This window comes from Pseudoalteromonas sp. T1lg48, assembly GCF_002964785.1.
Taxonomy (GTDB): domain Bacteria; phylum Pseudomonadota; class Gammaproteobacteria; order Enterobacterales; family Alteromonadaceae; genus Pseudoalteromonas.
In genome coordinates, this window is the sequence record NZ_PQCC01000022.1 from 1 (window position 1) to 57671 (window position 57671).

The 57671-nt window shown below is 50.2% G+C and carries 50 protein-coding genes, 1 tRNA gene and 1 pseudogene (1 of these 52 running past the window's edge); 24 read left to right on the forward strand and 28 right to left on the reverse strand.

What is annotated here, in order from left to right:
• Positions 1–3: 3 nt before the first annotated feature.
• The 3 genes from C2M29_RS13600 to dnaQ all read right to left on the reverse strand — a co-directional run bounded on the left by C2M29_RS13600 (position 4) and on the right by dnaQ (position 2359).
• Positions 4–80 (reverse strand) — tRNA-Asp (locus C2M29_RS13600).
• 100 nt (positions 81–180) lie between these two features.
• Positions 181–1617: a TIGR03503 family protein gene (locus tag C2M29_RS13605; RefSeq protein WP_233998436.1), complete on the reverse strand. Its 1437-nt coding sequence runs from the start codon at positions 1615–1617 to the stop codon at positions 181–183.
• Positions 1618–1645: 28 nt separating this feature from the next.
• Positions 1646–2359 carry a DNA polymerase III subunit epsilon gene (gene dnaQ / locus C2M29_RS13610; protein WP_105190318.1) on the reverse strand — a complete coding sequence of 238 codons (714 nt, stop codon included), beginning with the start codon at positions 2357–2359 and terminating at the stop codon, positions 1646–1648.
• A 66-nt stretch (positions 2360–2425) separates the two neighbouring features.
• Between dnaQ and rnhA the strand changes: the two genes are divergently transcribed.
• Positions 2426–2890 carry a ribonuclease HI gene (gene rnhA, locus C2M29_RS13615; protein WP_105190319.1) on the forward strand — a complete coding sequence of 155 codons (465 nt, stop codon included), beginning with the start codon at positions 2426–2428 and terminating at the stop codon, positions 2888–2890.
• 100 nt (positions 2891–2990) lie between these two features.
• Positions 2991–3788, forward strand: coding sequence for an MBL fold metallo-hydrolase (locus C2M29_RS13620; RefSeq protein ID WP_105190320.1), 798 nt, complete (start codon positions 2991–2993; stop codon positions 3786–3788).
• Here the strand turns inward: C2M29_RS13620 and C2M29_RS13625 are convergent.
• The gene (locus C2M29_RS13625; RefSeq protein WP_105190321.1) at positions 3765–4538 is read right to left on the reverse strand and encodes a class I SAM-dependent methyltransferase; all 774 of its coding nucleotides are present in this window, start codon (positions 4536–4538) and stop codon (positions 3765–3767) included. The two genes, C2M29_RS13620 and C2M29_RS13625, sit on opposite strands and share 24 nt — an antisense overlap.
• 51 nt (positions 4539–4589) lie before the next feature.
• Between C2M29_RS13625 and gloB the strand changes: the two genes are divergently transcribed.
• Together gloB and C2M29_RS13635 are read left to right on the forward strand one after the other, a co-directional pair.
• On the forward strand, positions 4590–5351 hold the full coding sequence (gene gloB, locus C2M29_RS13630) for a hydroxyacylglutathione hydrolase (protein WP_105190322.1): 762 nt from the start codon (positions 4590–4592) through the stop codon (positions 5349–5351).
• A gap of 94 nt (positions 5352–5445) precedes the next feature.
• Positions 5446–7002, forward strand: coding sequence for a LysM peptidoglycan-binding domain-containing protein (locus C2M29_RS13635; protein ID WP_105190323.1), 1557 nt, complete (start codon positions 5446–5448; stop codon positions 7000–7002).
• A 77-nt stretch (positions 7003–7079) separates the two neighbouring features.
• On the opposite strand, the gene C2M29_RS13640 is transcribed toward C2M29_RS13635, so the two are convergent.
• The 3 genes from C2M29_RS13640 to C2M29_RS13650 all read right to left on the reverse strand — a co-directional run bounded on the left by C2M29_RS13640 (position 7080) and on the right by C2M29_RS13650 (position 8902).
• On the reverse strand, positions 7080–7523 hold the full coding sequence (locus C2M29_RS13640) for a flavodoxin (protein WP_105190324.1): 444 nt from the start codon (positions 7521–7523) through the stop codon (positions 7080–7082).
• Between the two features lie 280 nt (positions 7524–7803).
• Positions 7804–8583 carry a pseudouridine synthase gene (locus C2M29_RS13645; protein WP_105190325.1) on the reverse strand — a complete coding sequence of 260 codons (780 nt, stop codon included), beginning with the start codon at positions 8581–8583 and terminating at the stop codon, positions 7804–7806.
• Complete coding sequence (locus C2M29_RS13650) at positions 8576–8902, reverse strand: YqcC family protein (RefSeq protein WP_105190326.1); 327 nt, start codon at positions 8900–8902, stop codon at positions 8576–8578. The genes C2M29_RS13645 and C2M29_RS13650 overlap by 8 nt, the downstream gene beginning before the upstream one ends.
• 425 nt (positions 8903–9327) lie before the next feature.
• On the opposite strand from C2M29_RS13650, the gene C2M29_RS13655 reads away from it, so the two are divergent.
• Together C2M29_RS13655 and C2M29_RS13660 are read left to right on the forward strand one after the other, a co-directional pair.
• A complete protein-coding gene (locus C2M29_RS13655; RefSeq protein WP_105190327.1) occupies positions 9328–10359 on the forward strand; it encodes a DUF3549 family protein in 1032 nt (343 codons plus the stop codon).
• A gap of 14 nt (positions 10360–10373) precedes the next feature.
• Entirely contained in the window at positions 10374–10658 is a 285-nt protein-coding gene (locus C2M29_RS13660) for a DUF3301 domain-containing protein (RefSeq protein ID WP_442792565.1), read from the forward strand.
• Positions 10659–11351: 693 nt separating this feature from the next.
• On the opposite strand, the gene C2M29_RS13670 is transcribed toward C2M29_RS13660, so the two are convergent.
• Positions 11352–11993, reverse strand: a complete 642-nt coding sequence (locus tag C2M29_RS13670; protein ID WP_105190330.1) for a GNAT family N-acetyltransferase — start codon at positions 11991–11993, stop codon at positions 11352–11354.
• 68 nt (positions 11994–12061) lie between these two features.
• On the opposite strand from C2M29_RS13670, the gene C2M29_RS13675 reads away from it, so the two are divergent.
• From C2M29_RS13675 to C2M29_RS13685, 3 genes are all read left to right on the forward strand, one after another.
• Positions 12062–12292 (forward strand): DUF2789 domain-containing protein, encoded by a 231-nt coding sequence (locus C2M29_RS13675; protein WP_105190331.1) that lies wholly within the window; start codon positions 12062–12064, stop codon positions 12290–12292.
• A 145-nt stretch (positions 12293–12437) separates the two neighbouring features.
• A complete protein-coding gene (locus C2M29_RS13680; protein WP_105190332.1) occupies positions 12438–12704 on the forward strand; it encodes a hypothetical protein in 267 nt (88 codons plus the stop codon).
• Positions 12705–12706: 2 nt separating this feature from the next.
• Positions 12707–13480: a Zn-ribbon-containing protein gene (locus C2M29_RS13685; RefSeq protein ID WP_105190333.1), complete on the forward strand. Its 774-nt coding sequence runs from the start codon at positions 12707–12709 to the stop codon at positions 13478–13480.
• A 2-nt stretch (positions 13481–13482) separates the two neighbouring features.
• On the opposite strand, the gene syd is transcribed toward C2M29_RS13685, so the two are convergent.
• Positions 13483–14025, reverse strand: a complete 543-nt coding sequence (syd, locus tag C2M29_RS13690; protein ID WP_105190334.1) for a SecY-interacting protein — start codon at positions 14023–14025, stop codon at positions 13483–13485.
• A gap of 56 nt (positions 14026–14081) precedes the next feature.
• On the opposite strand from syd, the gene queF reads away from it, so the two are divergent.
• Entirely contained in the window at positions 14082–14930 is an 849-nt protein-coding gene (queF, locus tag C2M29_RS13695; protein ID WP_105190335.1) for an NADPH-dependent 7-cyano-7-deazaguanine reductase QueF, read from the forward strand.
• Here queF and C2M29_RS13700 read toward each other — a convergent pair.
• The 3 genes from C2M29_RS13700 to C2M29_RS13710 are packed head-to-tail and all read right to left on the reverse strand — an operon-like array spanning position 14917 to position 21367.
• Positions 14917–15798: a peptidylprolyl isomerase gene (locus tag C2M29_RS13700; protein WP_105190336.1), complete on the reverse strand. Its 882-nt coding sequence runs from the start codon at positions 15796–15798 to the stop codon at positions 14917–14919. The two genes, queF and C2M29_RS13700, sit on opposite strands and share 14 nt — an antisense overlap.
• 17 nt (positions 15799–15815) lie before the next feature.
• Positions 15816–19610 carry an autotransporter assembly complex protein TamB gene (tamB, locus tag C2M29_RS13705; RefSeq protein WP_105190337.1) on the reverse strand — a complete coding sequence of 1265 codons (3795 nt, stop codon included), beginning with the start codon at positions 19608–19610 and terminating at the stop codon, positions 15816–15818.
• Positions 19607–21367 (reverse strand): autotransporter assembly complex protein TamA, encoded by a 1761-nt coding sequence (locus C2M29_RS13710; RefSeq protein ID WP_105190338.1) that lies wholly within the window; start codon positions 21365–21367, stop codon positions 19607–19609. The genes tamB and C2M29_RS13710 overlap by 4 nt, the downstream gene beginning before the upstream one ends.
• Before the next feature lie 257 nt (positions 21368–21624).
• On the opposite strand from C2M29_RS13710, the gene C2M29_RS13715 reads away from it, so the two are divergent.
• On the forward strand, positions 21625–21966 hold the full coding sequence (locus tag C2M29_RS13715) for a ribonuclease E inhibitor RraB (RefSeq protein WP_105190339.1): 342 nt from the start codon (positions 21625–21627) through the stop codon (positions 21964–21966).
• A gap of 28 nt (positions 21967–21994) precedes the next feature.
• Here C2M29_RS13715 and C2M29_RS13720 read toward each other — a convergent pair whose 3' ends face one another.
• From C2M29_RS13720 to C2M29_RS13730, 3 genes are all read right to left on the reverse strand, one after another.
• Complete coding sequence (locus C2M29_RS13720) at positions 21995–23728, reverse strand: DEAD/DEAH box helicase (protein WP_233998437.1); 1734 nt, start codon at positions 23726–23728, stop codon at positions 21995–21997.
• A gap of 45 nt (positions 23729–23773) precedes the next feature.
• Entirely contained in the window at positions 23774–24079 is a 306-nt protein-coding gene (locus C2M29_RS13725; protein WP_105190341.1) for an H-NS family histone-like protein, read from the reverse strand.
• 200 nt (positions 24080–24279) lie between these two features.
• Complete coding sequence (locus tag C2M29_RS13730; RefSeq protein WP_105190342.1) at positions 24280–24489, reverse strand: cold-shock protein; 210 nt, start codon at positions 24487–24489, stop codon at positions 24280–24282.
• A gap of 344 nt (positions 24490–24833) precedes the next feature.
• Between C2M29_RS13730 and C2M29_RS13735 the strand changes: the two genes are divergently transcribed.
• Positions 24834–25382, forward strand: a complete 549-nt coding sequence (locus C2M29_RS13735; RefSeq protein WP_105190343.1) for a DUF4136 domain-containing protein — start codon at positions 24834–24836, stop codon at positions 25380–25382.
• A gap of 30 nt (positions 25383–25412) precedes the next feature.
• Here C2M29_RS13735 and C2M29_RS13740 read toward each other — a convergent pair whose 3' ends face one another.
• Positions 25413–25661: a YkgJ family cysteine cluster protein gene (locus C2M29_RS13740; protein WP_105190344.1), complete on the reverse strand. Its 249-nt coding sequence runs from the start codon at positions 25659–25661 to the stop codon at positions 25413–25415.
• 129 nt (positions 25662–25790) lie between these two features.
• Here C2M29_RS13740 and C2M29_RS13745 point away from each other — a divergent pair, with 129 nt between their 5' ends.
• The 3 genes from C2M29_RS13745 (at position 25791) to C2M29_RS13755 (ending at position 31109) form a co-directional block, all read left to right on the forward strand.
• Positions 25791–26963 (forward strand): efflux RND transporter periplasmic adaptor subunit, encoded by a 1173-nt coding sequence (locus C2M29_RS13745; protein WP_105190345.1) that lies wholly within the window; start codon positions 25791–25793, stop codon positions 26961–26963.
• 3 nt (positions 26964–26966) lie between these two features.
• Complete coding sequence (locus C2M29_RS13750; RefSeq protein WP_105190346.1) at positions 26967–30125, forward strand: efflux RND transporter permease subunit; 3159 nt, start codon at positions 26967–26969, stop codon at positions 30123–30125.
• Between the two features lie 396 nt (positions 30126–30521).
• Positions 30522–31109, forward strand: a complete 588-nt coding sequence (locus C2M29_RS13755; RefSeq protein ID WP_158684740.1) for a hypothetical protein — start codon at positions 30522–30524, stop codon at positions 31107–31109.
• Between the two features lie 297 nt (positions 31110–31406).
• Here the strand turns inward: C2M29_RS13755 and greA are convergent, their stop codons facing one another.
• From greA to dapB, 4 genes and pseudogenes are all read right to left on the reverse strand, one after another.
• Positions 31407–31883 carry a transcription elongation factor GreA gene (greA, locus tag C2M29_RS13760; RefSeq protein ID WP_105190348.1) on the reverse strand — a complete coding sequence of 159 codons (477 nt, stop codon included), beginning with the start codon at positions 31881–31883 and terminating at the stop codon, positions 31407–31409.
• A gap of 49 nt (positions 31884–31932) precedes the next feature.
• A pseudogene (gene carB / locus C2M29_RS13765) lies at positions 31933–35150 on the reverse strand (carbamoyl-phosphate synthase large subunit).
• A gap of 18 nt (positions 35151–35168) precedes the next feature.
• Positions 35169–36305 (reverse strand): glutamine-hydrolyzing carbamoyl-phosphate synthase small subunit, encoded by a 1137-nt coding sequence (carA, locus tag C2M29_RS13770; RefSeq protein WP_105190349.1) that lies wholly within the window; start codon positions 36303–36305, stop codon positions 35169–35171.
• Between the two features lie 206 nt (positions 36306–36511).
• On the reverse strand, positions 36512–37324 hold the full coding sequence (gene dapB, locus C2M29_RS13775) for a 4-hydroxy-tetrahydrodipicolinate reductase (RefSeq protein WP_105190350.1): 813 nt from the start codon (positions 37322–37324) through the stop codon (positions 36512–36514).
• 391 nt (positions 37325–37715) lie between these two features.
• On the opposite strand from dapB, the gene C2M29_RS13780 reads away from it, so the two are divergent.
• The 3 genes from C2M29_RS13780 to efpL all read left to right on the forward strand — a co-directional run bounded on the left by C2M29_RS13780 (position 37716) and on the right by efpL (position 40526).
• A complete protein-coding gene (locus C2M29_RS13780; RefSeq protein ID WP_105190672.1) occupies positions 37716–39029 on the forward strand; it encodes a Na+/H+ antiporter NhaC family protein in 1314 nt (437 codons plus the stop codon).
• A gap of 93 nt (positions 39030–39122) precedes the next feature.
• Positions 39123–39917, forward strand: coding sequence for a nucleoside-binding protein (locus C2M29_RS13785; RefSeq protein ID WP_105190351.1), 795 nt, complete (start codon positions 39123–39125; stop codon positions 39915–39917).
• Between the two features lie 42 nt (positions 39918–39959).
• Positions 39960–40526 (forward strand): elongation factor P-like protein EfpL, encoded by a 567-nt coding sequence (gene efpL / locus C2M29_RS13790; protein ID WP_105190352.1) that lies wholly within the window; start codon positions 39960–39962, stop codon positions 40524–40526.
• Between the two features lie 59 nt (positions 40527–40585).
• Here efpL and C2M29_RS13795 read toward each other — a convergent pair whose 3' ends face one another.
• Together C2M29_RS13795 and C2M29_RS13800 are read right to left on the reverse strand one after the other, a co-directional pair.
• On the reverse strand, positions 40586–41119 hold the full coding sequence (locus tag C2M29_RS13795; protein ID WP_105190353.1) for a hypothetical protein: 534 nt from the start codon (positions 41117–41119) through the stop codon (positions 40586–40588).
• A gap of 15 nt (positions 41120–41134) precedes the next feature.
• Positions 41135–41929: a M48 family metallopeptidase gene (locus C2M29_RS13800; RefSeq protein ID WP_105190354.1), complete on the reverse strand. Its 795-nt coding sequence runs from the start codon at positions 41927–41929 to the stop codon at positions 41135–41137.
• Between the two features lie 214 nt (positions 41930–42143).
• Here C2M29_RS13800 and C2M29_RS13805 point away from each other — a divergent pair, with 214 nt between their 5' ends.
• Positions 42144–43337 (forward strand): multidrug effflux MFS transporter, encoded by a 1194-nt coding sequence (locus C2M29_RS13805; RefSeq protein ID WP_105190355.1) that lies wholly within the window; start codon positions 42144–42146, stop codon positions 43335–43337.
• Between the two features lie 30 nt (positions 43338–43367).
• Here the strand turns inward: C2M29_RS13805 and grpE are convergent, their stop codons facing one another.
• Entirely contained in the window at positions 43368–43949 is a 582-nt protein-coding gene (gene grpE / locus C2M29_RS13810) for a nucleotide exchange factor GrpE (protein WP_105190356.1), read from the reverse strand.
• A gap of 59 nt (positions 43950–44008) precedes the next feature.
• Positions 44009–44953 (reverse strand): HrcA family transcriptional regulator, encoded by a 945-nt coding sequence (locus tag C2M29_RS13815; RefSeq protein WP_105190357.1) that lies wholly within the window; start codon positions 44951–44953, stop codon positions 44009–44011.
• Between the two features lie 88 nt (positions 44954–45041).
• On the opposite strand from C2M29_RS13815, the gene nadK reads away from it, so the two are divergent.
• The 3 genes from nadK to recN all read left to right on the forward strand — a co-directional run bounded on the left by nadK (position 45042) and on the right by recN (position 48386).
• A complete protein-coding gene (nadK, locus tag C2M29_RS13820; RefSeq protein ID WP_105190358.1) occupies positions 45042–45926 on the forward strand; it encodes an NAD(+) kinase in 885 nt (294 codons plus the stop codon).
• Positions 45927–46078: 152 nt separating this feature from the next.
• Entirely contained in the window at positions 46079–46633 is a 555-nt protein-coding gene (locus C2M29_RS13825) for a hypothetical protein (RefSeq protein WP_105190359.1), read from the forward strand.
• A gap of 79 nt (positions 46634–46712) precedes the next feature.
• A complete protein-coding gene (recN, locus tag C2M29_RS13830; RefSeq protein WP_105190360.1) occupies positions 46713–48386 on the forward strand; it encodes a DNA repair protein RecN in 1674 nt (557 codons plus the stop codon).
• A gap of 37 nt (positions 48387–48423) precedes the next feature.
• Here the strand turns inward: recN and C2M29_RS13835 are convergent, their stop codons facing one another.
• The 4 genes from C2M29_RS13835 to C2M29_RS13850 all read right to left on the reverse strand — a co-directional run bounded on the left by C2M29_RS13835 (position 48424) and on the right by C2M29_RS13850 (position 56085).
• On the reverse strand, positions 48424–49839 hold the full coding sequence (locus C2M29_RS13835) for an FAD-dependent oxidoreductase (protein WP_105190361.1): 1416 nt from the start codon (positions 49837–49839) through the stop codon (positions 48424–48426).
• Positions 49840–49847: 8 nt separating this feature from the next.
• Positions 49848–54305: a glutamate synthase large subunit gene (gene gltB, locus C2M29_RS13840; protein ID WP_105190362.1), complete on the reverse strand. Its 4458-nt coding sequence runs from the start codon at positions 54303–54305 to the stop codon at positions 49848–49850.
• Between the two features lie 334 nt (positions 54306–54639).
• Entirely contained in the window at positions 54640–55479 is an 840-nt protein-coding gene (locus tag C2M29_RS13845; protein ID WP_158684741.1) for a substrate-binding periplasmic protein, read from the reverse strand.
• A gap of 264 nt (positions 55480–55743) precedes the next feature.
• Positions 55744–56085 (reverse strand): Grx4 family monothiol glutaredoxin, encoded by a 342-nt coding sequence (locus C2M29_RS13850; RefSeq protein WP_105190364.1) that lies wholly within the window; start codon positions 56083–56085, stop codon positions 55744–55746.
• Positions 56086–56423: 338 nt separating this feature from the next.
• On the opposite strand from C2M29_RS13850, the gene C2M29_RS13855 reads away from it, so the two are divergent.
• Both C2M29_RS13855 and C2M29_RS13860 read left to right on the forward strand, forming a co-directional pair.
• Positions 56424–57008, forward strand: a complete 585-nt coding sequence (locus C2M29_RS13855; protein WP_105190365.1) for a superoxide dismutase — start codon at positions 56424–56426, stop codon at positions 57006–57008.
• Positions 57009–57235: 227 nt separating this feature from the next.
• Positions 57236–57671, forward strand: the 5' portion of a protein-coding gene (locus C2M29_RS13860; RefSeq protein WP_105190366.1) for a PrkA family serine protein kinase. Its footprint extends 1487 nt past the window's final position; the window shows 436 of its 1923 coding nt (coding positions 1–436); the start codon lies at positions 57236–57238; its stop codon lies beyond the right edge, outside the window.

Consider the following 57671-nt stretch of genomic DNA (forward strand, 5'->3'; position numbering starts at 1 on the left):
AAATGGCGGAGTGGACGGGACTCGAACCCGCGACCCCCGGCGTGACAGGCCGGTATTCTAACCAACTGAACTACCACTCCGCATTATCCAAACTGTTCAGGACTCTGCCCTGACAGCGGCGTGAATGATACGAATCACCCCTTGGTGAGTCAACAGTTTTTTTGAAATTTTAAGGCTTTTTTAGTCATCTGACATCGAAAGGTTTAAAATTTCACCTGATTTATCACTTTTTGAACCATTTTTGTCGAAGTTTGCTTGTGAAGCACTCAACTGGCTTTGTTGTTTTTTCCTCCAAAACAGCAAATTAGCACCCGACATTAACGGCTTTTTTAACACAAAAATACGGATCAACACGCCACCGAACAACAAAATAACCAGGTTACCCAGTGCCACCAGCAGCGCATTTTCAAAGGTATTTTCCAGCCCCTCACCTTGAGTCCGAGACTGAAGTTGGTCCTGAACGCCAGCAGCTGTATTTACGCTTGGCAAACCCGACCTTAAGCTTGGTATCGACGCAGACATCGCCGCCGAGGTCTTAACCGCTTTTTCTATGGGCCGGGTGATCACAAAGTCATGATTCGGTAAATTAGCCATAAACTCACGGCCATTAATATTGGTGGCAAACATTTCCACCTCAACTTCATAACGGCCGCGTTCATAGTTACTGATCTTCAGGCGACGCTCGGCCAAGGCGCTGGACGGCAAGGAAAAGGCTTGCTCATCATTATTGGGGTAAAAGATGCGCCCTTGCAGCAACACAGACTCAGTCTTTACCAGCTCGGGATCGAGGCGAAAAACCAGTTCATGATCTGCCCCGCTCTCCCCTTTAATCAATTCATACGTTAATGGCGGCTCTTTAACCACTACCGGCTCCTGCACCACTTTGCGCTGAATAAGCGGCGTGGTTAAGGCAATTTCAGGTCGCCATTGCCCGGGGGCAAAATCAAGGCGGAACTCGCCGGTAAAAATGGCATCACCGGGGCGTTCGTCAAAGCCGCGGCCATCGTCTTTAAAGTCGGCGACATGCTCTGTGCCGGCACCGAAGTTAGTGAACTCATTGTTATTGGTGCTGACAAAATCCACCTGCAGGTTAATTACCTCGTGGAAATGCCCCACCTCAACCTGTTCGCCATCATTTAGCACGCGTCCGGTAAGCTTGATGATCTCGCCGCGAAACAACAATGGCGGCAAGGTATCCACTTCTAAGGAAATATCGCCCAACACCATGATCCGGCTTTCGTGAAGGATCTGACCCACCACCTGCCAAGGGCCCGGCATGGGATTGCGCAGCTCGATCAAATCATAGCCGCGCTCGTCGTGCCATTGCAGTTGCTCGTCATTAAGTGCGTGCGGTGCATACAATTTACTGCCATCCGGACGCACCAGCACAACGGCGGGAGAGCCGGGGCGGCGGAAAAAAAGCAGGGTTATCTTGTCAACGTCATGATCGATACGAAACCGATTATTAAGCAGCGGCAACTCATTGCCCTCGGATAACAGCGTCAGTTTGTGTTGCTCGCTGGCATCCACATCAAAGCCCAATTGTGCTCCTAGGCTAACAAGGCACACAAGGCCCGTCATCAGGCGCGCAATAATGCGTGCATTAATGCTTGTCATTTCATTTCCCTGTTTGTAATCGCGGTGTTTATTCACCGCGCCATAGACAGCTGCCACCCTCTTTGGCGACCAAATCCAAACGCTGCTCATGCGCCGCCAATTCCTCATTGCTGGCACTGATCACGGTGAGCGGGGCTCGGTCGCTTGGCAAGCGGATAATACCGCCGCTGTTGGCGCTGTCTTGTTGTTCGTTATTTTGCGCTAAATTCAGTTTTTTCTGACCCCCGGTCATGGCCAGGTAGACATCGGCCAAAATCTCGGAATCCAGCAAGGCGCCGTGCAGGGTTCGCTTTGAGTTATCTATATCATAGCGACGGCATAAGGCATCCAAACTGTTCTTTTGACCCGGGTGCATATTTCGGGCCATAACCAAGGTGTCAAGGACCTGACACACGTCCTCGGTTTTTGGCAGTCCGCGATTGAGCAAGGCAAATTCGTGATCCATAAAGCCGACGTCGAAGGGCGCATTATGGATTATCAATTCGGCACCGCGAATGTAGTCAAGAAATTCGTCGGCCACCTGATGATACAGGGGTTTGTCCTTTAAAAATTCGGTGGTGATACCGTGAACATCTATGGCTTCGTCTTCGATGCCCCGTTGCGGGTTGATATAAACGTGAAAATTGTTGCCGGTCAGGCGGCGATTAACCAATTCCACACACCCTATCTCAATAATGCGATGGCCGTCTTTGGGGTTAATACCCGTGGTTTCGGTATCGAGGACTATTTGTCTTTGCGCCATATCAGTTTACGCCCATATTTGCTATCTTTGCTGCTTCGGTCATTGTACATAATAACAAGGAAAAGCGTGCAAAAAAGCGTAGAAATTTATACCGACGGCTCCTGTTTGGGCAATCCCGGACCGGGTGGCTACGGGGTGTTGTTGCGCTATGGAGAGCATCAAAAGACGCTCAGCCAGGGCTATAAGAACACGACTAATAATCGTATGGAACTGCTTGCGGCCATTGTTGCCTTGGAATCCCTAAAACGCCCTTGCCATGTCGACCTCACCACCGACAGCCAATATGTAAAGCAGGGCATTGAAAGCTGGATAGAGAATTGGAAGAAGCGCAATTGGCGCACCGCCAGTAAACAGCCTGTGAAAAACGTGGATTTGTGGCAGCGTCTCGACGCCGCGCGTGCTCGCCACCAGGTAAGCTGGCACTGGGTAAAGGGTCACAGTGGGCATGACGAAAATGAAATCGTTGATGATTTAGCCCGTGATGCGGCCATGAGCAACCACCTCTTGGTGGATGAGGGCTATCAAGGTTAGTCCCAAAGATGCCGCCGCCGTTGGCCGAGGCTAACTTTACTCAAGGGTGTGAATGTTATATAACGAATAGATATAACTTATAACTGATTTTGGAATAGCTATGTCACTCAAGGTCATTCCTTTTTACCATGATGACAGTAACACCCTGAGTTACATTCTTTATTGCACCGAAACGAAAGTGGCGGCGGTGATCGATGCCGTTGCCGACTATGACAGCGAGTCTAAGACGCTCAGCTACACCAGTGCCAACAAGCTACTGGCCTTTATCAATAAACAGCAGCTACGGCTGCAGTGGATCATCGAAACCCATGTCCATGCCGACCACCTCAGCGCCTGCGCCTACCTGCGTCAGCAAAGCACCGGGAAAATCGTGGTCAGCGAGCATATTACCGAGGTCCAGCAAACCCTAAAGCCCATCTATCAACTAGATTGCGCCACCGATGGCTCACAGTTCGATATACATGTAAAAGACGGTGACACCTTGGCGTTGGGTGAGCTAAATATACAAGTGATTGCCACTCCAGGTCACACCCCGGATGGCATTAGCCTGTATTGCGATAGTCATGTGTTTATTGGTGATACCCTGTTTATGCCGGACTCCGGTAGTGCCCGTTGCGACTTCCCTAACGGCAGTGCCGTCGAGCTTTACGACTCCATTGTCCGTCTGCTTGAGCTACCCGAGCACACCAAGGTCTGGGTTTGTCATGATTATCAGCCCAACGGCCGCGCCTTGGATTGCCACAGCACCATTGCCGAACAACGTCAGGAAAATGTGCACCTGCAGCAGCCACAAGGGGATTTTATCGCCCAACGCCAACAGCGTGATGCAACACTGAATAAACCAAGGCTGATGGATATCGCCGTGCCCTTTAATCTACAGGGGGCTTTGGTCCTTTAACCTTTTGCTGGTGCGTCCTCGGCGGCTCACCTCAACACCCTTGATGGCTGGCTTAAAGGTTGGACGCGCATGCCATTTAGGTTTTATTGGTGTCAAGGGTGTCACCCGCTTACGCGCCACCAGCATATATACACTGCCCATGGGCTTAAGATAGTGACGACAAAAGCTGCGCCAGCGCGCAAAGCGTGACAGCCGTGAACCTCGCGCCAGGGACGCGTGTAAAAAGCGCTCATCGGCGAGTAGTTCAAACCCCAATAAATCAAGCCAGTCCTTAACCCGAGATGGCGTAAAGAAGCGACCGCTCCAGGGCAGCTTTTGCCGACTAAAAGGAATTAAACTGGCCAGGCCACAAAAGCTGAAGGGATTAAAGCCGGTAATAACAATATAACCACCGGCGATCAGGGTGCGATGGGCTTCCCTGAGTATATGATGAGGGTCGGTATTGTATTCCAGACACAGGCTTAGCACGCAGGCATCAACGCTGCCCTCGGCAAAGGGCAGTTCATCCACTTCGGCAATGACCCCGGCCTGTGGCGTACGAGCAGCCACACCAACCTGATGCTTAATGGGGCTTGCCGACGTATCCAGTTGCACACTCAGATCCCCTATTTTTAACAGGTGATATCCGAACATGCGCTCCAGCCAGGGCTGCATCTTGCGTTCAATGTCACTTTGCAGATACTCCCCATGAGGAAACTGCGCCCAGGCATGGGGCGGCGGATGTCTTTGCAAACTCAGTGCTGGTTTCACACAATTAGCTCGTTATACTAGGAATATGATAACGATATAGAGCAATGGGCGATGGCGCAAGTAGAGGCAATCAAAGCTTATAAGGATAATTATATTTGGGCGCTACAAGGTAGCGATAATAAACTGGTGGTGGTCGACCCCGGCTTGGCCGAGCCGGTCCTTGATTACCTGCAAGCACAGGGAAAAACCTTGGCGGCCATCCTCATTACCCACCATCATTGGGATCACACCACAGGGGTGGCGGCACTCAAGCTCGCCTATCCGGAGATAACCGTGTACGGCCCCAAAAACAGCCCCTTTACCGATGTCGATGTGGCGCTGAGCGACGGCGATACAATCACCGAACTTGGATACGAGTTTCAGGTCCGCGCCACCCCAGGCCACACCTTGGATCATATTTGTTATATTGGCGCTGGCCTGGTATTTAGTGGCGATACCTTGTTTAGTGGCGGCTGCGGGCGCCTGTTCGAAGGCAGCGCCGAGCAAATGTGGCAATCAATGCAGGTCTTTCGTGACCTGGATGATAACACCCAAGTCTATTGCACCCATGAATACACCCTGGCCAACATGCAGTTTGCCGCAGCCAGTCAGCCCCATAACGAAGCGGTTTTAAGCTATCAACACCAGGTCGAGGCCAAGCGTGCGCAGGATATCATCACCCTGCCGAGCACCATAGGCCTGGAAAAGCGTATCAACCCCTTCTTGCGTGCCGATGCCATCCCCCTTGGTGCCATCCCCCCGCAATTTCGACCGCAAGATGACGAACCAGTCGCCAAGTTTGCCGCCCTGCGAACCTGGAAAGATAATTTTTAGGCCTGTACCCTCTCCAGTAAAAACTGAGCAAAATTTGTCTGCGCTCATAACTTTTTGCTAGTATGCGCGCAGATTCATCAAAAATTAACGGTCCATGAACAAGATTACCTATTCGCTGGCATTGTTGTTGGCATTATTAACGGGTTGTACCGCAACCGATACGACCCCTGTCGCGCAGTTACCGGACAATGGCGCAAGCCCGCAAGAAATCAGCGAAGCACTCACCCTGGAATTATTGGATGATGGACAACTGGGTGAAGACGAAGAACCGGTTCCGGTATTTGATGATGTGTGGGAGCGCATTCGCTTTCAGCTATCCATTGATGTCCCACAAAACCGCCCCGTGGTGACCGAGCGTAATTATTATGCGCGTCATCAGGCCTATCTGGATCGCATCTCCAAGCGTGCCGAACCATACCTTTACTACATAGTGGAAGAAGTTGAAAAAAGGCAGATGCCTATCGAGATCGCCCTGTTACCTATCGTTGAGAGTGCTTTTGACCCATATGGCTACTCCCATCGAAGCGCCAGCGGCATTTGGCAATTTATGCCGCAGACCGGTAAGCGTTTCGGTTTAAAGCAAAACTGGTGGTATGACGGTCGTCGTGATATTACCGAGTCTACCCGTGCAGCGCTGGACTATCTGTCATATTTGCACAAAACCCTTGAGGGCGACTGGCTTAACGCCATTGCCGCCTATAACTCGGGCGAAGGCCGAGTAATGCGTGCCATCAAGAAGAACCGCCGCAAACACTTACCGACGGATTTCTGGTCCTTGGATCTGCCTAAAGAAACCACCGCCTATGTGCCTAAGCTGCTTGCCCTTGCCGATCTGCTTAAACGTCATGACGAGTTTGGCGTGCGTTGGAATAAAATCGTTAATGCTCAGGTCGTGGACCGGGTTGATGCCGGTGCCCAAATCGACCTAGAAATGGCCGCAAAAATGGCGGGCATTTCCTTATCCGAACTCTACCGCCTGAACCCGGCCTTTAACCGTTGGGCCAGCGACCCTGAGGGACCGCATCATTTATTACTGCCACTCGACAGCATAGCGCGCTTCGAGAAGCGTCTGGCCACGGCACAACTGAAAGACCGCATGCGCTGGCAACAGTATGAAGTTCGCTCCGGCGACAGCCTGTCCTTGATTGCTCGCAAACACAACACCAATGTTAAAGCCATTCAAAGCCTTAACGCTTTATCGTCCACCAACATCCGCGTTGGACAAACGCTGATGATCCCCTTATCGGATCAGGGTGCGGCACACCTGCCCGAGCGTGTGCGTCTGGCTGTTAACAGCGGCTCGAGTGTAACCCGCAGTCATACGGTGAAATCCGGCGATACCCTGTGGGATCTTAGCCGTGAGTACGATGTCACCCTGGCCCAGCTTAAGGCCTGGAATAACCTTAAAGATAATGCGGTACTGCGTCTTGGACAAAAGTTAAAAATCCGCCAGGCAGCCGATTCAGGTGCAATCAAAAGTGTTAACCGCACCATCACCTACAAGGTGCGTCGCGGCGACTCCCTCTCTCGCATCGCCTCGCAATTTGGTCTGCGCGTCAGTGATATTCAAAAGTGGAATAAACTGGACAGCAAAAAATACCTGCAACCGGGGCAAAAATTAAAACTGATAGTCGATGTGAAACGCGGATAATATTCACCTAACCCATTGATTATAATAAAAATAAAAAGCGCTCTTTTGAGCGCTTTTTTTATATCTTAGCGGTGTACTTACGACTGCGCGACCAAGCGCTCTACCCAAGGCAATGCCACGGGCTCGGGGTCAAAATCAACCATGGCATCAATATCCAAACGTGGTTGAATGATCTTGCCTTGCAACTCAATCAACAACTCCTCAAACTGGCGTCCGCCGCCGCAGAAGGTTTCGCCATAGCTGCTGTCGCCCATGGCAATCACCGCACAAGGCTTAGCGCCGAGCAATGGAAACTGCTCTTTTAAACCTAAATAGAGCGGCAAAATATTGTCCGGCAAATCTCCCTGCCCCGTGGTCGAGGTAACCACCAGGATCTGCTCAGCGGCGATAATATCTTCAACCTGAGGGTTATCCACGAGCTTAGCGCTGCTTCCTAACTCGTTGATGTGAGCGCATAGGGTCTCGGCAAGACGCTCGGCGGCGCCATACACACTGCCGTAAAAAATACTGATGGTTGCCATTAATTGTCCTTTACATGGGGTCTGTTGACCTTTGTTGTTTGTTTCTGCAGCAGTTTGTAGTGAATTTATACAAGGCGGCACATGTGTGGTGTAGTTATTCTACATGAACATGTAACAACACAGTAGAAATGCGCTACAAGCGCTGCCCTATGGGTTCATCTAAACGCACCCTGCGCTGTGTTGCTCGCTATGTACATAAAATGACTATGCAGCATAACGAGCGTCGTGATCAGAATGCGTTTAGATTGAACATAAAGTAAACCGCAAAGATAAACAGACCCTAATAACTTTCTTCGCTTTGCGGCCAGCCCAGGCGTGCAAAAATTGCCAAAGCCTGCTCACCAAGCGGTGCACGAATATGAATGGTTGTTTGCTTATAAGGATGCACAAAGTACAGATCCGTTGCAAACAGCATTAGACGAGCACAGTCGAATTGGTCGATAAAAAAATGATTCTGGGTGTTATCGCCGTGGTTTACGTCATTAATGATAGGGTGGTTAATGCCGTTGAGATGACGACGTATCTGATGCTTGCGCCCGGTTTTTGGCCAGCACTCCACCAGCGAATAGCGCACGCTGGGAAACTTACCCAGGCTTACTGCCAGGCTTGCCTGATGCAGGCAATGCACCTCGGTTTGCGCTTCTTGCGGTGCTTTATTGATGTCGGCAAATTTATCGGCGATTTTATCCAGCTTTTCTTTTAACGGTCGGTCTATCAGGCGCTGCTGTGGCGCAAAGCCACGTACTAAAGCCAAGTAGCGTTTACGGATCAACTTATCGCTGAACAAAGTCTGCGCGTCCCGCGCCGCCTCACTGCTGAGGGCGAACAAGAGAATGCCGGAAGTGGGCCTGTCGAGGCGATGCAAGGGATAAACATGCTGGCCTATTTGGTCGCGCAACATTTGCATTGCAAACCGAGTTTCTCTTTTGTCTATGGGCGAGCGATGCACCAGCAGACCCGAGGGTTTATTAATCGCAATAAAGTGCTCGTCACGATAGAGGATTTGCAAAGGCTCAACGGCCGCCTCTTCGATCCCCGGGGCCTGTGCTTGCTCACTCATCAGCGGCATCCTTATCTGCGCTTAGGTGCAAATCTATGGCTTCTAGCGTCCTATGCACACTCAAGTAACGACCGGGCCACTGCACTTGAGCCATGGGAGTTAGAGCTATGCTACTTGGCAACACCGCCCGGCTTTGCACCAATTCGCGCATTTTTACGATAAAGACAAACTGTAACCACTGCTCAAAGCGCAGTGTATCGACGCAAAAGGGCTGCCCAGAGAGCAGTAACTGCGCATCTATGGGCTCTTGTTGCCACAATTTATGAGCCTGTAACTGAGTTTCTAGCTGCTGTAGCAGCATCGCGGTTTTGTCGTACATCTTAGGGTCTGTTAACCTTTGTTGTTTGTTTCTGCAGCAGTTTGTAGTGTATTTATACAAGTCGGCACATGTGTGGTGTAGTTATTCTACATGAACATGTAACAACACAGTAGAAATGCGCTACAAAAGCATCCTGCTCTGTGTTGCTCGCTATGTACATAGGCGAGCAAGACCGAAGCAATGCTTCGCAGCTTAGCGAGATGAGCGCATGGATGCGCGATGTAACCAAGCTTTATGGATGAATTTAACCAAATAAATCAGTGATTATATTCACCAGAATGCGTTTAGATTGAACATAAAGTAAACCGCAAAGATAAACAGACCCTAGGAATAAGTAATTTTCGCAGTCGCCATCATAGCATTTCCCTTGGGTTGGTGACGCAATATGCCTATAATTTGCGGAATTTTATTTCTAGGAGCAGCCCATGACTGCAAATATTGCCACCTTAGCCGAGTTACTCGACGCCGCAGGCACCACCTGGCGGGTGTACGACATTGGCCGTCGCGTGCAGAAATTAGATAAGGCCACCTTTGCCGATATTGAGGCGACCAATCAGCCCTACCCTTTCCCGCTGGCACAGCACGCTCTGCTGGCCATTCAATTCTGGGATGCCAAGGCCTCCGCCGAACCCTATGTCTGGTTTTTAAAGTTGCCTTTGGATGAGCAAAGTAAGTTAGTTGCCGCCAGCCGTGATCACTTCGCCAACATGGTGCTTGAAGCCGTGGGCACCCAGTTAATGGGCGATGAACAAGAGCAAAGTAAGCTCGATAATAACCCTTATGTGTTTACCCCCAACGCCAACAAGCGGGCCGCCTTTAACGCGCATATCAAGGTTGAGCTCCGTCAAAGCGCATCCCAGTATTATGAACACACTCAGCTGTATTTAAGCGGCAAATTGGGTTGGCAGCAATGGCAAAGCATCGCGGTACAAGGACTGGCCGATTTTGCGGCGCGTTTGAACCAAGGTGATAACGAGCAGCTGCTATGTACCGCCTGGGCAAATCTTCCGGTGGAAGTGCGCCAACCCTTGGCCGCCCAATTAGAAAACACCCCGGTGTCGACGGCGGTTGCGGAAATGCTGCACCAATCGATACAAGACGCATTAGCTCAGGAAGATAAGGCACTATTGATTGACGCTCTACGGGCAATCAGCTTCGCCACCGCCACGGGGATAAGCGGTGCCGCCGTCGATCAGGTCTTGGCATCGCGCTGGGCTGAAGATGCGGATATTTGCCAGGTGATCGCTGGGCGCCTTTGGAGCCACCTTCAGTCGCCGGAGCGTCTAGCCACCTTTATGGAAAAAAGTGCGCAAATCAAATCCGAACAAGCTATTTTTGCCAGTCTGTTTGCGGATCTCGTTGCAATCCCAACGCTGCGCCCACATGTATTAGCTATGTTACGATGCGAGCAACGCTCAGAAGCGCTATCGCGGGCAATTGGAGGCTTGTTCTCTTAGTGGTTACTTTATGGATGTTGATGCTGGTCGCGGCGGTGATCGGCTTATTTTGGTATCGCCGCAAGTTGGCGGAAACGGCACGAATTCATGCGCAGAACCAGTGCCAGCAACTGGGTGTTCAGCTTGTTAGCGTTGCCTGTCTAAAATGGCGTATGGGTATATTAAATAACGGTAAGTTGGGAATACGCAGCACGTACCTATTTGAGTTTTCAAGCGATGGAGAGAGCTTGTATCAGGGAAAGCTGTACATGGACAATGAGCGTCTGCACGGCAAAGACATTCCACCACACCGAATGTAATACCAATTCACTTAAATAGCTAATCATTCTAGCGGGTTAAATATCATGCTCACGGCGTTGGAGTTTTTCTATGTAGAATAACTACATGAGAAAAATTCCGCCTTGTTAGCACATCATTTATCCAGCGCTATATCTGATCACATACTTAATAACAGAATTGGTATAACGCATAAAACTAAGGCGTGACCTAGGTCACGCCCTAATCCATCTCTTCCCTGTGCGATATCCTATATCGCTGACCGCTGTGGTCGTCCTTTTACCTTCCTGGTTCGATTACCTATCTTAACCGACAGCATTCCGTGCCCTAATTCCTGCTTCATCCTGAAGTGTCCACTTGCCATCTTGGCTGTTCCTAGGCTCCCAGCCTTCCCTGCACATCCTGTGCTCCAGTCCTTGAACGGTTTTCCTAAACCGTCTAGTCCCTTACTCTTCCTGCAAGCCCTTGCTTTCTTGGCCTCTATCCTTTCCTTGGCCCGGCGCTCCCTGCACCCTTGTCTTCCTGACATCTATAATGATAGAGAATAATACCGTCGGCGCAGCCATTATGAATCAATTGAGAACCATGTCATTAAAATGAAATAAAAATAAAGTCATTTATATTCATATAGTTAATGATTTATTGTTTAATTTTTAGGAAACAAGAAACAGGGATCCCGCACATCAATGTGAGACATTTCCTACAAGCAAACTTCCCTATACGCCATTGCTTTTATGCTTAAACAACAGCTCACCACTGATTTTACTAAATTTCAGTGTCTGCAATACTTCAAAACCATGGCTGGTAAAGAAGTCGATATGAGGTTGCTGGGTGACAAATACCGCCATGCCTTTAAGTTCGTTATCTTCCTGCATCAGGCTGTCGAGGCTATTCAATAGGTAATGACCCAGCCCATGACGCTGGTTTTGTGGCGCCACGGCAATAAAGGCAATAAATAAATAGTTGCCCATGGTTTGTAAGGCATTGCGTATGGTTTGCTCTTTTTCAATCAATTGCTGAGTGGTCAGGTAACCGGCACTCATCATCAATTTCAAACGCCAATGCCAGTATCGCTGCGCCGGCATAGAAGCCGCCGAGGCAAAAACGCAGGCGATGGCCTGTAACCTGTCCTCGACAAATAACCCCACTAGAGGCTGCTTGGATTGCCAGAACGTATGTAGCTCTTCGCGAATTAAAGCGCGCAACTTTTTCTCGTATTGTTGCTGAGATTGATCTTCACCTTGTAGCAACTCTCTCATTAAAGGGTCTTTGTGGTAGGCTTGGTAGATAAGGCTGGCTGCTACGTTTAAATCCTCGGGGGTTAGGTATTTGACGCTGTAATCGACGGTCACTGACATAGAATTTCCTTGTTATCATTGTTGTTCTATATTTAAACATAGTTGTTATCAACGAAATTGAGAAACCTATGGACACCTCAAAGCACACTATGAACACGCTGTTCGAACAACTGGGTTTACCCAGCAGCGACAGCCAGATAGAACAGTTTGTTAGTAATCACAAACTAGGCAATGATATTAAGTTGGCGGACGCGCCCTTTTGGTCTAATGCTCAACGTCACTTTATTAGCGAATCCCTCGCTGAAGATGCGGATTGGACGGAACTCATTGATATTCTTGATGCTCAACTAAGGCATTAAATATTTACCGGCAGGCTTGGCGCCAGCGCACAGGCTGCGGACAGTTTGGGTTCAGCAAAATCGCACTACACTGCGCGGATATTCTTCGCTCCCGAGCGAAACTGCTTTTATAATGCGTCGATTTTCAGTAAGAGGAACTAGCACAATGAACCCTGTGGTGTTTGAAGCGATCAAAGCCCTATTGGCTCAAAACAAAATCCCCACCGTTGCCCTGACCAAATCCATGTTAAGCGAGCCGGTGCCCATGCCGATGATCATCGCTGCAGTCAGCCAGTATAAAAACAACCCTGAAGCCTTTAAGAACATGGTGATCGAACCGAGTTCTAAGACGTCGCAACAAAAATCATCGCAACTGGATCGCATAGAGCAAAAACTTGATAAACTATTGGCTTTATTAGAAGCCAAGAAGTAAGCATGTTTGTTGCCGATTTAACCTTTGACTGTTATCAAGATACTCAATTAGCCGACGCCGAGCAGGCAATCAACCAGATGGTGGTAGCGCTGCGCGCGAACGGGCAGATAATCGGCGACGAATTTCCCACGGTATTAAAAGAGGGCTACTTCCTTACCCGGGTGATGTGCCCAGAGGAAGATTCGCTGCATCCCTTGCATCACAGCCCTTTTGTGAAACATGCTATCAACAAGCTTAATGAAGCCGGACTGTTGGCTCCGAAAGTAAAGGTGATCGGTCAGGATATTCATGCCAACAGTGCCGACGCCTGCGCCGAGCCAAGCTGTTATATTCTCTATACCACCTATTTGCATACCTGCAGCCCACTGTACTGCGGCGATGATTTCCTGCCGGTACCGCTTTATAACATCCCCGCCATTGCCAATGGCGACTACAAGACCTTAATAAAGTGGCAAGAAGACTGGCAGGCCTGCGACCAACTGCAAATTAATGGCGCCACTCGTGCAGAATTTGCGGCGCTCGATGAATTAAGCCTGTTGGATAGTTCACTTAGCCGCCGTGGGCTAGACTTGAGCAAACGAATTCGTTTTCTCACCAAAAAGCCGGTGTATTACTATTTATACCGGGTTGGCGGCGAAAGCCTGCAACAGGAACAGCAGCGTCGCTGCCCTGGTTGCGATGGCGAGTGGGCACTCGCCGAGCCTTGGTTTGGCTTATTCGATTTTCGCTGCGACAGCTGTGAGCTGGTCTCGAATATTTCCTGGGATCATCAATAAACCTAACTCACCTCTATGGCGTCTAATAAGGCGCTAATATTCTCAGCCAATACATGGTGCGGCTCCTTGCCGACATACTCGAGGCATACCGCACCATCGTTTAACCGCACCGTCAGTAATAGATCATCTTGCTCGGTTAAGCCGATAAACACAGTGTCTTGCTGTTTGAGGCGACGCTTCATCAGTACATGACCGGTGATATTTTGCTGCAATCGGACAAAGTCTTCTTCATTCCAAGGCAATAACAGTTCGACGCCATGGCCATCGATTTGCGCCGGTAAGTTACCGCTGTAAACGGAGCAAAACAGCTGCTCCAATTGCGCCGGGAATTCAACCTCCAGGGCCTTGGCTAAATCGCACAGGGTTGCTTTGTCGTCGCGCACATAGGTTTGCCACTGAATTTGATCACCCTGCTCGGTACCGCTAATGGCTGCCGGGCTTTGTGATTCTGGGTCGATATAGGCCATGGGGTTAGAGTTAAACTGAGCCTGGTGCTTGTCGATGTGAGTTTGTAGTGCCTGTTGGAGTTGTGTGCTTACACTCATGCATGCTTTCCGTAAATTCGTTATAATGACGCCATTGTAACTAGATTTATGGCATCATGACAGATTACCGTAACGCCCCTGAGCTGCAGGCCAGCCTGCTGGGTAAAACCACCGAATACAAAGACTCCTACGACGCGAGTCTGCTCTACCCCATCGCCCGCAAGCTTAACCGCGACGACTTAGGCATTGATGAGCAGGCCCTGCCATTTCAAGGCGAAGATCTGTGGACTGGCTATGAACTTTCCTGGCTCAATAGCAAGGGTAAACCACAAGTAGCGGTTGCCGAATTTGTGTTCCCCTGCCAAAGCCCCAGCATAATCGAGTCCAAGTCGTTTAAGCTGTATTTGAACAGCTTTAATCAGACGCGCTTTGAAAGCATGGACAAGGTACGGGAGATCCTCGAAACGGATTTGAGTCAGGCGGTGCAAACGCCGGTCGAGGTGAGATTATATGGTCCGGACGATACATCGCTGTTTGCCGCCACGCCGTTGCCGGGTACCTGTATTGATGAGCTCGATATAGAGATTGATACATTTGATCTCGACCCGGCCTTGTTACAGCTTGCAAAAAACGCCGAACTGGTTGAACAAACTCTGTATAGCCATCTGCTCAAGTCGAACTGCCTGATCACCTCGCAACCGGATTGGGCCAGTGTGGTGATCCGTTATAAGGGGCCGCAACTGTGCCATGAATCACTGCTGCGTTATCTGGTATCGTTTCGCTCCCACAATGAGTTCCATGAGCAATGCGTAGAGCGTATTTTCAGCGATATTATGGCGGTGGCCAAACCGCAAGAGCTCGAGGTCTATGCCCGTTACACCCGTCGCGGTGGCTTGGACATCAACCCTTATCGCTCAACCCATCACCAACATATTCCCTTTAGCCTGCGCATTAATCGTCAATAACGCTGGGCACCGCCATGGCGCAGGTATCAATGTAATTCGGGGTGGCCACAAACCACTCCTCGGGGCGGCTCTTGCGGGCCGCCACCAGCGCCTGAAAGCGCTCAGAGTCGGTGCGCATCACCCTAATTTTTGGCCGCTGCTCTGGCGCTAATTGATCGGCAAATTGCAAATCGATAATAGGATTAAACGGCGTTTGCTTGCTACCAGGGCGTTGTAAGCGCTGTAGGTGCTCCATACCCGCAAGGACGCGACCAAAAACGGTAATGTTTTTATCCAGGTAGCGAGGGGCATGGCCAATTACCACATAAAACTCACTGGTGGCACTGTCCACGCCATTTCCTCGCGCCATACCCAAGGCTCCCATACAATGCAGCTGCCAGGTCTGCGTGCCCGCTTCATTTTGACCTACGGCAAAGCCATTAATAAAACCGCTACGCGGGGCATAGCCATCGTTGTCATTCACCTTGATATCCAGTGCCAAAGGCTGCTTAGTGTGGCTTACAAACTCCTGCTGCAGCGGCGCAATATCCGTTTCTTGCTCACCCGCCCCACCCTGCGCAACAAAGCCTTCAACAAAACGATACATGCTTAAGCCTTTGTAGAAGCCAGATTTTGCTAACTCACGTAATCTGAGCACATGCTTAGGCGCCAACAAAGGGTTCACCTCAAGGTACACGGCGCCGCTTTCCAACGTTAATATCATCAGATTATTGCTATCGACTTGGCGCCAATCAGAAGCCTCGGCTGCAGCCATGATCTCTGCGGGCGATTGCAAGGCTTGCTCAGCCGGGTTAAAGGCGTAGGCCCTGGGGGTCAGTTGCGCGGCCAACAGGCCTGCCGTTAGTATGGCTAAGGATTTTTTTATCATTCTTATTCCCTTATGATTTAATCGATATCGAAGCGATAGAGAATATCCAGCGTATCATATAAACCGCTGGTCACCTCGATATACAGTCTTTGTAACACCTGATAGCGCACCGCCACCTCGGAAATGGACTCAAATACACCAACACTGTATTTAACCTGGATCCCAGGGGCAATATACCCGGCAATTTCCACCTTGGTATCATCACCGCTGCCGCTGGAGTTTAAGGTTACATCACTCAAACCTAAGGACTCACCAATGCGCGAGACCAAGCCTTCGCCACGGTTGGTGCCCTGCGCCAATAGCATGCGGGTCAATAAGGCATCGGTATTGGCGTCACCGTCGCCGAGCGGTTGTCCGTTAAGCACGTAAGACAAAGCCTGAGAGCGGTCCATAGCTGGCTCGGAAAAGACATGCAGTTGCGGCTGCTCGACACTGCCGGCCAGCTCGATACCGGCTACCACGCCATTGGCTGTGTTATCCGGGTTACGAATGGCACGCACATTAATATAGGGCTTATCTAAGGCACCGCTAAAGCCGATTTGTCCGGTGCGGATCAGCAAGTCTTGGCCAAATGCTCGGTATTTACCATCGACCAGGTTCAACTCACCCACCGCCAGCGGGTGACTTTCATTGTTCGCAGTAATGCTAAGGTCGCCCTTAATATATGACTTCAAGCCGAATGAATCGATATACACGTCATCTAGAATATTTACCTTTAAGTCAACATCGTACATAAAGGGCACGGTAGGCTCTTGCACCGGCGCATCGACAATAATCTCATCATCACTGACCTTGACCGCCCCTTGCGGCAGCTCTTTAATTTTGATGCGACCATAGGGGACATCGACACTGCCATCCACCTTCACCTGCTGCGCATTCACCTCGATATTCAGAGCCGGAGATAGCGCAATCATGATGCCTTGATCGGGGATAAGCATAAAGCGCTGCCCCTGTACACTAACTGCAAGGTGCGGCTGCTCACCGAGCCAAAGCCCTTCGCCACTGACGTTCAATTCCCCCCCATCGACATTAGCCAATTGTCCAGATACGCTGATTTGCTCCCCAGCCAGTTGCACACTCAAGCGCGAGTCGGCCAAAGATAAGGGTAAGGCATCACCCTCTAGAGCCAGGTTTTCTGCATTGAGTCGGCCATGCACTTGGGGCTGACTGACACTTCCTGAAAAACGCAAATCGGCGCTGATATCACCGGCAAGATTCTTGATCTCCGGCGCCAGTGAACGAAATTTAGCAAGTTGTAAGGCATCCACTTGCAGTTTACCTTCGAGCTGTTGCGCCGCCATCACATCGGTGACCTGTACATCGGCGGTCAACGTGCCGAGCACGCTCGATTCAAGCTCTAACTGGGCTTGAGCCTGGTTTATGTCGCTCTGCAAAGACAAGGCTAAGGTTTCAACGGGGAAATGGTGCTGTTGTTGCTGATGGCGATAACTCGCCTGCAACTGTTCGGTTTGCAGTTGCACGTCTATTTTAGGTGCATAACCGCTGTGCCAATTAAAACTCGCATGCCCTTTAGCCAAGCCCGCTAAGGCAGTATTAGGTCCTAGCAACGGCTTGAGCGCCTGGAGATAAAAGTGCGTTAACGTCGCCTTCACCTCGCCTTGGAGAGGATCGAAAGTCGCGGGGTCAACGCACAGATCCACCGCATCGCCACCCAAGCATAAACGCTCCGAGCGCAGCGCCTGCTTGGCAAAATCAAAATGCACGCTGGTTGGTGCGGACAAGGCCACCTGATGCTCCTGAAGCACCACATCGAATTGATCCAGTTGTACCTTTAATTCCTGGTGTGATGACGACAGCTCACTGGCAAAAGCACTTTGCAGTTGTGCCAAGGGCGAGTCCAGACGCAAGGATGTTTGTTGCAACGTGTCACTGCCTCGAGATTGCAATGCCAGACTATTTAAGTGCTGATCGCCGGCTTTTAGGCCGGACAGCTGAGCTGTAAGATCGTATTTTAGCTCGTCTCGATATTCACTTTCGACATCCAGCGTCAGCGTATCCACACTGACGCCAGCACCTTGCATTTGTGCCAATTGTGCATCAAGTTGTAATTGCGGTGCTAAACGCTGACCACGAAGCTGCAACTGGGCTTGGCCTTCGGCCGTGTACCCGGGCACTAAGGAAGTGTCGGCAGATAATGCCAGCACTGCGTCTAAGCGCCACTGCTCGTCCACTTCACCGGTAAGATTCAAGGTGTTATTGCCCTGACGTAAGCGCAGCTGGCGCACGACGCCATGCAGTGAACTGTTAAGATCAAGATCGGCCTGTAATTGCAGTTCGGTATCGTTCACCGTGCCGCTTAAGGTCGACGGCGCCACCGCCAGTTGCCACTGGCCTTGAGAGTCCATTTCAAAGGAACCAGAGACCCGACCGGAAACATCGCTGCGCACCATATCGATAAGGTATTCGCTATGCAGATTGACCAACTCGGCACTAAAGTTGGCGCTTAATCCTTCACGCCAATTGAGTTCGCTCTTCATCTTGGCCTGGCTTTGACCGGCCTGCAGTTGCAATGACGCTACCTGTAGCGAGCTTAATGTCCCCGCGGCGTTAAGTTGACTGTGTAACTCTGGGTAATCCCCCAACTGCGACTGCAAGGTCATCTTGAGTTGGTAATCATCGATATTACCCCCGGCGCGAATCTCGCTTTGCCGCAATTGCAGGGGCTGAGCACCCGCCGATGGGCCCATAGGCAGTTGCCATTGTTGCTGCTTGGCGTGCAAGGTAAAAGGCCAATTGGTTTGCCGTAACTGAACCGTGGCGTTCAACGCCAATGGGTATTGGCCCTGATTTGCCAATGCCAGTTGCAGCTCACTGAGACTGCCACTGAGATCAAGCTGACTGCGCTCCCCCAGGGCTTCCACCTGCAGCGTTAACTGCAATGGATTATTGCCAGATAAGGCCACATCACCCTTTAGCGCCGCATGCAGCTGCTGTGCGTCCGTGGTGCCGCCCTGCTGCTGCGGCAGCCCGGCCACCAGCTCAGGCGGTAAGGCATAGCTTACATCCAGTTGTTCTATAGCCAGCTTGGTGCCAAGCAGCGCCGCATTGAGCTGCAAGTTGCTGAGCCTATGCTCGCTTGCCCCTTGTACCAGTGTCGCATTGTTGAGGGTAAGGTTCTGAATACGAATGTGCAGGCCAAGATCAAAATCGATGTCGGTCAGCGGCGGCAATTGCATCAGGGGCCCCTGCTCTGGCTGTTGCTGCGCTGAAACCAATTCAACCCTCAGTTCATTGACCTTAAAGGGCTTGATATTAACGCGCTTACCTTGGGCACTAAGGCTGGCACTCAGGTCGCGCACGTTGATTTTTTGCCCCGCCACCGCGATAGCCGCCTCGGCTAGCGCCAGGCGTTTAACGTCAATATTCGGCAACTGGAACTGCAGCAGAGGGCCAGAGGCGTTCGCATCCGCTTGCTGGCCGTCGCTGCCGATGTCGGCGCTCGAGCTTACCTGTGGCTCTTGCTCGGAGTCGGCACTACCGCTTTGCACGCTAAGGCGCTGCGCCGCGACATTATCGATACACACACCGCCACAACCGAGCAAGCGTATATCAAGCTGCACATGCTCGACATCTAGGGTCAGGCCGTCGCTTTGGTATTGTAAATCGAAGGAACCATTGGCGAGCAAACGCCCTTGATGCAGCTCGATATTAAGTCCTGATACCAGGTTGTTCGCCAAGGCCACGACAGCACGATTACCAAACCCGGTAAAAAGTAACAAGGCCACCATGAGGACCAGGGTAATAAGGATGACGGCAATCACTTTGACGCTTAAAAGAAGAACGCGCTTCATAGTTCGGGCCCCACGGTAATGCTGAGTCGAGTGTTATTACCAGGCGTTGCGAGTGCCCAGGCGTGATCAAAGCGAATAGGCCCTACGGGCGTAAGATAACGCACGCCAAAACCCACGCCCACCGAGAGTTTTTCGGAAAAGTCGTTGGTGGCGGTACCGGCATCGACAAACAAGGCGCTGCGCCAATTGCTGGCAAACTGATAATTGTATTCCAGGGTACCTGTCACCAGGTATTTCCCCCCCACCTTGGCGCCATCGACCTCGGGAGAAACTGACTCGTATTTATAGCCACGTATGCTTTGATCGCCACCGGCGAAAAAGCGCAGTGACACCGGCACATCGCCGATGTCATCGACATGCATGGCACCCAGATTAACGCGACTAAAAAATAGATGGCGCTGCCAATAGGTATTTAACCAGGCATACTGAAGTTGCACGCGAATGATATTCGTAGACGAGGCCAGAGAACCGGCACCGACCTCGGTACTGATCAACCATTGCCGCCCCCAATAGGGCGTGGTGCCCCCTTTTGAACGCTTGCGCGCATAACTGACGCCGGGTAACAGCATTTTTGTGGTTTTTTCTTCCTCGCCAATGCGAAATTCTTCAAACTCACGGCGGATAAAAACGGTGCGGATCCAGTCTTCTTCTATTTTCCATTGCCGTTGCACCAGACCGGTCAGAGTTTTTGAGAAGATATCTGTCTCTTCATTATCCTCAAGCTTATAACCCAGGCTAAAACGCCAAATATCATCAACCGGGTCGGCGACCGGTATGGTGTAGGAAAGGCTGATATCCTGCTGGCGCTCAGACACATTGAGGTTACTTTCTAAATAGTGTCCTTGTTCACCCACCCAGGGCCGCGACCACTTAAAGCGCACCTTTGGGCCCATGTCATCTGTTGAGAAACCACCACCGACCTCAAAGCTGTCCTGTGGCTTATGCAGCACCTCAACGCGAATAGGCACTTCCTGAGCGCTGCGTTTGGCAATGTCGGCATAGACACGTACACTGCTGAAATAAGGGGTCTGCGATAATGCCAGATTAAAGTTATTAACCTTAGTAGCGTTATAGGCTTGTCCCGGCTCGAACTCAGCCAGAGAGTGGATATATGCATTTGCTGGGGTATCGGTAGCAATATTCAAGGGGCCAAAGCGATAACGTTTGCCGGTGCTCACAACCAGGCTAATATCGGCGCTGTAGCTTCCCCTATCAATGGCCAGGCGCGCCTCTTGCCACTTGGCATCAAAGTAACCAAGTTCAAGCAGTTGCTTATCGATGGTACTTTTGGCTCCATCGTAATGGCCATGATTGATGATGTCGCCGCGTTTGAGTGGCAACTGCTCCAGCACCTGGGTCAACTCTTTGTCTTGCTCCCCTGGACCAAGTAGTTGGTACTCCACACTTTCTATACGTGTTGCCTGCCCCGGCTTGATTGTCGCTAGCACCTTGGGCTCGGCGCTGTTATCTTCAAGGCGCAGGTCGACCTCGGCATGATAATAACCCAGGGCTCGCATACTCAATAACACCTGCTCAGTGGCATAGCGCTGCAATTGGCGTGTTGGCTGCTCGCCACTGAGCTGTTGTAAATACAGACCGACGTTTTTCTCCAGCTCCCCTTCGATACCTTCAATGCTATAGCCGGAAATGACCCGTCCTTGCGGAAACTTGCCAGGCTCAGTGCCCCAGGCGCCATAAGAGTCGAACGAGCACAAGCTCAGCACCAAGAGCAGGCCCGTTAGTAGGGTTAACTTCAACTTACCGTGTCTCCATTTCAATCACTTTTCCACCGCCTGTGCCAGCCTTATTGAATTACATACCAAAACTCGAGTCTGTTTGCCTGTTGTGACGCCTTAAGAAGTTACAAAGATAAGCACACTCTCTTAATGACTTAAGTTTATCACCGCTGACTCAAGGCATTCACTAATGACGACGAAAAATTTCACTCAAGTGGCTTTTTATTTTCAGTAAGATATTAGACAATCGTAAGATTAACGCTGATACGAGATAAACGATGCACTTTCCCGACGACGACACAGGCCAAATTTTGCAACAAATGCACGAGCAAGGCGTCGACTTGACGCAACTGCACTGCGTCGATTTCTTTCTGCTTTTCGAACAACAGGCACATGCGCAAGGTTTTATCGATGCCCTGGCTCATGCCGAGGTCGCACCAAAAGCCAGTCTCAGTACCTGCCCGGACACCGGTGTTTTTGAAGTGAAGGCGAGCATTACCATGGTGCCCGAATATGAGCTCATCAATAACATGGAAGCCTATTTAGAAAGCCTGGCCGACAAGCATAACGGCTATGGTGATGGTTGGGGCATGCTGGACGAAAGCGGCGCCGAGCAATAACGCTGCCTATCATTAAACGCAAAGCCTATCAGCGACTATAGGCTTTGCGGTAACTCCCCTGGTAATCAAACAGTTTCTCACTGACCTGCCAACCATATTTTTTCGACTTACGAGCAATCACAAAATCCGGCCAGCCCAAATGCTGTTGCAGTGCCACTACCTGCTCGGTGCTGCACCACTGGTTAACACCGGGTGCATTATGACGCTTGGCAAATTGGCGATTAAACAAGGCTAACGCCTTAGCGTTGCCGAGATCATAGACTTCCGCAACTTCGGCCCCGTCTTCATCATAATAGGTGAGCTTTAGTTTACCTTGCCTTGTTTGTTCACAACTTAAACCGCTGCAACGCAGTACCAGTGCATCTTTAAGGTTTAGCGCCTGACGTAGCTTGTCATCCGGGTCGACCAACTGATGCTCACAGCTATGACATCTGCGCGCGGCAATATCATTTTCGCTAAAACACTGCGGGCATTCCTTAAACTTAAAGCGGTAATCGCATTGCTGCTGCTCTTCACCGTCATCCAACAAGCCCTGACAGCGGCGACCATAATGCTCAATCACCTGACCATCGGCATCCTTCTTACCCCAAAACACATTGGCAAATCCGCAGCCGGGACAAAGCACCTGCACCGGCTCACAATTTGGATCAGGCTTTTGCGCGCCGACCTCGGGGTGATGGATATCAAAACCGTTGCCGGCATAGTCTATGACTAAACATTCCTGCTTATCGGCGCACAAGCGCAGTCCTCGGCCAATAATCTGCTGGTACAGACTCACCGACTCTGTCGGTCGTAACAAGGCAATAAAATCGACATGGGGGGCATCAAACCCAGTGGTCAAAACGGAAACATTTACCAAAAACTTAAATTCCCGCAGCTTAAAGCGGGCGATAATGTCATCGCGCTCGGCAGCAGGTGTTGCGCCAAGGATAATATGAGCCTGGCCGGATGGTAAATAACGGTAAATTTCCTCGGCATGGGCAACGGTGGCGGCAAAAATCATCACTCCACGACGTGTATCACTTTGGGCAATGACATCGAAGATAATCGCCTTAGTGGCCCGCGTGCTTTGTTGCAGCAATGCATTTAGAGCCCCCTCACTGGGAGGGGTAGCGCCATGTAGCAAGGCGGAAAAGTCATAGTGCTGTACCGCCGCATCAACGATTCTTGGCGGTGTTAAATAACCCTTGTTGATCAAATAGCGTAGCGGCAGCTCATAAATACAGTCGTCAAATGGCGCATCACTCGGGCCACGGACAAAACCATGATAATGGCGATGATATACCCAGCCACTACTTAGCCGATAAGGCGTCGCGGTCAAGCCCAGTACTTTAAGGTTTGGGTTTATTCTCTGTAATGCCGATATTACCTGCGCATACTGACTGGTTTGCTCTGTGCTGACACGGTGACACTCATCGATAATCACTAAAGAATAGTGGCGCTGTAACTTATCTATACTACGGGCCAGTGATTGAATACTGGCAAAGGTAACCTGCTCGTTTAAATTTTTATCATTTAAACCCGCGGAGAAAATCCCCGGTGTTAAACCCATGTCACGAAATTTATTAGCGTTTTGTTCAACCAACTCTTTAACGTGAGTCAATACCAGGATGGGATAACGGGCCAACCGGGCCAGCTCGGCAATGACCAAGCTTTTACCGGCCCCCGTGGGCAATACAATAACGGCCGAGCGCGTTGATTTACGAAAATGCGCTAGGGTATTGTCGACGGCTTGTTGTTGATAGTCTCTGAGTGTATACACTGCTGACACCCAAAAAAGTAAAGGTCCATTGCTGGACCTGATATGTTATTTCGCGAGGTATTTAGTGAGGTCTACATCTTGAAACGCTTTAGGGCGTTTACCGCGGCCTGACCATTCCACCATCTTCCCTTCGAACTCGCGACGGTACTTAGGCTCAACCTTAGTACGCTTGTCCTGGGTCACATCAACAATGTCTTCCACACTGAGCCCTTTTTCCTTCATCAGTTGTAGAACTTCCTGTTTCGCTTTTTCTTGCTGTTGCTGATTATCGAGCGCAGTGTTCAGAATATTAATTGCTTTTTCCAACTCATTAATAGATGCCGATTTGGCAAATGCTCTGATTTCTCTCACTGTGATCTCTTATATACTTTAAATGTGGAAATAAAATAATAATTGAAGATCAGTGATATATCAAAGTAATTATATTAATTAATTAATGGCTTGAACTTGTTTAGATATTGTTTTGTTGGCTTGGCGCCTGGAGGGGGGGGAAGAAGTGAAGCCGAAACGGCTCCACTAATTATTAACTCTGGGACAGAGTCAATAAGGAATTAAACCGGAGTTACATTTTCCGCTTCTGGTCCTTTCTGGCCTTGTTTAATGCCGAAAGAAACCTGTTGGCCTTCGCTTAGAGTACGGAAGCCTGAACCATTGATCGCGCTGAAGTGAACGAATACATCTGGGCCATTTTCTTGCTCGATAAAACCAAAGCCTTTTGCTTCATTAAAAAACTTTACTTTACCGTTTACTTGATCTGACATACTAAAGTGTTCCTGTAAGTCAATTTCTATTACTCGCCTATTATTAGGCACTATCCTCCCTGAGCCAGTGTCGCTACCGCTAGGGTCCGGTACAGGACTAAACGAGGTTAGTCACACTTACAGCGTAGGCCGCACAAAACCGTCACATTAAACGCATTAACTCAAAGCAGTTCCTAGACTACCATAGAAAATATTAATAAGCTTTAAATTATTTGAAATTCACAGTAATGACATAATTGAGGTTTGCCCCTTTAAAAGGGTCAGGGTTCTGTATATTTCCGCAACGATTATGGTATGTTACTGACAAACCTAGATTCTTGAAGCCAGTTATAAAGGAGCGGTCAATGAAAAATTTACTTGCAGCGGGTGTGCTTATGCTACTTAGCGCCTGCGCCTCTGGGCCCGATTTTGACTATGATAAGTCGGTAAACTTTGCTCAGTACAAAACTTTTGCCTGGTTTCCCGATGCCAGTCTGACCAGTGCCACCAGCAATTATCAGATCAGCGAACTCATGGAGCGCCGCGTAAAACAAGCGGTGAATGATGAACTCAGCGCCAAGGGCATGAGTATGGTCGCTGCCGACCAAGCGGATGTGCTGATCAACTACCATGCCTCGGTAGAAAAAAAAGTGGATGTCGATACCTTTACCACCGGCTACAGCGCCCGTTGGGATTACTGGGGGATGGGCTACAATGTGCAAACCACCACCCGCGAATACCAGGTGGGCACCTTGGTAATTGACGTGGTCGACCGCGCTTCTAACCAGTTAGTGTGGCGTGCAGCCAAAGAAGGCCGTTTGAAGAAAAATCAGACGCCAAGCGAGCGCACCGCTGTCATTCGCGAATCTGTGGCGGAGATTTTCAGCAACTACCCACCAGGTACTAACCAATAATATTTGCATCCACTTAAGGTGCTTACAGCTTTAAGTAAGCGCCTCAAGTTGGGTTATTCTCCACATCGCATCGGCATTATTGCTGCCACACACGTCTTCACACGCCTTAAATTGTAAACACACCGCCGGGCGCGACGGATCGCCAAACAACTTACACAAATTATTTTTGTCCAGCTGGACACATCGCTGCCCCGCTTTTTTACCCTCTGGCATACCAGGTATGGGGCTGGAAATACTAGGCGCAATACAGCACGCACCACACCCTAAACGACAATTCATATTCGACCCCTTAAACAAACGCAGCGGCCATTTTAACAGATTACATGGTTTGTTACATATTACACACACCTGTAAACATGATTGCCGCTACCATATAGCCTGTCATCGAACTATACAGGGAGCTGCATTGTGGCCAGCAAAAAACAAATACTATTACCTATTGGTGTATTGGGAGTGTCAGTGGCACTTTTCGCCACCTTTATGGCAATGAAAAAGCCACCGGAGCAAAAACAACAGGAAAACGTCGCCCCACTGGTAGAGGTCACCCCGGTCAACCTGACCGATGTCACCTTGCAAGTGCATTCCTACGGCGAGGTTATGGCTCAGGAACAAACCGAGCTGGTTGCTCAGGTATCCGGTCAGGTGGTGTCCATCGCCGAACAATTTGTTAAAGGTGGTTTTGTGAAAAAAGGCGATGAGCTGATCCGCATCGACCCCAATGATTACGAAGCAGCCCTTATCGAAGCTCAAGCCGGCCTAGCACAAGCCCAATCGGCATTAGAAATTGAGCAAGCGCAAGCCCATGTAGCAAAAACCGAATGGCAGCGCATTAAAGACAATGCCAATGCGGTGATCCCCTCGGAATTATATCTGCGCAAACCTCAGCTCGCGGAAAAGCTAGCGAAATTTCGCGCCGCTCAGGCTCAGGTGAAACGCGCCAAACGCAATTTAGAGCGCACCTCAATCCGTGCCCCGTATGACGCCCTGGTCACGGCGAAAAAAATCAGCCTTGGCAGCGTGGTTAATCCAGGGAATGTACTGGGCCAAATCGATGCCACCAGCATTGCGAAAGTACGTCTGCCGGTAGCCAATCACGATCTGCAATACTTGATCGATGGCGGTATCGGCGCCGATGTCACCCTGACCAGCGAAGTGGCCGGCAAGACCCGTACCTGGCAAGGCACCATAGTACGTAATGAAGGCGTCGTCGATAAACGCTCGCGCATGACCTACTTAGTCGCCTATGTCGACGCCCCCTACGAGCAGGCTCAACCGCTGCGCTTTGGTGCCTACACCAATGCCCGCATCGTCGGTAAGCAAGTCCGCGACGCAGCCATAGTGCCCAGCCACCTGATTAAGGACAACCGCATCGCCCTGATTGATAATGAAACCAAGCTTAAGTTCAGTAACCTTGAGGTGGTCCGCGAGCAAAACGGCATGGCCTTTGTGACCGCCGGCCTGCAAAGTGGCGAGCAAATTATTACCTCTGCGCTGGAATACCCTACTCAAGGCATGCAGTTACGCCTGGACGAGCAAGAGCCGCAAACGGCACACACGCAACTGGCGTTGAAGGAGGACTAAACTATGGCGCAAAGCACAGAAAAAGGCTTGATCGCCTGGTTTGCCCGCAACCCGGTTGCCGCCAACCTGCTGATGGTGATCATCATAGTCGGTGGTATTCTCAGTGCCTTGTCTATTCGTAAACAAGCATTTCCCCAATTTGAAAGTAACTGGCTCAGTGTTCAGGCCGTGTATCCCGGCGCCGCTCCTCAGGAAGTAGAAGAAGGGATCACCATCAAAATAGAGGAATCTTTGCAGGGGTTAGAAGGCATAAAGCGCCTTATTACCTATTCAAACCGCAGCTTTTCTCAAAGTTGGATCGAAGTCGATGAAAGCTATGACTCTCAAGAAGTGCTCGACGAGGTCAAGATGCAAATCGACTCCATCTCCAGCTTTCCCGCAGAGATGGAACGTCCCAATATTCGTCGTGAAAAATTCACCCAGGAGGTGATGTTCCTCGCCTTGTATGGCGATATGAGTAATTACGAGCTCAAGGAACTTGGCAACAAGCTGCATGATGAGATGCGTGCTTTACCTCAGGTCAATCTCGTCAATTTTAATTCGGGTTTGGATTATGAGATAAGCATTGAAGTCAGTCCGGACAAGCTCCGCGAGTATGGCCTGACGTTCCGTGATATCGCCAGTGCCGTGCGCAACTTCTCCGCCAATATGTCGGCGGGACAGATTCGCTCCGATAATGGCTATATTTCCATGCGCGTGGAAAACCAGGCCTATCGCGGCGGCGAATTTGAACGCCTTCCGCTGTTAACATTAGAAGATGGCGCCCAGGTATTTTTAGGTGATGTAGCAACCATCCAAGACGGCTTCGAAGAAGGCCTGCAATATTCCAAATACAATGGTAAAAACTCACTGATTTTTGAAGTCCGTGCGTCAAAAGATCAAGATGTCACCCGTGTCGCAGATGTAATGGACGCTTATTTAGAGCGTAAAAAGTCTGAGCTTCCTCAGGGTGTCACCCTGGCACCCATGATTGACATCACTTATTACCTCGAAGGTCGTCTCGACATGATGATCGAGAATATGATTTGGGGTGGTATTTTGGTTATGCTGATGTTGGCCTTATTCCTGCGTATCCGCCTTGCTTTCTGGGTGATGATGGGTTTACCCGTCTCTTTCCTTGGCGCCTTTTTGATGATGCCGGTGGGCTTTTTAGACGTCACCATTAACCTGGCTTCCCTGTTTGCCTTTATTCTCGTACTGGGGATCGTGGTGGATGATGCCATAGTGGTGGGTGAGTCGGCTCACGCCGAAATCGAGAAGCATGGTCATAGCCTGGATAACGTGGTGCGTGGCGTAAAACGCGTAGCCGTGCCTGCCACCTTCGGAGTATTAACCACGATAGCGGCGTTTTTGCCTCAGACACTAGCCTCCGGCCCGGGAGCGGCGTTTTCTAAAGCCATCGGCGGCGTGATCATCCTCTGCCTCTTGTTCTCACTGGTCGAGTCCAAGCTCATTCTTCCTGCTCACCTGGCGGCCATGAAGAACCGCCCTGTTAATCCACGTAACCCATTGCACCGCTTACGCAACAAGGTAGATAGCGGTTTGCAATATGTTATCGAGCGAGTATACCGCCCTGCGGTGCAGCGCTGTATTCACTATCGCTATACCGTGATTGTTGGCTTCTTTGGCATTCTCATTGTCAGCGCTGGCTTGTTTGCCGGTGGTTTAATCAAGTTTGTTGCCAACCCGAAAATCCCCCATGACTTCCCAAGTATTAACATTGAGATGAACCTGGCGTCATCAGAAACGGCGACCTTGGAGACGGCCAAGAAAATTGAGCGGGTGGTGATGGACGTTGAGAAGGTCATCGAGCAACAATACGGTATGCCCATGGTTAAGGATATTTCCCTTAATATGCAGGGCCGCACCAACGCACGCTTAATGATGGTCTTGGTAGAGCCGCATCTTCGCCCCATCGACACCTTCGCTCTAAGTGCGCTGTGGCGTGATAATATGCCGCCGTTGCCTGGCATGAAATCAATGACCATTAATGACAGCATCATGAATGGGGGTGGCCGTGATGATGGTGACATTAGCTTCCGCCTCGAAGGTAATGACGCCGCCGAGTTGAAAGAAGTAGCCGGCAAATTGAAAGAGAAGCTGGCAACCATCAATGGTGTGGGCGATATCAATGATTCAATGCAAAGTGCGACCGATGAAGTCCAGCTGGACCTGAAACCCATTGCTTACAGCCTGGGCCTGACCTTGGCCGATGTTGCCTCGCAGGTGAACTTCAGCTTCTATGGTCTGGAAGCACAGCGTATTTTACGCGATGGCGAAGAGCTCAAAGTAATGATCCGCTACCCCATTGAAGAGCGTAACTCTATCAGTGAAATCAATGACGTACGTATCATTACCCCAGCCGGAGCGGAAGTGCCTCTAGCCGAGGTTGCAACCATTAACCTGGTTGATGGTGTTAACCGCATCCGTCGTGAAAACGCCAAACGCACGGTAAACGTGTGGGCCGCGGTAGACACAAATCAGGCACAACCGTTTGAAATCGCCAAACAAGTGCGCGATGAATACCTTCCGGCGCTATTGAAGAACTATCCTGGCGTACAGAGTAAGGTAGCCGGTCGAGTGCAAGAAGAGATGGATAGCGTCGCCGAACAGCGCCGTGACCTCGCCTTATCACTGCTGATCATCTTCGCGCTGTTGGCCATTCCACTGCGCTCCTACTCGCAGCCCCTGCTGATCATGTCGGTGATCCCCTTTGGTGTGGTCGGTGCCGTCTACGGACACGTGATCCTGGGTATGACCATGAGCAGCCTGTCCTTCTTCGGCATTATTGCCGTGGCCGGTGTGGTGGTCAACGACTCGCTGGTGATGGTTGATTACGTCAACAAGGCACGCGCTCAGGGCATTGCCATCAAACAGGCGGTGGTAGAAGCCGGCTGTAAACGCTTCAGAGCCATTCTACTGACCTCGATCACCACCTTCATTGGTCTGGTGCCCATCATTATGGAAACCAGTTTGCAGGCGCAAATCGTGATCCCCATGGCGGTATCACTGGCCTTCGGTGTGCTGTTCGCCACGGTTATCACCCTGGTGTTGATCCCTTGCCAATATGTGGCCCTGGAAGACTGTAAACGCGGCCTGCGTAAACTCTTCGGCAGAGCCCCTAAGGTAGAGCCAACGCCAGAACTAAAACAGCAAAGTTAAGTACTTGGTATTTATCCCAACAATAAAAGCCTTGCCCCGCGACAAGGCTTTTTTATGCCTAATAAGTTATTTGGCCATAAAAGCCGCATCTAATTTAAAAATCCCGCTTTGCGCTATCTGAATTGTTTAAGCATTTAATTTTTAAATTGAAAGTTAGATCTGATTTGGTATTTAATAGGATGCATAGCGAGAGTCTATAAGGCAGCCCTCCCTCTATTTTCAGGGAGTTTCATAGACAATCATTTTGAAAACGGAATTTTTATTAAATTAATCAAAAGCTTATAAGAAAGCCGGGGATAAGTGTCTCACTTTAACCATAAGACATGTCCAACATTCTCAATAATAAGCATTTTTGGTGAAATTTGATTCTTTATCAAACTAATTAAAGGGAAAAATATGAGAACTATAATAGTGGCAATTGTCACTTTGCTTCTGGTTACTGGATGTTCGACTTCTCCTCTTTGTTCAACCGCATGCATTTCAGAACATGAGTCAACCTTTAATGGCGAAAAAGAAGTTTTAATGACGCCAGGCTTTGTCTATAGGAGTAACGAGGGGATTTCTGGTAGTGATTTGAGGATCGGTGCATATTGGAGTTCATCTTTAGAAGGCTCGAGTGTAATTTTAATTGTGTTGCCACATAAAGACATCCCCCCGCCAACAGGATCAAAGTTAAGCTTTAATATAAATGGCAATATAAAGTCTTATCCGTCAGTAAAAAAAGAAAACATACCTAACTTCAACCCGAGTACTCAGTCGAGGACGTACTTCAACCCCAATGTAATCGCCCAGATGAATGTCCAATATTTTATGGTTACCGAAGAGTTTTTAAATTCAATTTTGGACGCTAGGGACGTACGAGTTCGGATTGATCTAGAGAATACATATTTAGAAGGTGTTTTCAGTCATAATAGTGCTGTAGCAGCCAAAAGTGGTTTAATAGAGTTCTCAAAGAAGTTGACCTTGGCACAAAAGCAATCATAAGAAGTACAGGTATGGATCTCCCCATTTAGATTCGCGCTGGAGAAATCGGCTTCTGTTGTGGAGCGTGTCATTGAGAGCGAGGCGACAAACTCTTTCAACTTATAACAAAGTTGTCAGGCTGCTAGGTAACAGCTCCTGCGTTACTCTAGTACCGCCATCCATGGCGGCAAAGCCGACCTACAACTAGCTAGGGATCCGGCAACATCGACCAAATAAAGCGCTTGTCGGCGCAGATCACCGACCTACAAACATAAAAAAACCCGCTTTAAAGCGGGTTTTTAAACACCTCAACCAAGGTTAGATATATTCAATCTCAGTGATTTCATACTCTACCGCACCATTGGGTGTTTCGATATTAACACAGTCATCCAACTCTTTACCGATCAGGCCGCGGGCGATTGGAGAATTCACAGAGATCAAGTTGTTCTTAATATCCGCTTCATCGTCACCAACAATGCGGTAAGACACTTCAGCATCCGTGTCTACGTTTACGATGGTCACAGTCGCACCAAAAATCACCTTACCATTGTTAGGCATTTTCGTTACGTCAATGATTTGCACATTAGACAATTTAGCTTCAATTTCTTGAATACGCCCTTCGCAAAAACCTTGCTGCTCGCGAGCGGCATGATACTCGGCGTTCTCTTTCAGGTCGCCGTGTTCACGCGCCTCGGCGATATCAGCGATGATTTTAGGCCGAGTGACTGTTTTTAATTCGTTTAACTCTGCACGCAATAATTCAGCACCGCGTGTAGTCATTGGAATCTTTTGCATAATATTCCCACTTACAGCAAGCCGCAGCGCGAACGCCGCGGCTTTTTGCTTAGTTTACTCGTTGGTGTAACTCTTGAACCGACGCAACGCTACCACGGTCATCCGCTGAGTTTGCAGTACAGTTAGCAAACGCGGCGTTGAGTGTTGTGGTGTAGTTGGTCTTGTGCATCAAGGCGCCACGGCGTAATACCTTAGAGTCTTCAATCGCTTGACGACCTTCTGTGGTATTAACGATGTAGCTGTATTCACCGTTTTTAATGCGGTCAAGGATATGAGGACGACCCTCGAATACCTTGTTTACACGGCGAACTTCGATACCTGCATTTTCAAGCGCCTGTGCGGTACCTGAAGTTGCGTCTAGTTCAAAACCTAATTCGATCATGGTCTTAGCAAGCTCAACGATACGAGCTTTATCACCATTGCGAACCGATAGTAACGCGCGACCACCACGTGGTAAAGCATTACCTGCACCTAGCTGGGCTTTGGCGAAGGCTTCGGCGAAGGTATCACCTACACCCATTACCTCACCGGTAGAGCGCATCTCAGGGCCACGAATTGGGTCAACACCTTGGAACTTAGCGAAAGGAAGTACCACTTCTTTCACGCTGTAGTAAGGAGGAATGATTTCTTTCGTTACGCCTTGGCTGGCAAGAGACTGACCGGCCATACAACGGGCCGCTACCTTAGCAAGGGCAACACCGGTTGCTTTTGATACGAAAGGCACGGTACGGGCAGCACGTGGGTTCACTTCGATAAGGAACACCTTACCGTCTTTAACTGCGAACTGAGTATTCATCAGACCTACTACACCTAGCTCAAGGGCCATTGCACGTACTTGCTCACGCATTACGTCTTGGATTTCCTGGCTTAGGCTGTTGCTGGCAATGAACAGGCCGAGTCACCCGAGTGAACACCCGCTTGCTCGATGTGCTCCATGATACCGCCGATGATCACCTCAGTGCCGTCACAGATAGCATCCACGTCAACCTCGATGGCATCATCCAGGAAGCGGTCTAGCAATACTGGCGCTTCGTTTGAAGCCGATACCGCTTCTGTCATATAGCGACGCAGGTCATCTTCGTCGTATACGATTTCCATCGCACGACCACCTAGTACGTACGAAGGACGTACAACCAGCGGGAAGCCGATTTCTTTTGACTTGGCAACGGCTTCTTCAAGCGAGGTTACCGTCGCGTTTTCAGGCTGAAGCAGGTTCAAACGCTCAACCATTTGCTGGAAGCGCTCACGGTCTTCGGCACGGTCGATAGCATCCGGTGAGGTACCAATGATTGGCACACCGTTCGCTTCTAGTTCACGGGCAAGTTTAAGTGGTGTTTGACCACCGTACTGTACAATAACGCCTTTTGGCTTCTCAACACGGACGATTTCAAGCACGTCTTCAAGCGTGATTGGCTCGAAGAAGAGACGGTCTGAAGTGTCGTAGTCGGTAGAAACCGTCTCAGGGTTACAGTTAACCATGATGGTTTCGTAGCCGTCTTCACGCATAGCAAGGGCTGCGTGTACACAACAGTAATCGAATTCGATACCCTGACCGATACGGTTAGGGCCGCCACCGATTACCATGATTTTATCTTTGTCAGACGGTGCAGCTTCACACTCTTCATCATAGCTTGAGTACATGTAGGCCGTGTCTGAGCTGAATTCCGCCGCACAGGTATCTACGCGCTTGTACACAGGCAAGATTTCTAGCTGGTGACGCTTCTTACGGATTTCCGCTTCAGATACACCGGCAAGCTCGGCGATACGCGCATCGGCAAAACCTTTACGCTTCAAGCGACGTAGGAAGTCTTCGGTTAGACCGGCAAAACCTACTTCTTCAATCTGTTGCTCATCTTTGATGATGTCTTCGATTTGTACCAAGTACCAACGGTCAACCTTGGTTAGGTTGAATACGTCGTCAACACTCATGCCGTGACGCATGGCATCGGCGATGTACCAGATACGCTCAGCGCCTGGCTCACGAAGCTCGCGGGTAATTTTTTCGATTGCGCCCTTCTCGCCTACTGGCAAGATTGGGTTGAAGCCCGTTGCACCCACTTCTAGGCCACGAAGTGCTTTATGTAGTGATTCTTGTTGGTTACGGCCAATCGCCATGACCTCACCCACCGACTTCATCTGTGTCGTTAGACGGTCGTTAGCACCGGCAAACTTTTCAAAGTTGAAGCGAGGGATCTTAGTTACTACGTAGTCGATTGACGGCTCGAATGACGCCGGCGTTGCACCGCCAGTGATGTCATTTTGCAGCTCATCAAGGGTGTAACCCACGGCCAATTTTGCCGCGATTTTCGCGATTGGGAAGCCCGTAGCTTTTGAAGCAAGCGCCGATGAACGCGATACACGCGGGTTCATCTCGATGATTACCATACGGCCCGTGTTTGGACACACACCGAACTGTACGTTTGAACCACCAGTTTCAACACCGATTTCACGCAGTACGGCCATCGAGGCATTACGCATGATTTGGTATTCTTTATCGGTCAGTGTTTGCGCTGGTGCTACCGTGATTGAGTCACCTGTGTGTACACCCATTGGGTCGAAGTTTTCAATCGAACACACGATGATACAGTTGTCGTTTTTGTCACGAACAACTTCCATCTCGTACTCTTTCCAACCTAGCAAGCTTTCGTCGATAAGCAGCTCGTTGGTTGGTGACAGGTCTAGACCGCGAGTACAGATTTCTTCGAACTCTTCCATGTTGTAAGCAACACCACCACCGGTACCACCCATGGTGAAAGAAGGACGAATAATACATGGGAAGCCGATGCGTGAAAGCACATCCAGCGCTTCTTCCATTGAGTGGGCAATTTCTGCACGCGGACACTCTAGGCCGATGTTTTTCATCGCCACATCGAAACGCTCACGGTTCTCTGCTTTATCGATGGCATCCGCGGTTGCACCGATTAGCTCAACGCCGTGCTTCGCCAGTACACCGTGCTTATCTAGGTCAAGGGCACAGTTCAGTGCAGTTTGACCACCCATGGTAGGCAGTACCGCATCCGGTTTTTCTTTTTCAATGATTTTTTCAACCACTTCCCAGTGAATCGGCTCAATATAGGTCGCATCAGCCATTTCTGGGTCGGTCATAATGGTCGCCGGGTTAGAGTTAACCAGGATTACACGGTAACCTTCTTCCTTAAGCGCTTTACAGGCTTGAGCACCTGAGTAGTCAAACTCACAGGCCTGGCCGATCACGATCGGGCCCGCGCCTAAGATAAGAATGCTTTGAATATCAGTACGTTTTGGCATTATTACTCCGGTCTCAAATTAGTTAGATTGCGCTTGCATCAGTTCGATAAAGTGATCGAACAAAGGTGCGGCATCGTGTGGGCCTGGGCTGGCTTCTGGGTGACCCTGGAAGCTAAATGCTGGCTTGTCGGTGCGGTGAATACCCTGCAAGGTGCCGTCAAACAATGACTTGTGCGTAGCGCGAAGATTGTCAGGCAAGCTTGCCTCATCCGCGGCAAAGCCGTGGTTCTGCGCAGTGATCATTACAACGTCACGGTCTAGGTCTTTAACCGGGTGGTTACCACCGTGGTGGCCGAACTTCATTTTTACTGTTTTCGCGCCTGAAGCCAGAGCCAATAACTGATGACCAAGGCAGATGCCGAAAATAGGAATATCTTTGTCTAGGAAGGTTTTAATCGCTTCAATCGCGTAAGTACAAGGTTCTGGGTCGCCCGGGCCATTTGACAGGAAGATGCCATCTGGGTTTAACGCCAGCACTTCTTCGGCGCTGGTTTGTGCCGGTACCACTGTTAGCTTACAGCCACGATCTACCAACATACGTAAGATGTTACGTTTAACACCGAAGTCATAGGCAACAACGTGGAACTTCTCGTCTTCTGCGGCAAGTGTTTTGAAACCTTCGCCCAGTGTCCAGCTTGTTTCGCGCCATTCAAAAGATGACTCGGTACATACTACCTTGGCTAAATCCATGCCTTTTAAGCCTGGGAATGCTTTTGCAGCTTCCAGCGCTTTGCTTTCGTCAACATCATCACCGGCTATGATACAACCGTTTTGAGCGCCTTTATCACGTAGGATGCGGGTTAGCTTACGGGTGTCGATATCGGCGATGCCTAAAATGTTACGTTCTTTTAGGTAATCACTGAGTGATTGTTCATTACGGAAATTACTCGCTAGCAGTGGCAAATCACGAATAACCAGGCCTTTAGCCCAGATCTTATTCGCTTCTTCGTCTTCGCTGTTAGTACCCGTGTTACCGATATGCGGGTAAGTCAAAGTTACGATTTGTTCCGCATAAGACGGGTCGGTCAGAATCTCCTGATAACCAGTCATCGACGTATTGAATACTACCTCACCTACTGACATGCCGTCAGCGCCGATCGCAGTACCGCGAAACACTGTGCCGTCTTCTAGGACTAACAGAGCGGATTTAGTCAAGTTAACCTCCTAACAGTAAAAAACGGGAGTAAAAAATGCGACTTATTTACAACCCGTTTAAAGCGCTGGCTTAAGCGCATTATGAAATTTTGGCAAATTGACGATATTCTACACGAGAGTCGGTAAAAGGTCTAATTAAATATCAATAAATATAAAAAACAGCACCTTTAACATTAAAACTCAATGAAACAGCCAAAAAAACACGTTTACTTACCCAGTTCCAGCACTTCGCGCATGGAATAAAAGCCTGCCTGTTTGTTTTGCACCCACTTTGCAGCCCTAACAGCGCCGCGTGCAAAGGTCATTCGAGAGCTTGCTTTATGTGTTAATTCAAGCCTTTCTCCCATTAATGCAAAATAAGCCGTGTGTTCGCCAACTATATCGCCCGCTCTGAGCACCGAATAGCCGATTTCCTTTTGTGATTTGGCTTGCTCACTTTGTGACCTATCATAAACCGCCACTTGATCATGATCCCACCCTTTGGCGTCGGCAATGGCTTCACCGATGGCCAGCGCTGTACCCGAAGGCGCATCGATTTTATGACGGTGATGGGCTTCGAATATTTCGATGTCCGCATCGTCACCGAATTTGGTCGCTGCGGTTTGCACCAGATCCAATAACAGATTGACGCCAACACTAAAGTTGCGGGCAAAGACGATAGGAATATGCTTAGCGGCCTCATGCAAACGCTGCATTTGGGCATCGTTTAAGCCCGTGGTGCCAATGACCATGGGGATTTTATTAGCAACGGCAAAGTCTAGGTGCGCTAGCATGCCCTCAGGCAAGGTAAAGTCGATCAGCACATCCACATCACCGTTTTCCGAAAGCGATGTAAAGGTCAATGTCTGGGCGCCCTCTTGCAGCCCTTTGACCAGGGTTTCTACCGGCAGGCCATTTAATTGTGACTGTTCACGCACAAAGGCGCCGGCAATATGCGCCTGAGGGTCGTCGTTACCCGCTTCCAGTAGTGCCTGGCCCATGCGCCCATTGGCGCCTAAAATGCCTAAACCTACACTCATTCTAATCCCCATAATATTGTTCATCTACTCACCCCCGTATGCTAACGCAGATGGGTGTTAGGTGCTAGGCACAAGCGCCGAGCAAAGCAAAAGCATTCTCAAGCAAGCGCGCCAGACAAATACAAGCTTGCTTTAAGGGCTTAGCTTTAGGGATTACCTATGAGAGTGACACAAATTAGATATCGTTGCTTTTTTGTGCTACAAAAATGGAAAATAATAACAAAAACGTGATCACCATAGACTTTAGCCATCCACACGTTTAAACTTCCCAACTTAGCGCCGATTTGGTCTTTGGCTTGCGGGCGCATGCGCAACAATCCCTGGCTTGTTTTGCAAAATAAATGCAGCTAAAAGAAGGTTTTGGCTGTTGGTGATCGAAATTGAGGTATACATGCAGCCGAACTACAATGCCACTGTGGCAAAACTTTCACTCGTCCCCCTATTGGTGTTCGTCGCCTTATTCTTAGGCACCGGCCTGTATTTACAGGCGCAAGGCGTAGATTACGCTTTCTACCAATTACCTGCACCGGTGGCCATCTTGCCCGCCATCGTCCTCGCCTTTGTGCTCGCTAAGCAGCGCATTAATGAATCAGTGGAAACCTTTATTCGCGGCGCCGGGCACAGCAACATCATCACCATGTGTCTTATTTATTTGCTCGCCGGCGCGTTTTCGGCGGTGGCCGGTGCCACCGGCGGTGTGGATGCCATAGTGAATGCGGGTTTATCCTTTATTCCACCAAGCCTGTTGTTGCCTGGCTTGTTCTTGATCTCTGCCATCGTCTCCACCGCCATGGGCACCTCCATGGGGACCATAGGCGCCATCGGCCCAATTGCGCTGGCGGTGTCAACGAAAACCGGCATCGACCCTGCGCTCATGGCCGGTACCATAGTCTCGGGCGCCATGTTTGGCGACAACCTGTCTATTATCTCCGATACCACCATTGCCGCGACCCGTACCCAAGGGTGTGAAATGAAGGATAAGTTCCGCGAAAACCTTAAAATAGCCCTGCCTGCGGCCATAATGACTATCGCCCTGTTGGTGTATTTGACTCCCGAACCTCAAGTGGTAGAGGTGGGTGATTTTGACTGGCTTTTGGTGTTGCCCTACTTCTTTATCCTGGTGCTTGCGGTGATGGGCCTGAACGTTTTTGTGGTGCTCTTTAGCGGTATTTTATTTGCGGCATTCATGGGCTTTACCGGCTCATACGAAGGCAGTGCCTTTGTTAAAGACGTCTACAAGGGCTTTAGCGATATGCAGGAGATTTTCTTGCTGTCGATGTTTATCGGCGGTTTGTCTGAGTTTATTCGCCGTGGCGGCGGCCTTGACTACCTGGCCAGAAAAATCCAAGCGCTGACCAAGCTAGTGGCCAAGTTTAATCGTCAGGTAGCGGATCAACTGGGTATCGCCCTGTTGGTGATGACCTCCAACCTGTGTATTGCCAATAACACGGTTTCTATTATCGTCGCCGGGCCTATCGCTAAAAAGCTCGCCGAAGACGGTGATATCTCCGCTAAGCGCTCCGCCAGCCTGCTCGATATCTTTGCCTGCGTGCTGCAAGGGTCACTGCCATACGGCGCTCAAGCCCTGCTTTTAGGTGCGACCTTTAGCATTAGCCCGTGGCAGGTATCTACCTCCGCCTTCTATTGCTTTATATTGGCGATCACCGCGGTATTAATTATCATCTTACGTCGCCATAAGGTGTAATTCCTTTACCCATTGCTTACAGTGGCGGCTTAAGGTCGCCATCTGTTACAATAACCGCTGACATTTCTTTTAGTTATTAATCACCTTGTAGTTATGAAAATTACCACACCCCTGTTATACGGCGCGGTGGCGCTGTCCTTGTGTGCCAGTGTTAGCAACGCACAGGCCGCAAACTGGAGCCAAACTCAGTTACATGTAAACTATGGCGACTTTAAAAACCCCTTCACCAAAGAAGAAGCGGGTACCAGTATCGTATCCTTGCAACATGCTTCGGGTTACAGCCTGGGCGATAACTTTTTCTTTATTGATATCATCAATGACGACCGTGAAGACGGCTATCAGGACAGCGATTTTTACGGCGAGTGGTACTCTAACTTTAGCTACAGCAAGATCAGCGGTAACAAAATTGAACTAGGTCCACTAAAAGACGTGGGCTTTGTGATGGGCTTTAACGCCGCCGGCGACGCCAATGTGATGAAGTACCTGCCCGGTGTGAAGCTTGATTGGCAGGTGAAAGGCTTTGATTTCTTCTCAACCCTAGTTACCGCCTACATTGATGACAGCGACGGCGTCAGCTCAGGCGGTGCACCGACCGAAAGCGACAGCTGGATGCTGGATTTAGCCTGGGGCGCCCCCTTTAGCATCGGCGAGCAAAAGTTTTACTTTACCGGCCATGTTGAATATATCGACGAGCGCGACAACGAGTTTGGCGACAAGGTAAAGGGCTGGCTTTTGGCCCAGCCGATAGTGCAATGGGATATGGGTCATGCCTTGCAGATGCCGGAGCAAACCCTGATGTTGGGTGTGGAGTGGCAATACTGGCATAACAAACTAGGCACAGACACCACAGAATCGGTGCCGCAAATCCACTTGGCTTGGACCTTTTAATCGGGTAACTTAACCCGGTCAATTTATTTAGGAAGTAAGACTATGCCTAAGGCTAGCGAAATTAAAAAACACGCCGCCATTGATTACAATGGCCGCGTTATGATCGTCCGTGATATCGAGCGCTCTGTACCACAAGGCCGTGCCGGCGGTAGCCTATACCGTATGCGCATGTATGACGTGGTTGACGGTGGTAAGGTTGATGAAACCTTTAAAGCCGAAGACATGTTGAACTTTGCCGATCTACAGCGCCGTGCCGCCATGTTCTCCTACGTAGATGGCGACGAGTACATCTTTATGGATGAAGAAGACTACACCCCCTATCACCTGAACAAAGACAGCATTGCCGAGCAACTGCTGTTTATCGACGAGTCGACCAAGGGTGTGCAGGTCGTGCTAGTAGAAGGCCGTCCGGTCTCTGTGGACTTGCCAACCAGCGTTGAACTGGTGATTGAAGACACTTCACCGTCAATTAAAGGTGCTTCTGCCAGTGCGCGCACTAAGCCTGCTACCCTGACCACAGGTCTTGTAGTTCAGGTGCCTGAGCACATCTCAAGCGGCGATAAGATTAAAATCAATACCGCCGAGAGCAAATTTATTAGCCGCGCCTAATAACCTCTCTTATAAATAAAAAAGGTGAGCACTTGCTCACCTTTTTTATTGCTGATTAGTTAGTCACACTTACCTGCCGCCAATTCATAACGCTTTTCACCGATGTAATACCACTTGCCGTTTTGCTCCTCTATATAGGCCCCTGGGTGATAGGGAAGTTGGCGTATTTCCTCAAGGGAGTAAAAGCCAAGCGAGCGCTGGCAACGCCAATATATTACCTGTCGACTGCTGCGGGCATCCTGCGACTCTATGGTGTGTACCGTGTAGGGACCCGCAGAAGTGTAATGCTCGGCGTCGTTGACTAGGCTTTGTCTGCCAATCAGCAAGACCAGAGTGTGTACCGCACATATGAGGACGACAAACTGCAAGACTATGGTGATTGCGGGTGAATAGTGTCGTCGCGGTATGCTCCACCAAAGGTAAGCGGTGATCAGTGCCATGCCAAGCAGTTTAACAACATTGAATATAGAGGCGATCTCCGCCATAAACTCGGGGCTACGCCAGTGAATGGCAAACACCGGCGCCGGGATCAGGCTATCGACCATGAGCGCCGCCGCTAACAGCAGCGCTAATACAATCGGTGCTTTCGACACGCTATAAACTCGGAGTTAGCGACACTGTGGGCGCTTACCCTGACTTCGGGCCTGCTGATACAAGGCATTGGCACCTTGCATACGCTTTTGCAAGTCGTTGATGCGACTGGTTGGCGCCGGGTGCGTCGATAAAAACTCAGGCGGCGTGGCACCACCGCTTTGCGCCATGTTCTGCCACAGCGCAACCGATTGTTGTGGTTCGAAACCGGCCTTCGCCATCAGCTCCAGACCCACCTCATCGGCTTCGCTCTCGTGAGTGCGGCTAAATGGCAAGACCACTCCATATTGCGCACCTAAACCAAGCGCGGCCATAATTTCGTTTCGATAACCTATCTCACCCATGTCCAGAGCCACGGCACCGAGTTGCATGCCGGTTTGCAGCATTTGGCTTTGTGAAGCACGCTCATTGGAGTGCTCGGCAATGACATGACCCACTTCATGGCCTATAACAGTAGCCAGTTGATCCTGATTTTGCGCCACCTTAAGTAAGCCGGTATGGACACCGATATAACCGCCTGGCAGGGCAAAGGCGTTGGCCGAGTCTTCTTCAAATACCACCACTTCCCACTGTTGCTGCGCGTATTTCGACGGTAACACCTGGATCACCGCATCGGCCACACATTGCACATAGGCATTGGTGCGCGCATCCTGGTTGACCTTTTGTTCTTTTTTCATCTGCTCAAAGCTGGCGCCGCCCAATTGACTCATTTGCGCATCGGAATACAAGGTCACCTGAGTGCGTCCGGTCGGTGAGGTTTTACAACCGGCAATCACTGCCGCCACACTAAGGGCCAAAATTAGTTTTTTCATTATTAATGTTTCCCTATTATCTCCTGCGCCAAGCATAGCAAACCACAAACGCAACGCCTAGCATCGAATAAAGTGCCTAATTAACATACTGTTAATAACGTTTCCCTATTCTGGTCCCGACCTTGGTGCTATAGTGAACAAACTAGGCACTGTGCACTGCCTGCGCACTTTCCCCTAGCGTCTCCTCAACACCAACTTAGAAGAAACTATATCTATGTCCTTAAACGACAGAAGAACGCCTAGTCGGCGTTTGCTACTGCCTTTGTTGGCCAGTATCGTGGCCATAACGCCACTGGCCGTGGATATGTATTTACCGGCCATGGTACAAATTGCCAGCGATCTTGGCGCCACCATGCCGCAGGTACAGATATCACTGAGTGTGTACCTTGCCGGCTACGCACTGGGCATGCTGTTTTTTGGCCCTATCGCCGATCAAATGGGCCGTCGCCGTTTGGCGCGTATCGGCCTCGCATTATTTGGGCTCAGTTCTATTGCCCTGGCCTTTTGCCAAGACATCTATTTATTCTGGTTGCTGCGCAGTGTTCAAGCCTTTACCGGCGCCGCCGCGACCGTGGTGGTGCCCGGCATTATTCGCCATATCTATCAACAGAATACCGCCAAGGGCATGAGCTATGTGTCAATGATCATGATGGTTGCGCCGCTGGCCGCGCCCAGCGTTGGCTCGGCGATTCTGACCCTGGCGCAGTGGCAGGTGATTTTCCTGGTGCTAGGCGGCTATGCCTTCATGTGTCTGGCCTGGGTGCAGATGCACCTCATCGACATTCCCATTTACCGCAGTGAGCATCGCGGCATGAAGCTGTTCTTTGCCAGCTATGGCGTGGTACTGGGTGAGCCCAAGGCGCGTGCCGACATTCTTAGCTCCATGTTGGCCTCCTTCGCGTTTTTCTGCTTTTTAACCTCGGTGCCTTTTATCTACCTGGATTATTTTGCGGTCTCGGAGCAACTCTTCGGCGTGCTGTTTGCGTTTAATGTGATTGCCCTGATGCTGGGGAATTTTATTAACACCCGCGTGGTGCCCAAGGTGGGCTCTAGGAAGATGCTGTATTTTGGTCTCGCTTTGGCGCTCGTAAGCGGCACCACCTTGTTGACCTTTAGCCTGATGCAGCAATCGCTTTATTACATCGTTTGGAGCATAGCGCCGCTGATGATGAGTTTAGGCATTATCGCCTCAAACGCCGACGCCCTAATCCTGATGGAATTTGAGCGTAATTCTGGTACCGCCACGGCGGTCATAGGCACGCTGCGCTTTGGCAGTGGCGCGCTAGTGGGGCCTTTCTTAGCCCTGATCCACCCGGTTAATGCGGTGCCCTTCTCCACCATGATGTTTGTGGCCATTATCTTCATTGCCCTGACCCAGATATGGCAACGCAAAAAAAATGCCCACTAAAAAGTGGGCATTTTTCTGCTATTCAAAGACTTAAGGCGCTTTCGATACCATTACCATGGCCGGACGTAATAAACGACCATTCAGGGTGTAACCCTTCTGCATCACCGCCAACACGGTATTAGGTGCAACATCGGCACTTGGCTGCATGCTCATCGCCTGGTGTAGCTCAGGGTTAAAGGCCTCGCCTTGAGGATTAATCACTTCCACGTTGAACTTGGCCACCGCGTCGACAAAGCTTTTCGCGGTCATTTCGATGCCTTCAAGCACCGGTGCCAGGGTTTCATTTTCCTTGTCGGCAAATTCGATGGCACGTTCTAGGTTATCGATCACCGGAAGAAGTTCATTGGCAAACTTCTCTAAGGCAAACTTATGTGCTTTTTCAACGTCTTGAGCTGCGCGGCGACGAATGTTTTCAACTTCGGCAGCGGCGCGAATAACGCTGTCTTTTTGCTCTTCAACGGTTTGCTTTGCAGCTTCTAATTCCGCATATAGAGCCGCTAACTCAGCTTCAATGCTTTGCTCTTGTGAACCCTGCTCTTGTTCTTGTTGTTGCTCTTCTTGAGCCTCGACGTTTTCCTGTTCGTGTTCGTTAGCCTGTGGTTGCTCAGACATGTGTATATTCTCCAAAAACTGCGTAACTGCGATTCATTATGGGGATAGATTCAGCGGATTCAAGAGTCAACATGCTCGATTTGCGCAAATTCTTGAATGATCGCCTCAATCGGTGCCGACTTGGGCAAAATCACGCAAAATCGACTTTGATATTCGTGATTCGCAAAGTAAGCCAGGCTAAAGACTAAAAAGGGTTCAAACCCAGGCAATGATAACTGATCGCCAAACAACACGGACACACCGTTGCGAAACGCTAATTTATCTTCGATGCTATGCAAAAAACGCGCACCTATATTGAGTTCCTGGTCGCTATTAGTGTAGGCGTAGAGGTTGTTCTCACCGACAACGATACTGTTGTCGCTGCCAAGTTTATTTGCCAACTCGCGAGTCCACTGCGCCAAGGAGCCATGGCAGTAATGGGGTGCAGTGCGGCTCATGGCCTTCATGCGATGCAGGCCTTCAAGCAGGTTTTGCTGTGCAAAAACCGAGTTCAACCAGGTCGCAAACTGATAGCGAATGTCATCATTGGCTTCCAGCGGTTTAGTGATCAGTATATTGTGGCCCTGGCCTTGGCGATCCAACAGTAACACCAGCCAGTGGGTGCGGTCGAAATCCAGCACTTCCACACGAAACACCACCTGAGTGGTGACCTGCGGCAGGCCAACACAACAACAGACCTTATAGCGCCGCGCCAGGTGATGGGCAAACTCCACCAGTTTATCCTGCGGCGGTTGCCAATATTGACCAAGCTGCTCGAGGTGAAAATAGGAGTCAAACCAAAAATCAAAGCCCTGCTGAGTAGGAATGCGTCCAGCTGAGGTGTGGGGAGAATAAAGTAACCCCAGCTTTTCTAGGCGCGCCATGGCATTACGCACAGTGGCGCTACATACCGCCATGCCTTTTTGTTTAGCAATGCGGGAAGAGGCGACTGGCAGGCCCTGACCGTCGCAGTATAAACTCATTACCGCAGAGAATATCTGCTCATCACGTGGAGATAATTTCATATTGTTATAATTTAGGCTCGTTGCCTCAGTTTCAACCCCACCACTTTTGCGTTACTCTATAAAGAGTTACTTCATTTATGGCACAGATATGGGCGCTTCTTTTAAAACTATTGGCTTAATCGGTAAAGCACATCATGAAGGCGCGGCGCTGACCTTACAACGCCTCTATGCCTTTTTGCAAGCTTTAGGTTACCGAGTCTTGGTGGAGCGTCATTATGGCGGCCAGCTGGCAAAGCCAGAAGAGGCCAACTTGGTCGATCTGGTCGAGCTCGGCGAGCAAGCGGATCTGGCCATCGTCGTCGGCGGTGACGGCAATATGTTGGGAGCCGCGCGGGTACTGGCCCGCTTTAATGTCGGTGTGATAGGCGTCAACCGTGGCAATCTGGGGTTTTTAACCGATCTTAATCCGGACGGCTTTGAACCGGCCTTAGAGCAGGTGCTCAGTGGTCACTACATAGAAGAAAAACGCTTCCTGCTGGAAGTGGAAGTGTTTCGCCACGCCGAGCTAAAAAGCGCCAACTCGGCGATGAATGAAGCCGTGCTGCACGCCGACAAGGTGGCGCACATGATCGAGTTTGAATGCTTTATCAATGACGATTTTGTGTTTTCACAAAAGTCTGACGGCTTAATAGTTTCTACCCCAACCGGATCCACCGCCTACTCGCTATCCGGCGGCGGCCCCATTCTCACTCCTGGACTTGATGCCATGGCACTGGTGCCCATGTTTCCGCATACCCTATCAAGCCGCCCTCTGGTGGTCGATGGCGATAGCGTTATTCACCTAAAGCTAAGCCTGGACAACACCGACAGCCTGCAGGTGAGTTGCGACAGCCATGTGGTATTGGCCACCCTGCCCGGCGACGAAGTGGTGATCAAAAAAGCGGAGAAGCCGCTGCGCTTGATCCACCCAACCGACTACTCCTACTATAACGTACTGCGACAAAAGCTAAATTGGGGCTCGCGCTTATATTAAGCGCTGCAGCTTTTTATACGCTTAAAACAAAACCAACAGGGTAAATCAAACCAAAACAAGATGTTAAGGTGATGTTCATTTAATATTGCAATAACCCCAGTTCTGGGATAAAAATAGCGACATCATTCATCATCTTTAATGCGCTGTTTACCATGGCTTTGGTTGTCTTTCTTGCCTTTGTATTGCTTATTGCCCTGTTGGCGGTGTACATAGTTATTGAACGCAATAGAGAAAAAGCAAGGGAATTGGGCCGTCGACGCTTTAACGCCCGCGTTAAACAAATACAGCAAAGCTTCCAAAGTGCCCTAACTGACTACCTGGAAACCCGTATTATTCGCCCGAAAAATATGGCCCCGCTCAACGGCATCTGCAGTCACTTCTTTGTGGTCCAAAGTCACAGTGAAGAGAATCTGGCCTATTTGGAATACATTAGCGACCGAGTATTGCAGAGCTTTCAGAGCGAGTTAACCAAGGCCGATGCCCGTCATGATATGGCTGGTTTAGATCAGCGTGTACAGTCCCTGGTTGGCGCCCTGCCTAGTCGCGGCATCGAATACAACCGCGTCTTCTACCATGACAAGTTACCAGACTTACTGACCCAATTCAGCACACCAGAGCTAAGCACTGCGGAGCTCGAAGAATTAGCCCTCGAAGACAAGCTCGCCGGCGTCACATTCACCCGTAACAATGACCTGGATCAGGCGTAAATCGTTTAAAATTTAATTTGCAAAAATGCGAACTACTGTATAGATTAACAGTTAACATTTAACTGGATGGATAAACAGTATGCTTTCGGGATTAACCATTACCAATTTTGCTATCGTTAGCGAGCTTGAAACCCAATGGCATGCCGGCATGACCGCTATCACGGGGGAAACCGGTGCGGGTAAATCGATTGCTATCGACGCCCTGTCGCTGTGTTTAGGTGAACGTGCCGATGCCGCAGCCGTGCGCCCCGGCGCTAAGCAAGCGGATATCAGTGCTCGTTTCGATATTAGCCACTTACCCAAGGCACAACAGTTTTTGCAAGAGCACCTACTCGAGGGCGATGAGCAGGAGTGTCTACTGCGACGCGTAGTAGCGAAAAATGGTCGCAGCAAAAGCTATATCAATGGCATCAGTGTCACCGCTGCCCAGTTAAAGGAACTAGGCCAACACCTATTATCCATCCATGGCCAGCATGCACACCAGCTATTGTTAAAAAACGACCATCAACTGCAATTACTGGACGATTACGCCGGCCATAAGTCGCTACTTGAAGATACGGCACAGGCTTTTAGCCAATACCAAAAATTACAGCAGGAATTGCGCGAACTCGAGGCAAAACACGCCCAACAGCAGGCGCAAAAACAACTGTTGGAATATCAGGTTGCCGAGCTTGATGAATTTGCCTTAGAGGAAGGCGAGTATGAGCAAATCGAGGTCGAGCATCATCGCCTAAGTCATGCCCAGCACTTACTCGAAGGCTCACAACAGCAGCTTTATGCCCTGTATGAAGGCGATGAACAAACCATCAATGGAGCATTGCAACACAGCGCCTTAGCCATCAGCGAATTAGCCGCCATCGACCCTAGCTTAGAGGGCATTGCCGCAATGCTCAACGATGCCTGTGTGCAGGTAGAAGAAGCTAGCCGCGAGCTGCGCGGGTATTGCGATAGCGCCGAGCTTGACCCGGAGCGCTTAGCCCAGCTCGATGAGAGATTAGGCACCGCCATTACCCTGGCGCGCAAACACATGGTTGAGCCCCAAGCCCTGGTTGCTCACCATCAGCAGATTAAGACGAGCCTAGAGGCCATTTGTGTCGACGACCAGCGCCTGGCCCAGCTTGATGATGACATTGCCACGGCACTACGCGAATATCAGCAATGCTGCGAATTGCTATCAGCCAGTCGTAATGAAGCGGCGCAACAATTAAGTGAGCTGATCGGCGCCAGCATGCACGAGCTATCGATGGAAAATGGTCGCTTTGCCATTAATCTCGATTTCGATCTAGAACGCACGCCCAGTCGCCTCGGTTTGGACCGCATCGAATTTTTGGTGAGCACCAACCCAGGTCAGCCTATGCAGGCGCTCTCCAAAGTTGCTTCCGGTGGTGAGCTATCGCGAATTAGTTTAGCGATCCAGGTGATCATTGCCCAGCGCGTTACCACGCCCACGCTTATCTTCGATGAGGTGGATGTGGGGATCTCCGGCCCCACCGCAGCCGCGGTGGGTAAATTACTGCGCCGTCTAGGGCAGTCGACCCAGGTTATCTGTGTGACCCACCTGCCCCAGGTGGCCTCCAGCGCCATGAACCAGTTCTTTGTAGCCAAACAAGTGGCCAATGATGAAACCTATACGCAAATGCTGGCACTCAATAAACAAGGCCGTGTCGATGAAATCGCGCGTCTGCTGGCCGGTGACAATATCAGTAAAACCACACTGGCCAATGCCAGGGAACTGATAGCGGCTCACGCATAAAAAAAGCGGGCTGATGCCCGCTTTGCTGCTTCCAAGGTTAAACTTCCAGGTAATCCATAATGCCTTCGGCGGCGTTACGCCCTTCGAAGATAGCAGTGACCACCAGATCGGAACCGCGTACCACGTCGCCCCCGGCGAAAATTTTCGGGTTAGTGGTTTGGTGCGTAAACGCCCCCTGCTCTGGGGCATTAATACCACCCCAGTGGTTTATTTCCACCCCAAAGGGTTCCAGCCAGTCCATTTTATGGGGCTTAAAGCCAAAGGCCATCAGCACCGCATCGGCGGCCACAAGATGCTCCGAACCCGGTACTTCTTCGGCGCGTCGACGGCCATTTTCATCGGCCTCGCCGAGCTGTGTTTTCACCATGCGAACACCGCTAACCCGGCCTTGCTCGTCAACCACTATGCCTTTAGGCTGCACGTTAAACATAAACTCAACGCCTTCTTCCTTAGCGTTTTTTACCTCGCGTCTGGAACCGGGCATGTTCTCTTCATCTCGACGATATGCGCAGATCACCTGTTGTGCCTGTTGCCGTACCGAGGTGCGCACACAGTCCATGGCGGTGTCACCACCGCCCAGTACCACCACCCGCTTACCCTGCATATCGATATAGGGTGCAGCGCTTTCGTCATAGCCCATCACCCGATTAGTATTACCAATCAAAAACGGTAGGGCATCATGAACCCCCTTGGCGTCCTCGTTTTCAAGGTTAGCGCGCATACTCTGATATGTACCCACACCAAGGAAGACCGCATCATACTGGTCGATGATCTGTTGTAGCTCGATATCCTGACCGACCTCGGTATTAAGACGAAACTCTACGCCCATTTCGGTAAAGATTTCCCGACGCCGTTGCATCACCTCTTTTTCTAACTTAAACGAGGGAATACCAAAGGTCAGCAAGCCACCAATTTCCGGATGGCGGTCAAACACTACGGGCTTAACGCCGTTTCGCACCAGCACATCGGCACAACCAAGGCCTGCCGGACCGGCACCGATAATGGCCACCTTCTTATCGCTCCAGACTACGTGCTTCATATCCGGCTTCCAGCCCATGGCGAAGGCGGTATCTGTGATGTATTTTTCAATATTGCCTATGGTAACGGCACCAAATTCTTCATTCAGGGTGCAAGCGCCTTCACAGAGACGGTCTTGCGGGCACACGCGGCCACAGACCTCGGGCAGGCTGTTGGTACGGTGAGAAAGCTCCGCCGCCTCAATAATGCGGCCGGTGCGAATGAGCTTTAACCACTGTGGAATATAGTTGTGCACCGGACATTGCCATTCACAATAGGGGTTACCACAGTCAAGGCAACGATCCGCCTGAGAGTCGACCTGGTTTTGTGAAAACGGTTCATAGATTTCAACAAACTGCTGCTTACGGGTAGAGATCGGCTTTTTGCGCGGATCCACCCGTTGTACATCGATAAACTGATAAACATTCTGGCTCATACTTCCTCCTATTGCGCCTGCACACGTAATTCGGCGCTACTGCGGGCACGGTGCCCCAGTAAGCTATGAACATCGCTGGAGATCGGCTTGACCAATTTAAACAGCGGTAAGTAAAGATCAAAGCTGGCAAGAATAGCCTCGGCGCGATGGGAGCCGGTAAGTTCAAGGTGCTCGGCTACCAGCCCGCGCAAATGCTCCTGATGGGTAGGCAAATGCTCCAGAGTCACTATTTCCACCAGCTCAGGATTCATACGTTTAGTAAAGTCATTCGCTTCATCCAGCACATAGGCGAAACCACCTGTCATACCGGCACCAAAGTTAATGCCCACCTTACCAAGCACGCACACCACCCCGCCGGTCATGTATTCACAACCGTTATCGCCCAGGCCCTCGACCACGGCCGTTACACCCGAGTTACGCACGCCAAAGCGCTCACCGGCACAGCCAGCGGCATATAATTTGCCGCCGGTGGCACCATATAAACAGGTGTTACCAACGATCGCCGCTTGATGCGACTGGAAGCAAGAGCCCAAAGGCGGACGCACCACCAGACGACCACCGGCCATGCCCTTACCCACATAGTCATTGGCATCACCAATGAGGGTCATTTCCAAACCACCTGCATTGAATACGCCGAACGACTGACCGGCGGTGCCATGTAACTCGATACGCACCGGCTCGGCGGCCATGCCCTGGTTCCCATGCTGGGCGGCGATATAGCCCGAAAGCATAGCCCCTACCGAGCGATCGGTGTTACAGATGCGGGTAACCAGGTTGGCTCCAGCACGGTTATCTATGGCCTGCTTAGCCTTGGATAACAGCTCTTCGTTAAGGTCACCACGATAATGTGAGGTGTTAGGCATGGAGCAATACAAAGACTGACCACTGACATTGTTTGGCTGTGCCAACAGGTGCGATAAATCTAGCTTTTGCTGCTTTGCCGTTTTCCCTTCGATCACCTCAAGCAACTCGGTGCGACCAATTAGGTCGACCAAGCGTGTCACCCCCAGGGCCGCCATTAATTCACGGGCTTCCTGGGCGATAAACTTGAAGTAATTCATCGCCATTTCCGGCAGGCCGTGATAGTGCTTGGCACGCAGGGTTTCATCCTGAGTCGCCACGCCGGTGGCACAGTTATTCAAGTGACAAATACGCAGGTATTTACAGCCCAGCGCCACCATGGGTCCGGTGCCAAAACCAAAGCTTTCAGCGCCTAAAATGGCCGCTTTTATGATGTCGAGGCCGGTTTTTAAACCGCCATCGGTTTGCAGGCGGATACGATGACGTAGGCCATTTTCAACCAGGGCCTGCTGGGTTTCCGCCAGACCAAGCTCCCATGGGCTACCGGCGTATTTCACCGAGGTCAGCGGGCTGGCACCGGTGCCGCCATCGTAACCGGCAATGGTGATTAAATCTGCATAGGCCTTGGCCACTCCTGTGGCTATGGTGCCCACACCGGGCTCGGATACCAGCTTGACGGAGATCATGGCATCGGGGTTAACCTGTTTCAGGTCGAAAATAAGCTGAGCCAGGTCTTCAATGGAGTAAATATCATGGTGCGGCGGCGGTGAGATCAGGGTCACGCCGGGCACCGAGTAACGCAGCTTGGCAATATAGGGGGTCACCTTTTCCCCTGGCAACTGCCCACCCTCGCCCGGTTTAGCACCCTGTGCCACCTTGATTTGAATCACATCGGCGCTACGCAGATAATGCGGGGTCACGCCAAAGCGTCCCGACGCCACCTGTTTAATACGCGAATTCTTCTCTGTGCCATAACGCAGCTTGTCCTCGCCGCCCTCACCCGAGTTGGAGCAGCCGCCAAGACGGTTCATGGCGATGGCCAGGGCCTCATGTGCTTCCGGTGACAGAGCACCAATACTCATGGCCGCCGAGTCAAAGCGCTTATAAAGCTCTTCAGGCGCTTCAACCTCGTCGATGTCAATGGCCTTATCGCTGTTTTTCAGCGCCAGCATATCGCGAATGTTGGTGATCGGGCGGTTGTTAACCAGCTCCGCGTAACGCAGATAATCCTGATAATCACCGGAGCGCACCGCTTTTTGCAGTGACTGGATCACATCCGGGTTGTAAGCGTGATACTCGCCGCCATGGACAAACTTTAATAAGCCTCCATGACTCAAAAGCTTACGAGCACTAAAGGCGAGCTTGCGCAGCTTTAACTGATCCTGCTCAAAGTCCTCAAAACAGGCGCCGCTAATACGGTTGGCAACACCATTAAAACACAAGGCCACGACATCATTTGACAAGCCCACGGCCTCGAACAACATGGAGCAGCGATAGGAGGCCACGGTACTGATGCCCATCTTAGACATGATTTTATACAGGCCTTTATTGATAGCATTACGATACGAGAGCGTCACTTCACGGTAGCTCTTGTTGATGATCTTGGCATCGCTCATCGCCACCAGCGATTCATAGGCCAAATAGGGATAGATGGCGGTGGCACCAAAGCCTAACAGCACGGCAAACTGATGTGGGTCGCGCGCACTACCGGTTTCGATAATGATATTGGTATCGCAGCGCAGGCTGTTGTTAACCAGACGCTGGTGCACGGCGCCCACGGCCATGGCCGCAGGAATGGGCAGGCTATCCTGGCTGATTTGTCTATCGCTTAGCAGCAACATCACCACCCCGGCCTCAGCTTTGCGCTGCGCCTCATCACAAATGCGCACCAGAGCCTGCTGCAGGCTTTCATCGGCGGTGTAGTTTAAATCGATTTGGCTATGGCTATAGTGCTCGTCATTGGCGCTACGCAGCTGCACCATATCGGAATACATGAGTATGGGTGAGTCAAACTGTAAGCGCTTGGCATGACCCGTCGTCTCGTTAAAGACATTTTGCTCGCGACCAATGCAGGTCGCCAAAGACATGACATGATTTTCCCGCAGTGGATCGATGGGCGGGTTGGTCACCTGGGCAAACTTCTGACGGAAATAATCAAATAAAGAGCGGTGCCCCTCGGAAAGCACGGCAAAAGGAGTGTCATCACCCATGGAGCCGGTCGCCTCTTGGCCATTTTCGCCCATCACCCGGATCACCTGATCCAATTCTTCATTGGTATAGGCGAACATCTTTTGATAGATCAGCAGGGTTTCCTCGTCAAACGAGCGATTACCCGCCTCTTTATCGCTGAGTTGCTCAAAGGGAGTCAGGCGCTTAACATTTTGCTCCAGCCATTGCTTATATGGGTGGCGGGCTTTTAAATCTTGATCGATTTCATCCGAGTGCCAGACCTTGCCATGCAGGGTATCGACAACCATGAGCTCGCCCGGGCCAACACGGCCTTTTTCTACCACCTCGTCGGCGGCATAGTCCCAGATCCCCACTTCCGATGCCAGGGTGATAAAGCCGTCCTGGGTCAATACATAACGCGCCGGGCGCAGACCGTTTCTATCGAGATTACAGGCGGCAAAGCGACCATCGGACATAACGATGCCTGCAGGGCCGTCCCAAGGCTCCATATGCATGGAGTTGAAATCATAAAAAGCGCGTAGGTCCTCGTCCATAGCTCGGTTTTTCTGCCAAGCTGGCGGCACCAGCATGCGCATGGCACGGAACAGGTCCATACCACCAGCCAAAAACAATTCGAGCATATTATCCAGGCTTGATGAATCCGAGCCGCTTTCATTTACAAAGGGCGCCGCGGTTTGTAAGTCAGGCAACAGCGGCGAGGCAAACTTATACGCCCGGGCTCTGGCCCATTGACGGTTACCCGTAATGGTGTTTATCTCACCGTTGTGAGCCAAATACCTAAATGGCTGAGCCAGCGGCCAGCGCGGCTGGGTATTGGTGGAAAAGCGTTGGTGGAATACGCAGATCGCCGTGGTCATGCGCATATCGGCCAGATCGAGATAAAAATTTGGCAGGTCTTCGGGCATCATCAGCCCTTTGTAAACGGTGACCAAACCGGACAGGCTGGCAATATAAAAGTCTTTATCCTGCTGCAGTTGCTTTTCGATACGGCGTCTAGCGATATACAAGCGACGCTCTAAATCCTTAGGTCGCCAGCCTTCTGGGGCACTGACAAAGACCTGGACAAACTGCGGCAACTGCGCCAAGGCAAGGTCACCCAGATAACTGGTATCTACCGGCACGTCACGCCAGCCAACCAGGGTAAGAGTTTCCTGCTCTAATTCTTTTGCAACAAGCAGCTTGGCCGCCTGGGCTTGGACTGGATCCTGGCTTAAGAAAAGCATACCGACGGCATAATTTTTGCCCAGCATCCAATCATTTTCTTTGGCAATAGCGCGAAAGAAACTATCGGGCTTTTGCATCAATAAACCGCAACCGTCGCCGGTTTTACCGTCGGCAGAAATACCGCCACGATGCTCCATCCGAGCCAAGCCGGTAATGGCGGTGCGGATAAGCTTGTGACTGGCCTGACCGTTAACCTGGGCAATTAAACCAAAGCCGCAATTATCTTTTTCTAACCTTGAGTCATATAACATTTTGGACCCCTCTTCCCCTTGCTACTGCGTGCTAGCGTGGCAATTGTTGACCCTTGCTATGGTGCTAGCGGACCGTCAACGCTAACCCTTTGCACCTGGAGTGTCAACGAAATAATGAATACATATTCACAATCTTGAATATTTTTCATTATTTGTAAACACTCATAAAAGTAAACACCTTGTACTATTTATCCGCTTTATATTCGTTATTTTTAACATGACACCAGTGTCAAAATAAAAAAATGACGAATAACGTCAAGGTTAACGCGCAGTTTACGTTAACGTAAACACGCAATCAAAATGAATAAATATTCAATAAAGGAATAAATATTCATCACTCGTTTAACATGGAAGAAGGACACCTTTGTGTGAGCCGATTCATTATTTGAGCACGTACCCCATGTGCCTGTACTTGCCCGATGGCACTGTTAATATCTGCCATAAGTCGCTGCCATTGAGGCCTCGCCGTCGACAGAGCAAAGTACAAAGGCTGGTCGGTGATCGCCGGTTGCAACACTCGATAGCTGTCGCCGGCAATGTTCTGGCGTTTGGCCAGGGTGGTGATCACCAGAGGGTCGGCTACGATCAGATTTACTCGCCCATGAAGCAACAATTGCAGGTTTTGGCTGTCATCTATGGCTTGTTCAACAATCACGCGACCGCTGTCGAGCATTTTGTCGACCTCCGGGGCATTTTGGTAGCCGCGCACTACACCCACCCTATAATCGGACAAGGATTGAGGATCCGGTGCCTGTGTTAAGGGACCGTCGGCAGCACTAATATAATGTACTGGAGTGTGGGCATAGGGCTTAGACAAAGCCAGATGCTGTAGGCGGGTGTTTCCCAAGACCACATCGGACGGGGCCGAGACTTCTATTTCATATTCGGGGGCAAGAATATCGACGTGTCCCAATTCAGCCATGCGCACCGCACGGGCCCAGGGCAAGAAACGAAATTCGGGGTTATAACCGGCCTGAAGCATCACCGCCGCCATATATTGCAATAGCCAGCCCCCCTGACATTCTTGTCTACCTATATAGGGTGGCCAATCCAAGGTGGCAATCACCACCTTGCGCTCCCGACTACCGTCAAAGCTCAAGATTGCTCCCTGCCATGAGCCCAAATAGCGATAGTTCTGCTTATCGACTTGATATTCCAGAATCGGCTGTTTCACCTTGTCAGTCGCAGCCTTACTGTTAGTTGGTAAACCTGCCGCTAGGCAAATCAAGGCCCACAGTAAAGATATAAACCCATGACTTCGTACTGACAACATCACCTGTTTCCATTTTCGATAAATAGTGCCTAGGTGAAAGTGTAATAGATGCTGGCGAGATAGAAAGAACAGGAAAGGAAAGCAAAAGAAAAGCCGGCGAATGCCGGCTTAATTATTGTTGTTTGCGTTTATCTACGGGATGCTTAGGTAAGGATTCCCGTGCGCTTATTCCGCGCTGTCCGCTTCTTTATACTTGGCGGCAGTTTCTTGGATAAGTGGCTGTAATTCACCGCGTTGGAACATCTCGATAATAATGTCACAACCGCCGATCAACTCGCCTTCTACCCATAACTGTGGGAAGGTTGGCCAGTTGGCATATTTAGGTAATTCGGCGCGAATATCCGGGTTTTGCAAGATATCGACGTAAGCAAACTGCTCACCACAAGACATCATTGCTTGTGCTGCCTGAGACGAAAAGCCACAACTGGGTAGCTTAGGCGATCCCTTCATATAAAGCAGAATCGGGTTCTCGGCAATTTGCTGTTTAATTTTATCAATGGTTTCCATTAACAACCTCAATTTCAATTTTCGGTGCTGGTTTGTGTTGAAAACCATCACCGCGACCACAATGTTTAGGGTATGTTAAAGCAAACGGCCAACGCTTGATAGTTTCCTTGGGCAAACACACGGGCTATTTTTCCCGCAAAGTTAACGAAAAATCGTGCCATGCTTGCTAACATTGGTAAAAGCGAGAATAGCTTACACTTCTTAAAGCGTTGCTGTTTGTTTAAACTTGAGTAAAATACTCGGGAATTATAGTACCACTATAATGGCTTTCAGTATACCGAGCGCACCATGCGCCCGCCTGTTAGCCCTATTTCAAATAAAGACAGATGGAGAAAAACATGGCATTTGAACTACCGTCACTACCGTATGAAATCAATGCACTTGAGCCGCATATTTCTCAAGAAACTCTTGAGTTCCACCACGGTAAGCACCACAACACTTACGTAGTAAAATTAAACGGCTTAATCGAAGGTACTGAGTTCGAAGGTAAGTCACTAGAAGAGATCGTATGTTCATCAGAAGGCGGTGTTTTCAACAATGCTGCGCAAATCTGGAACCACACTTTCTACTGGCACAGCATGTCTCCAAACGGCGGTGGTGTAGCCACTGGCGCTGTTGCCGATGCTATCAACGCTAAATGGGGTTCTTTCGAAGCGTTCCAAGAAGCATTCAATGATAAAGCAGTAAACAACTTCGGCTCAAGCTGGACTTGGTTAGTTAAAACGGCCGATGGGTCTCTAGACATCGTTAACACATCAAATGCAGCAACTCCGCTAACTGAAGCTGGCCTAACGCCTATCCTAACAGTAGACCTGTGGGAACACGCTTACTACATTGATTACCGTAACGTGCGCCCTGATTACCTAAAAGGTTTCTGGGCACTTGTTAACTGGGATTTCGCGAACCAAAACTTCGCTGCTTAATCGCCAGACATTAATCTTAAGGTGAATTTATTTCACCTTGACTTAATGACAAAAAAAGCCTTGTTGTCGGTGTACAACGGGGCTTTTTTTATGTCCATATCCAGTGCCAAATCAGTGGACTAAATTCCTAATATATTTCGCAAATTTCTCTAACACTGTCTACGCTTTAAGTAACCGAGTTGCATCTTTGCCTTTTCATCTCAGCTTCGGGTTACTTGGAGGTCGCTATGACAATATTTGAGCATTATCAATCTCGCTTTGAGGCATCCCAAGAAGAAGAATACAGCGTTAGCGAGTTTTTAGAGCTGTGCAAACAAGACAAAACAGCCTACGCCACGGCTGCTGAAAGGCTGCTGACGGCCATTGGCGAACCGCAGATGATCGACACCTCGCAAGATTCGGTGCTAAGTCGCCTGTTTTCCAACCGGGTGATCGCCCGCTACCCCGCTTTCAGCGAGTTTTATGGCATGGAGGATGCCATTGAACAAATCGTGTCTTATCTCAAACATGCGGCACAAGGCCTTGAAGAATATAAACAAGTGCTCTATTTACTTGGTCCGGTTGGGGGTGGTAAGTCATCCATAGCCGAGAAATTGAAATACCTGATGCAACAGGTCCCTATTTATTGTTTAAAAGGCTCGCCGGTTAATGATCATCCACTGA

What these genes read in the sequence shown, in the direction of transcription:
- C2M29_RS13605 (WP_233998436.1), bottom strand. Translation starts at nt 1,617, where the DNA reads ATGACAAGCATTAATGCACGCATTATTGCGCGCCTGATGACGGGCCTT.
- dnaQ (WP_105190318.1), bottom strand. Translation starts at nt 2,359, where the DNA reads ATGGCGCAAAGACAAATAGTCCTCGATACCGAAACCACGGGTATTAAC.
- C2M29_RS13620 (WP_105190320.1), top strand. Translation starts at nt 2,991, where the DNA reads ATGTCACTCAAGGTCATTCCTTTTTACCATGATGACAGTAACACCCTG.
- gloB (WP_105190322.1), top strand. Translation starts at nt 4,590, where the DNA reads ATGGCGCAAGTAGAGGCAATCAAAGCTTATAAGGATAATTATATTTGG.
- C2M29_RS13635 (WP_105190323.1), top strand. Translation starts at nt 5,446, where the DNA reads ATGAACAAGATTACCTATTCGCTGGCATTGTTGTTGGCATTATTAACG.
- C2M29_RS13640 (WP_105190324.1), bottom strand. Translation starts at nt 7,523, where the DNA reads ATGGCAACCATCAGTATTTTTTACGGCAGTGTGTATGGCGCCGCCGAG.
- C2M29_RS13645 (WP_105190325.1), bottom strand. Translation starts at nt 8,583, where the DNA reads ATGAGTGAGCAAGCACAGGCCCCGGGGATCGAAGAGGCGGCCGTTGAG.
- C2M29_RS13650 (WP_105190326.1), bottom strand. Translation starts at nt 8,902, where the DNA reads ATGTACGACAAAACCGCGATGCTGCTACAGCAGCTAGAAACTCAGTTA.
- C2M29_RS13655 (WP_105190327.1), top strand. Translation starts at nt 9,328, where the DNA reads ATGACTGCAAATATTGCCACCTTAGCCGAGTTACTCGACGCCGCAGGC.
- C2M29_RS13660 (WP_442792565.1), top strand. Translation starts at nt 10,374, where the DNA reads ATGTTGATGCTGGTCGCGGCGGTGATCGGCTTATTTTGGTATCGCCGC.
- C2M29_RS13670 (WP_105190330.1), bottom strand. Translation starts at nt 11,993, where the DNA reads ATGTCAGTGACCGTCGATTACAGCGTCAAATACCTAACCCCCGAGGAT.
- C2M29_RS13675 (WP_105190331.1), top strand. Translation starts at nt 12,062, where the DNA reads ATGGACACCTCAAAGCACACTATGAACACGCTGTTCGAACAACTGGGT.
- C2M29_RS13680 (WP_105190332.1), top strand. Translation starts at nt 12,438, where the DNA reads ATGAACCCTGTGGTGTTTGAAGCGATCAAAGCCCTATTGGCTCAAAAC.
- C2M29_RS13685 (WP_105190333.1), top strand. Translation starts at nt 12,707, where the DNA reads ATGTTTGTTGCCGATTTAACCTTTGACTGTTATCAAGATACTCAATTA.
- syd (WP_105190334.1), bottom strand. Translation starts at nt 14,025, where the DNA reads ATGAGTGTAAGCACACAACTCCAACAGGCACTACAAACTCACATCGAC.
- queF (WP_105190335.1), top strand. Translation starts at nt 14,082, where the DNA reads ATGACAGATTACCGTAACGCCCCTGAGCTGCAGGCCAGCCTGCTGGGT.
- C2M29_RS13700 (WP_105190336.1), bottom strand. Translation starts at nt 15,798, where the DNA reads ATGATAAAAAAATCCTTAGCCATACTAACGGCAGGCCTGTTGGCCGCG.
- tamB (WP_105190337.1), bottom strand. Translation starts at nt 19,610, where the DNA reads ATGAAGCGCGTTCTTCTTTTAAGCGTCAAAGTGATTGCCGTCATCCTT.
- C2M29_RS13715 (WP_105190339.1), top strand. Translation starts at nt 21,625, where the DNA reads ATGCACTTTCCCGACGACGACACAGGCCAAATTTTGCAACAAATGCAC.
- C2M29_RS13730 (WP_105190342.1), bottom strand. Translation starts at nt 24,489, where the DNA reads ATGTCAGATCAAGTAAACGGTAAAGTAAAGTTTTTTAATGAAGCAAAA.
- C2M29_RS13735 (WP_105190343.1), top strand. Translation starts at nt 24,834, where the DNA reads ATGAAAAATTTACTTGCAGCGGGTGTGCTTATGCTACTTAGCGCCTGC.
- C2M29_RS13740 (WP_105190344.1), bottom strand. Translation starts at nt 25,661, where the DNA reads ATGAATTGTCGTTTAGGGTGTGGTGCGTGCTGTATTGCGCCTAGTATT.
- C2M29_RS13750 (WP_105190346.1), top strand. Translation starts at nt 26,967, where the DNA reads ATGGCGCAAAGCACAGAAAAAGGCTTGATCGCCTGGTTTGCCCGCAAC.
- C2M29_RS13755 (WP_158684740.1), top strand. Translation starts at nt 30,522, where the DNA reads ATGAGAACTATAATAGTGGCAATTGTCACTTTGCTTCTGGTTACTGGA.
- greA (WP_105190348.1), bottom strand. Translation starts at nt 31,883, where the DNA reads ATGCAAAAGATTCCAATGACTACACGCGGTGCTGAATTATTGCGTGCA.
- dapB (WP_105190350.1), bottom strand. Translation starts at nt 37,324, where the DNA reads ATGAGTGTAGGTTTAGGCATTTTAGGCGCCAATGGGCGCATGGGCCAG.
- C2M29_RS13780 (WP_105190672.1), top strand. Translation starts at nt 37,716, where the DNA reads ATGCAGCCGAACTACAATGCCACTGTGGCAAAACTTTCACTCGTCCCC.
- C2M29_RS13785 (WP_105190351.1), top strand. Translation starts at nt 39,123, where the DNA reads ATGAAAATTACCACACCCCTGTTATACGGCGCGGTGGCGCTGTCCTTG.
- efpL (WP_105190352.1), top strand. Translation starts at nt 39,960, where the DNA reads ATGCCTAAGGCTAGCGAAATTAAAAAACACGCCGCCATTGATTACAAT.
- C2M29_RS13800 (WP_105190354.1), bottom strand. Translation starts at nt 41,929, where the DNA reads ATGAAAAAACTAATTTTGGCCCTTAGTGTGGCGGCAGTGATTGCCGGT.
- C2M29_RS13805 (WP_105190355.1), top strand. Translation starts at nt 42,144, where the DNA reads ATGTCCTTAAACGACAGAAGAACGCCTAGTCGGCGTTTGCTACTGCCT.
- grpE (WP_105190356.1), bottom strand. Translation starts at nt 43,949, where the DNA reads ATGTCTGAGCAACCACAGGCTAACGAACACGAACAGGAAAACGTCGAG.
- C2M29_RS13815 (WP_105190357.1), bottom strand. Translation starts at nt 44,953, where the DNA reads ATGAAATTATCTCCACGTGATGAGCAGATATTCTCTGCGGTAATGAGT.
- nadK (WP_105190358.1), top strand. Translation starts at nt 45,042, where the DNA reads ATGGGCGCTTCTTTTAAAACTATTGGCTTAATCGGTAAAGCACATCAT.
- C2M29_RS13825 (WP_105190359.1), top strand. Translation starts at nt 46,079, where the DNA reads ATGGCTTTGGTTGTCTTTCTTGCCTTTGTATTGCTTATTGCCCTGTTG.
- recN (WP_105190360.1), top strand. Translation starts at nt 46,713, where the DNA reads ATGCTTTCGGGATTAACCATTACCAATTTTGCTATCGTTAGCGAGCTT.
- C2M29_RS13835 (WP_105190361.1), bottom strand. Translation starts at nt 49,839, where the DNA reads ATGAGCCAGAATGTTTATCAGTTTATCGATGTACAACGGGTGGATCCG.
- gltB (WP_105190362.1), bottom strand. Translation starts at nt 54,305, where the DNA reads ATGTTATATGACTCAAGGTTAGAAAAAGATAATTGCGGCTTTGGTTTA.
- C2M29_RS13850 (WP_105190364.1), bottom strand. Translation starts at nt 56,085, where the DNA reads ATGGAAACCATTGATAAAATTAAACAGCAAATTGCCGAGAACCCGATT.
- C2M29_RS13855 (WP_105190365.1), top strand. Translation starts at nt 56,424, where the DNA reads ATGGCATTTGAACTACCGTCACTACCGTATGAAATCAATGCACTTGAG.